General features: G+C 60.2%; 53 protein-coding genes. 26 read left to right on the plus strand and 27 right to left on the minus strand.

The window, feature by feature from the left end; genetic code table 11:
* Nucleotides 1-61: 61 nt before the first annotated feature.
* From pcaC to KHQ26_RS04230, 6 genes are read right to left on the minus strand one after another with little or no spacing between them, the layout of a single operon-like run.
* Nucleotides 62-451, minus strand: a complete 390-nt coding sequence (gene pcaC / locus KHQ26_RS04205) for a 4-carboxymuconolactone decarboxylase (RefSeq protein WP_004143067.1) — start codon at nucleotides 449-451, stop codon at nucleotides 62-64.
* Entirely contained in the window at nucleotides 444-1208 is a 765-nt protein-coding gene (gene pcaD / locus KHQ26_RS04210; RefSeq protein WP_004151556.1) for a 3-oxoadipate enol-lactonase, read from the minus strand. Before pcaD ends, pcaC begins: the two co-directional genes overlap by 8 nt.
* On the minus strand, nucleotides 1198-2550 hold the full coding sequence (locus KHQ26_RS04215) for a 3-carboxy-cis,cis-muconate cycloisomerase (RefSeq protein ID WP_004151557.1): 1353 nt from the start codon (nucleotides 2548-2550) through the stop codon (nucleotides 1198-1200). Before KHQ26_RS04215 ends, pcaD begins: the two co-directional genes overlap by 11 nt.
* 9 nt (nucleotides 2551-2559) lie before the next feature.
* Nucleotides 2560-3762, minus strand: a complete 1203-nt coding sequence (pcaF, locus tag KHQ26_RS04220; RefSeq protein WP_004179693.1) for a 3-oxoadipyl-CoA thiolase — start codon at nucleotides 3760-3762, stop codon at nucleotides 2560-2562.
* Nucleotides 3763-3772: 10 nt separating this feature from the next.
* Nucleotides 3773-4429: a 3-oxoacid CoA-transferase subunit B gene (locus KHQ26_RS04225; protein ID WP_004151559.1), complete on the minus strand. Its 657-nt coding sequence runs from the start codon at nucleotides 4427-4429 to the stop codon at nucleotides 3773-3775.
* A 10-nt stretch (nucleotides 4430-4439) separates the two neighbouring features.
* Nucleotides 4440-5126, minus strand: a complete 687-nt coding sequence (locus KHQ26_RS04230; protein WP_002903522.1) for a 3-oxoacid CoA-transferase subunit A — start codon at nucleotides 5124-5126, stop codon at nucleotides 4440-4442.
* Between the two features lie 169 nt (nucleotides 5127-5295).
* Between KHQ26_RS04230 and KHQ26_RS04235 the strand changes: the two genes are divergently transcribed.
* Nucleotides 5296-6102 (plus strand): IclR family transcriptional regulator domain-containing protein, encoded by an 807-nt coding sequence (locus KHQ26_RS04235; RefSeq protein WP_020805023.1) that lies wholly within the window; start codon nucleotides 5296-5298, stop codon nucleotides 6100-6102.
* Here KHQ26_RS04235 and smrA read toward each other — a convergent pair.
* Nucleotides 6099-6662 (minus strand): DNA endonuclease SmrA, encoded by a 564-nt coding sequence (gene smrA, locus KHQ26_RS04240; protein ID WP_004143055.1) that lies wholly within the window; start codon nucleotides 6660-6662, stop codon nucleotides 6099-6101. The genes KHQ26_RS04235 and smrA overlap by 4 nt on opposite strands.
* Before the next feature lie 101 nt (nucleotides 6663-6763).
* Nucleotides 6764-7672, minus strand: coding sequence for a LysR family transcriptional regulator (locus KHQ26_RS04245; protein ID WP_004148273.1), 909 nt, complete (start codon nucleotides 7670-7672; stop codon nucleotides 6764-6766).
* A gap of 166 nt (nucleotides 7673-7838) precedes the next feature.
* Between KHQ26_RS04245 and KHQ26_RS04250 the strand changes: the two genes are divergently transcribed.
* The 3 genes from KHQ26_RS04250 to abgT all read left to right on the plus strand — a co-directional run bounded on the left by KHQ26_RS04250 (nucleotide 7839) and on the right by abgT (nucleotide 12240).
* Nucleotides 7839-9149: a M20 family metallo-hydrolase gene (locus KHQ26_RS04250; RefSeq protein ID WP_020805026.1), complete on the plus strand. Its 1311-nt coding sequence runs from the start codon at nucleotides 7839-7841 to the stop codon at nucleotides 9147-9149.
* Nucleotides 9149-10594, plus strand: a complete 1446-nt coding sequence (locus KHQ26_RS04255) for a M20 family metallopeptidase (protein ID WP_020805029.1) — start codon at nucleotides 9149-9151, stop codon at nucleotides 10592-10594. Before KHQ26_RS04250 ends, KHQ26_RS04255 begins: the two co-directional genes overlap by 1 nt.
* 119 nt (nucleotides 10595-10713) lie before the next feature.
* Entirely contained in the window at nucleotides 10714-12240 is a 1527-nt protein-coding gene (gene abgT, locus KHQ26_RS04260) for a p-aminobenzoyl-glutamate transporter (protein ID WP_029497134.1), read from the plus strand.
* Between the two features lie 32 nt (nucleotides 12241-12272).
* On the opposite strand, the gene KHQ26_RS04265 is transcribed toward abgT, so the two are convergent.
* Nucleotides 12273-12431: a hypothetical protein gene (locus KHQ26_RS04265; RefSeq protein ID WP_002903398.1), complete on the minus strand. Its 159-nt coding sequence runs from the start codon at nucleotides 12429-12431 to the stop codon at nucleotides 12273-12275.
* Between the two features lie 292 nt (nucleotides 12432-12723).
* On the opposite strand from KHQ26_RS04265, the gene ogt reads away from it, so the two are divergent.
* From ogt to uspE, 3 genes are all read left to right on the plus strand, one after another.
* Complete coding sequence (gene ogt / locus KHQ26_RS04270; RefSeq protein ID WP_004224598.1) at nucleotides 12724-13239, plus strand: methylated-DNA--[protein]-cysteine S-methyltransferase; 516 nt, start codon at nucleotides 12724-12726, stop codon at nucleotides 13237-13239.
* Between the two features lie 194 nt (nucleotides 13240-13433).
* Nucleotides 13434-14186 carry a fumarate/nitrate reduction transcriptional regulator Fnr gene (fnr, locus tag KHQ26_RS04275; protein WP_002903394.1) on the plus strand — a complete coding sequence of 251 codons (753 nt, stop codon included), beginning with the start codon at nucleotides 13434-13436 and terminating at the stop codon, nucleotides 14184-14186.
* A 138-nt stretch (nucleotides 14187-14324) separates the two neighbouring features.
* Complete coding sequence (uspE, locus tag KHQ26_RS04280) at nucleotides 14325-15275, plus strand: universal stress protein UspE (protein ID WP_002903391.1); 951 nt, start codon at nucleotides 14325-14327, stop codon at nucleotides 15273-15275.
* Between the two features lie 109 nt (nucleotides 15276-15384).
* Here uspE and KHQ26_RS04285 read toward each other — a convergent pair whose 3' ends face one another.
* The 3 genes from KHQ26_RS04285 to pntA all read right to left on the minus strand — a co-directional run bounded on the left by KHQ26_RS04285 (nucleotide 15385) and on the right by pntA (nucleotide 18650).
* Nucleotides 15385-15573, minus strand: coding sequence for a YdiH family protein (locus KHQ26_RS04285; RefSeq protein ID WP_002903388.1), 189 nt, complete (start codon nucleotides 15571-15573; stop codon nucleotides 15385-15387).
* 148 nt (nucleotides 15574-15721) lie between these two features.
* Nucleotides 15722-17110 carry a Re/Si-specific NAD(P)(+) transhydrogenase subunit beta gene (pntB, locus tag KHQ26_RS04290; RefSeq protein WP_002903386.1) on the minus strand — a complete coding sequence of 463 codons (1389 nt, stop codon included), beginning with the start codon at nucleotides 17108-17110 and terminating at the stop codon, nucleotides 15722-15724.
* 10 nt (nucleotides 17111-17120) lie between these two features.
* Nucleotides 17121-18650: a Re/Si-specific NAD(P)(+) transhydrogenase subunit alpha gene (gene pntA, locus KHQ26_RS04295; protein WP_020804008.1), complete on the minus strand. Its 1530-nt coding sequence runs from the start codon at nucleotides 18648-18650 to the stop codon at nucleotides 17121-17123.
* A gap of 521 nt (nucleotides 18651-19171) precedes the next feature.
* Here pntA and ydgH point away from each other — a divergent pair.
* From ydgH to folM, 3 genes are all read left to right on the plus strand, one after another.
* Nucleotides 19172-20122 carry a DUF1471 family protein YdgH gene (gene ydgH, locus KHQ26_RS04305; protein ID WP_002903384.1) on the plus strand — a complete coding sequence of 317 codons (951 nt, stop codon included), beginning with the start codon at nucleotides 19172-19174 and terminating at the stop codon, nucleotides 20120-20122.
* A 177-nt stretch (nucleotides 20123-20299) separates the two neighbouring features.
* Complete coding sequence (locus KHQ26_RS04310; RefSeq protein ID WP_004176332.1) at nucleotides 20300-21682, plus strand: amino acid permease; 1383 nt, start codon at nucleotides 20300-20302, stop codon at nucleotides 21680-21682.
* Nucleotides 21683-21718: 36 nt separating this feature from the next.
* Entirely contained in the window at nucleotides 21719-22441 is a 723-nt protein-coding gene (folM, locus tag KHQ26_RS04315) for a dihydromonapterin reductase (RefSeq protein WP_004176334.1), read from the plus strand.
* On the opposite strand, the gene KHQ26_RS04320 is transcribed toward folM, so the two are convergent.
* Entirely contained in the window at nucleotides 22438-22773 is a 336-nt protein-coding gene (locus tag KHQ26_RS04320; RefSeq protein ID WP_002903379.1) for a GlpM family protein, read from the minus strand. The genes folM and KHQ26_RS04320 overlap by 4 nt on opposite strands.
* A 128-nt stretch (nucleotides 22774-22901) precedes the next feature.
* Between KHQ26_RS04320 and rstA the strand changes: the two genes are divergently transcribed.
* From rstA to tus, 4 genes are all read left to right on the plus strand, one after another.
* The gene (rstA, locus tag KHQ26_RS04325; RefSeq protein ID WP_002903377.1) at nucleotides 22902-23621 is read left to right on the plus strand and encodes a two-component system response regulator RstA; all 720 of its coding nucleotides are present in this window, start codon (nucleotides 22902-22904) and stop codon (nucleotides 23619-23621) included.
* Between the two features lie 242 nt (nucleotides 23622-23863).
* The gene (locus KHQ26_RS04330; RefSeq protein ID WP_020803973.1) at nucleotides 23864-24226 is read left to right on the plus strand and encodes a hypothetical protein; all 363 of its coding nucleotides are present in this window, start codon (nucleotides 23864-23866) and stop codon (nucleotides 24224-24226) included.
* Nucleotides 24227-24482: 256 nt separating this feature from the next.
* The gene (gene rstB / locus KHQ26_RS04335; protein WP_004151564.1) at nucleotides 24483-25784 is read left to right on the plus strand and encodes a two-component system sensor histidine kinase RstB; all 1302 of its coding nucleotides are present in this window, start codon (nucleotides 24483-24485) and stop codon (nucleotides 25782-25784) included.
* Nucleotides 25785-25859: 75 nt separating this feature from the next.
* The gene (gene tus / locus KHQ26_RS04340) at nucleotides 25860-26792 is read left to right on the plus strand and encodes a DNA replication terminus site-binding protein (RefSeq protein ID WP_004148259.1); all 933 of its coding nucleotides are present in this window, start codon (nucleotides 25860-25862) and stop codon (nucleotides 26790-26792) included.
* Here the strand turns inward: tus and fumC are convergent.
* Together fumC and fumA are read right to left on the minus strand one after the other, a co-directional pair.
* The gene (gene fumC / locus KHQ26_RS04345; protein WP_004176339.1) at nucleotides 26782-28182 is read right to left on the minus strand and encodes a class II fumarate hydratase; all 1401 of its coding nucleotides are present in this window, start codon (nucleotides 28180-28182) and stop codon (nucleotides 26782-26784) included. The genes tus and fumC overlap by 11 nt on opposite strands.
* 339 nt (nucleotides 28183-28521) lie before the next feature.
* A complete protein-coding gene (gene fumA, locus KHQ26_RS04350; RefSeq protein WP_002903313.1) occupies nucleotides 28522-30168 on the minus strand; it encodes a class I fumarate hydratase FumA in 1647 nt (548 codons plus the stop codon).
* 201 nt (nucleotides 30169-30369) lie between these two features.
* Here fumA and manA point away from each other — a divergent pair, with 201 nt between their 5' ends.
* Together manA and KHQ26_RS04360 are read left to right on the plus strand one after the other, a co-directional pair.
* Nucleotides 30370-31548 carry a mannose-6-phosphate isomerase gene (manA, locus tag KHQ26_RS04355; protein WP_004176341.1) on the plus strand — a complete coding sequence of 393 codons (1179 nt, stop codon included), beginning with the start codon at nucleotides 30370-30372 and terminating at the stop codon, nucleotides 31546-31548.
* Between the two features lie 86 nt (nucleotides 31549-31634).
* Nucleotides 31635-33194 (plus strand): YdgA family protein, encoded by a 1560-nt coding sequence (locus KHQ26_RS04360; RefSeq protein ID WP_016831802.1) that lies wholly within the window; start codon nucleotides 31635-31637, stop codon nucleotides 33192-33194.
* 39 nt (nucleotides 33195-33233) lie between these two features.
* Here the strand turns inward: KHQ26_RS04360 and KHQ26_RS04365 are convergent, their stop codons facing one another.
* A complete protein-coding gene (locus KHQ26_RS04365) occupies nucleotides 33234-34262 on the minus strand; it encodes a Mal regulon transcriptional regulator MalI (protein WP_004176344.1) in 1029 nt (342 codons plus the stop codon).
* 172 nt (nucleotides 34263-34434) lie between these two features.
* Between KHQ26_RS04365 and malX the strand changes: the two genes are divergently transcribed.
* Both malX and KHQ26_RS04375 read left to right on the plus strand, forming a co-directional pair.
* The gene (gene malX / locus KHQ26_RS04370; protein WP_002903245.1) at nucleotides 34435-36027 is read left to right on the plus strand and encodes a maltose/glucose-specific PTS transporter subunit IIBC; all 1593 of its coding nucleotides are present in this window, start codon (nucleotides 34435-34437) and stop codon (nucleotides 36025-36027) included.
* 51 nt (nucleotides 36028-36078) lie between these two features.
* Entirely contained in the window at nucleotides 36079-37251 is a 1173-nt protein-coding gene (locus KHQ26_RS04375; protein WP_004176351.1) for a MalY/PatB family protein, read from the plus strand.
* A 13-nt stretch (nucleotides 37252-37264) separates the two neighbouring features.
* On the opposite strand, the gene KHQ26_RS04380 is transcribed toward KHQ26_RS04375, so the two are convergent.
* A complete protein-coding gene (locus tag KHQ26_RS04380; protein ID WP_002903242.1) occupies nucleotides 37265-38293 on the minus strand; it encodes a CorA family divalent cation transporter in 1029 nt (342 codons plus the stop codon).
* Between the two features lie 311 nt (nucleotides 38294-38604).
* Between KHQ26_RS04380 and ydfZ the strand changes: the two genes are divergently transcribed.
* Nucleotides 38605-38808, plus strand: coding sequence for a putative selenium delivery protein YdfZ (gene ydfZ / locus KHQ26_RS04385; protein WP_004151566.1), 204 nt, complete (start codon nucleotides 38605-38607; stop codon nucleotides 38806-38808).
* Between the two features lie 69 nt (nucleotides 38809-38877).
* On the opposite strand, the gene KHQ26_RS04390 is transcribed toward ydfZ, so the two are convergent.
* Nucleotides 38878-39357 carry a hypothetical protein gene (locus KHQ26_RS04390; protein ID WP_004151567.1) on the minus strand — a complete coding sequence of 160 codons (480 nt, stop codon included), beginning with the start codon at nucleotides 39355-39357 and terminating at the stop codon, nucleotides 38878-38880.
* 236 nt (nucleotides 39358-39593) lie between these two features.
* Between KHQ26_RS04390 and KHQ26_RS04395 the strand changes: the two genes are divergently transcribed.
* From KHQ26_RS04395 to KHQ26_RS04410, 4 genes are all read left to right on the plus strand, one after another.
* Complete coding sequence (locus tag KHQ26_RS04395) at nucleotides 39594-39947, plus strand: DUF1304 domain-containing protein (protein WP_211777849.1); 354 nt, start codon at nucleotides 39594-39596, stop codon at nucleotides 39945-39947.
* Between the two features lie 103 nt (nucleotides 39948-40050).
* On the plus strand, nucleotides 40051-41259 hold the full coding sequence (gene yedE / locus KHQ26_RS04400; protein WP_002903234.1) for a selenium metabolism membrane protein YedE/FdhT: 1209 nt from the start codon (nucleotides 40051-40053) through the stop codon (nucleotides 41257-41259).
* Nucleotides 41256-41489 (plus strand): sulfurtransferase-like selenium metabolism protein YedF, encoded by a 234-nt coding sequence (yedF, locus tag KHQ26_RS04405; RefSeq protein WP_002903233.1) that lies wholly within the window; start codon nucleotides 41256-41258, stop codon nucleotides 41487-41489. Before yedE ends, yedF begins: the two co-directional genes overlap by 4 nt.
* Nucleotides 41490-41739: 250 nt before the next feature.
* On the plus strand, nucleotides 41740-42132 hold the full coding sequence (locus tag KHQ26_RS04410) for a DUF1398 domain-containing protein (protein WP_002903231.1): 393 nt from the start codon (nucleotides 41740-41742) through the stop codon (nucleotides 42130-42132).
* Nucleotides 42133-42166: 34 nt separating this feature from the next.
* Here KHQ26_RS04410 and KHQ26_RS04415 read toward each other — a convergent pair whose 3' ends face one another.
* Nucleotides 42167-42325: a YqaE/Pmp3 family membrane protein gene (locus KHQ26_RS04415; RefSeq protein ID WP_002903230.1), complete on the minus strand. Its 159-nt coding sequence runs from the start codon at nucleotides 42323-42325 to the stop codon at nucleotides 42167-42169.
* Nucleotides 42326-42607: 282 nt separating this feature from the next.
* Here KHQ26_RS04415 and gap point away from each other — a divergent pair, with 282 nt between their 5' ends.
* Entirely contained in the window at nucleotides 42608-43606 is a 999-nt protein-coding gene (gene gap, locus KHQ26_RS04420) for a type I glyceraldehyde-3-phosphate dehydrogenase (RefSeq protein WP_002903227.1), read from the plus strand.
* A gap of 48 nt (nucleotides 43607-43654) precedes the next feature.
* Here gap and aldA read toward each other — a convergent pair whose 3' ends face one another.
* On the minus strand, nucleotides 43655-45094 hold the full coding sequence (gene aldA / locus KHQ26_RS04425) for an aldehyde dehydrogenase (protein ID WP_004224547.1): 1440 nt from the start codon (nucleotides 45092-45094) through the stop codon (nucleotides 43655-43657).
* Between aldA and KHQ26_RS04430 the strand changes: the two genes are divergently transcribed.
* Nucleotides 45093-45230, plus strand: a complete 138-nt coding sequence (locus KHQ26_RS04430; RefSeq protein ID WP_020803977.1) for a hypothetical protein — start codon at nucleotides 45093-45095, stop codon at nucleotides 45228-45230. The two genes, aldA and KHQ26_RS04430, sit on opposite strands and share 2 nt — an antisense overlap.
* A 61-nt stretch (nucleotides 45231-45291) precedes the next feature.
* On the opposite strand, the gene KHQ26_RS04435 is transcribed toward KHQ26_RS04430, so the two are convergent.
* Nucleotides 45292-46092: a YdcF family protein gene (locus tag KHQ26_RS04435; protein WP_020804001.1), complete on the minus strand. Its 801-nt coding sequence runs from the start codon at nucleotides 46090-46092 to the stop codon at nucleotides 45292-45294.
* Nucleotides 46093-46472: 380 nt separating this feature from the next.
* Between KHQ26_RS04435 and KHQ26_RS04440 the strand changes: the two genes are divergently transcribed.
* Nucleotides 46473-47798 (plus strand): MFS transporter, encoded by a 1326-nt coding sequence (locus tag KHQ26_RS04440; protein WP_020803989.1) that lies wholly within the window; start codon nucleotides 46473-46475, stop codon nucleotides 47796-47798.
* Between the two features lie 206 nt (nucleotides 47799-48004).
* Here the strand turns inward: KHQ26_RS04440 and KHQ26_RS04445 are convergent, their stop codons facing one another.
* From KHQ26_RS04445 to KHQ26_RS04470, 6 genes are read right to left on the minus strand one after another with little or no spacing between them, the layout of a single operon-like run.
* Nucleotides 48005-49435 carry an amino acid permease gene (locus tag KHQ26_RS04445; RefSeq protein ID WP_211777850.1) on the minus strand — a complete coding sequence of 477 codons (1431 nt, stop codon included), beginning with the start codon at nucleotides 49433-49435 and terminating at the stop codon, nucleotides 48005-48007.
* Between the two features lie 9 nt (nucleotides 49436-49444).
* Entirely contained in the window at nucleotides 49445-50440 is a 996-nt protein-coding gene (gene astE / locus KHQ26_RS04450) for a succinylglutamate desuccinylase (protein WP_032410294.1), read from the minus strand.
* A gap of 10 nt (nucleotides 50441-50450) precedes the next feature.
* Nucleotides 50451-51791 carry an N-succinylarginine dihydrolase gene (gene astB / locus KHQ26_RS04455; RefSeq protein WP_004148240.1) on the minus strand — a complete coding sequence of 447 codons (1341 nt, stop codon included), beginning with the start codon at nucleotides 51789-51791 and terminating at the stop codon, nucleotides 50451-50453.
* Nucleotides 51792-51812: 21 nt separating this feature from the next.
* A complete protein-coding gene (gene astD, locus KHQ26_RS04460) occupies nucleotides 51813-53279 on the minus strand; it encodes a succinylglutamate-semialdehyde dehydrogenase (protein WP_004210329.1) in 1467 nt (488 codons plus the stop codon).
* On the minus strand, nucleotides 53270-54292 hold the full coding sequence (gene astA, locus KHQ26_RS04465; protein WP_004140076.1) for an arginine N-succinyltransferase: 1023 nt from the start codon (nucleotides 54290-54292) through the stop codon (nucleotides 53270-53272). The genes astD and astA overlap by 10 nt, the downstream gene beginning before the upstream one ends.
* 18 nt (nucleotides 54293-54310) lie before the next feature.
* Nucleotides 54311-55516: a bifunctional succinylornithine transaminase/acetylornithine transaminase gene (locus tag KHQ26_RS04470; protein ID WP_032410290.1), complete on the minus strand. Its 1206-nt coding sequence runs from the start codon at nucleotides 55514-55516 to the stop codon at nucleotides 54311-54313.
* Nucleotides 55517-55660 lie beyond the last annotated feature (144 nt).

Below are 55660 nucleotides of genomic sequence, written 5' to 3' on the forward strand. Positions count from 1 at the left end.
GTGGCGGCTGCGCCTTACCCGGCCTACAACGACTGCCGGGCAATCCGACTCGGACGACGACTCAACCCTGCGCGGCGTCGATGTCGTCAAACACCTGCTGCGCCAGATGCATCGTGGCATTGGCCGCCGGCAGCCCGCAGTACAGCGCAGAGTGCATGATCAGCTCTTTCAGTTCATCGCGGGTCACCCCGTTGTTAAACGACGCGCGCAGATGCATCTTCAGCTCCGCCTCGCGATTGAGAGCGATCAGCATGGCAATAGTGATCATGCTGCGGGTATGGTGATCGAGCCCCGGACGCGTCCAGGTCTCGCCCCAGGCATAGCGGGTAATAAAGTCCTGAAACTCATCATTCAACGGCGTCAGATGCTGCAGCGTACGGTCGACGTGGGCGTCGCCCAATACTTTGCGCCGTACCGCCATCCCGTCCTGATAGCGCTGTTTATCATCCATGGCGTTCCCCCTGGAAAAAGCTCAGCAGCGCCGAAGTAAAGCTTTTCGGCGCCTCAATGTTAGACAGATGCGATGCCGCCAGAACCACCACCTCAGAGGCGGGGATCTGCTGCTGCAGGAAATGAGCGTCACCGACCGTGGTGACAGGGTCACTTTCCCCGGCGATGATTAGCGTCGGCAGCGGGATCTGCCCCACTTCGCCCCGCAGGTCGGCGGCGGCCAGCGCCTCACAGCAGGCGGCATAGCCTTCAGCATCGGTATGGGTCAGCTGGTGACAAAGCGCCTCGACCACCTCCGGCGCCTTCTGGCGAAACGCGTGGGTGAACCAGCGGTCTGCCGCTCCGGCGGCCACCACCGCCATCCCCTCCTGACGTACGGCCCGCGCCCGCGACAGCCAGCTGGCCTGATCGCCAATGCGCGCCGCGGTGTTGGCGACCGCCAGACCATGAAAACGCTCCGGCGCAAAGCGTCCCAGCCACAGGCCGGTCAGACCGCCCATCGAGATCCCGCAGAACCAGGCGCGGTCGATATTCAGGTGATCGAGCAGCGCAATCACATCCTCCCCCAACTGGGCGAGGGTCACTTTGCCATTTTTTGTCGTTTTACCGTGGCCGTGCGTGTCGTAGCGCAGCACCCGGAAATGGGCGGTTAACGCCTCGATCTGCGGCTGCCACATCGCCCGGGTGGTGCCCAGCGAATTGGAGAGGACGATAACCGGCGCGCCATCCGGCCCGTCGAGTTGATAATCAAGATTCATCACGTTGCTCCTGATAACGCGCCAGCACCTGGCGCACAAAGCGTTCGGCGCTGCCGGTCGCCGTTGCCGGGTCCAGCAGCGTGGTTAAGCGTTCACGAGAGAGATACTGACTGACCTGTGGGTCAGCCGCGAGCAGATCGACCAGCGGGTAGTGACGGTCCAGCGCCTGGCGGCACAGCGCTTCGATGTGATGATGCGCCTCGGCTTTGCCAATGAATTCCGCCAGCGCCAGAGTCACCGCCTCAGCCATAATCAGCCCGTGGGTGATATCGAGATCGGCGCGCATTTTCTGCGGGAAAACCTGCATGTCGCGCACCAGCGCCTCGCTTTGCGCCAACGCCCCGCCCACCAGGGTAATTAGCTCCGGCAGGGTCTCCCACTCCGCCTGCCAGCCGCCCAGCGCCCGCTCATGCTGCTGGAGTTGGCTGGCGTAGAGCGTCGCCATCAGCCCCGGCGTACGCTGGGCGGCGGTCAGGATCGCCGCGCAGGCCACCGGATTGCGCTTATGCGGCATCGTCGACGAACCGCCGCGACCTTCCGCCACCGGCTCGCCCACCTCAGCCACTTCGGTCTGCATCAGCAGGGAAAAGTCGTTAGCGAATTTCCCCAGCGTGCCGCAGACGCCGGCGAACCAGGCGCCCGCCTCCAGCAGCCGATCGCGCTGGCTGTGCCACGGAGTATCCGGCAGCGACAGCCCGAGGATCTGCGCCAGCGCCAGGCCAACCGCCGGCCCTTTCTCTTTTAGCGCGTCCAGAGTGCCCGCGGCGCCGCCAAACTGCAGCGCCAGCAGCCGCGGACGCATCTCGCGCAGCCGCTGCTGCCAGCGCAGGAGCGCGTCGAGGGTGCCCGCCAGCTTCAGGCCAAAGGTCACCGGCAGCGCGTGCTGCATCCAGGTCCGGCCCGGCATCACGGTATCGCGATAACGATCCGCCTGGAGAGCCAGGGCCGCCAACAGCTGCTCAAGCAGAGTCTCAGCGGCATCCAGCGCCCCGCGCAGCTGGAGCACCAGTCCGGTGTCGATGGCGTCCTGGCTGGTAGCGCCCCAGTGAACGTAGCGCGCAGCCTCAGGATCTTGCGCTTTTACCTGCGCCGTCAGCTGTTTCACCAGCGGGATGGCCAGATTACCGGCTCCCACCGCCGCCTCGCCCAGCGCGGCAAAATCGATGGCCTCGTGGCGGCAGGCCGCCACAATTGGCCCGACCGCTTCCGGCGGCACCATCCCGCAGGCGGCCTGCGCTTGCGCCAGCGCCGCTTCAAAATCCAGCATGCCCTGCACCCGCTGCGCGTCGCTGAACCAGTCGGTTAGCGGGCTGCTGCGCAGCATCGGGGTCAACAAACTCATTCTGGCTCCTTAAACACGTTCAATAATCAGGGCGATCCCCTGTCCGACGCCGATGCACATGGTGCACAGGGCGTAACGACCGCCGGTCCGTTTCAGCTGATAAGCCGCGGTCATCGCCAGCCGGCCGCCGGAGGCGCCGAGCGGGTGGCCCAGCGCAATCGCCCCGCCGTTAGGGTTCACGTGGGCGGCATCGTCCGGTAAGCCTAAATCGCGGGTCACCGCCAGCGCCTGCGCGGCGAAGGCTTCATTCAGCTCAATGACATCCATCTGGCCTAATGTCAGGCCGGTCTGCGCCAGCACCTTGCGCACCGCCGGCGCCGGGCCAAAGCCCATGATCCGCGGCGCAACGCCCGCCGTCGCCACGCCGACCACCCGGGCCAGCGGCTGAAGATCGTTAGCCGACAGCGCCGTCTCGCTGGCCAGCAGCAGCGCGCAGGCGCCGTCGTTAACCCCGGAGGCGTTACCGGCGGTAACGCTGCCGTCGGCGCGCACCACGCCGCGCAGTTTAGCCAGCGCCTCCAGCGAGGTGCTGCGCGGGTGCTCATCGCGGCTAAACAGCAGCGGCTCGCCTTTGCGCTGCGGCACCTGGACGGCGATCAGCTCATCGGCGAAACGCCCCGCCTCTTGCGCCGCGGCGGTGCGCAACTGACTGCGTAAGGCGAACGCGTCCTGATCGGCACGGGAGATGGCAAACTCATCGGCGACGTTTTCCGCCGTCTCCGGCATGGAATGCACGCCGTACAGGGCTTTCATCTGCGGGTTAATAAAGCGCCAGCCGATGGTGGTATCCTCCATCTGCATGCTGCGGCTAAAGGCGCTCTCCGCCTTCCCCATCACAAACGGCGCGCGGGACATGCTCTCCACCCCGCCGGCGATCATCAGCTGCGTCTCCCCGCTTTTAATCGCCCGCGCCGCGACGCCAATCGCGTCAAGGCTGGAACCGCACAGGCGGTTGATGGTGCTCCCGGGCACGCTCTCCGGCAGGCCGGCCAGCAGCAGCGCCATCCGCGCCACGTTGCGGTTGTCTTCCCCGGCCTGGTTGGCGCAGCCAAAGATCACATCGTCAATGCGCGAGGGATCCAGTCCTGGGTTCCGCGCCAGCAGCGCTTTCAGCGGCAGCGCCGCCAGGTCGTCAGCGCGCATCGTCGCCAGGGCACCGCCGAAACGGCCAAAGGGTGTACGCACCGCATCACAGATAAATGCCTGATTCATCATAGGTTCCTTACGCGCTTTCCGCCAGTTGTTGAAAGGTCAGCGCCACCGGAGTGATGCGCTGCAGCTCTTCAAAAGAGAGGCCGTTAAAGATTTCCCGCACCACCGGGCCGCGGTCGGTGATGTCGATCACCGCCAGGTCGGTATAGATCCGGCTGACGCAGCCGACGCCGGTCAGCGGGTAGCTGCACTGCGCCACCAGCTTGCACTCGCCGTCACGGGTCAGGTGGTCCATCATCACAAACACCTGGCGGGCGCCGATGGCCAGATCCATCGCCCCGCCAACGGCCGGGATCGCATCCGGCGCACCGGTGCTCCAGTTAGCGAGGTCGCCGCTGGCGGAAACCTGATAGGCCCCCAGCACGCAGATATCGAGATGACCGCCGCGCATCATGGCGAAGGAGTCGCCGTGGTGGAAATAGCAGCCCCCCTGCAGGAGGGTGACATACTCTTTACCGGCATTGATCAGCTCGGGATCTTCTTCCCCGGGCTGCGGTTTCGGCCCCATCCCCAGCAGGCCGTTTTCGCTGTGCAGGAACACCTCTTTGTCAGCGGGCAGGTAATTGGCGATGCGGGTCGGCAGGCCGATGCCGAGGTTGACGTAAGCGCCTTCGGGAATATCGCGGGCCACGCGCTGGGCCATTTCGTCACGGGTCAGTTTTTGCATGTCGGGCTCCTCAGGCGCGTTGTGCGGCAGTCAGGTTTTCCAGCGAGAAGACGCGCTGGACGAAAATGCCGGGGGTGATGATGTTTTCCGGATCGAGGTCGCCCAGCGCCACCAGCTGCGAGACCTCTACGATGGTGGTTTTCGCCGCTGTCGCCATGATCGGGCCAAAGTTGCGCGCCGCCTTGCGATAGACCAGGTTGCCCCAGCGGTCGCCCTGGTGGGCTTTAATCAGCGCGAAATCGGCTTTGATCGGGTACTCCAGCACGTAGTGGCGACCGTCGATTTCCCGTGTCTCCTTGCCTTCCGCCAGCGGCGTGCCGTAGCCGGTGGGGGTAAACACCGCCCCCAGCCCGGCGCCGGCCGCCTGGATCCGCGCCGCGAGGTTGCCCTGCGGCACCAGCTCCAGCTCCACTTTGCCGCGACGGTAGAGATCATCGAAAATCTGCGAATCCACCTGGCGCGGAAAGGAGCAGATCATTTTGCGCACCCGGCCCGCCTTGAGCAGCGCGGCGAGACCCACTTCCCCGTTGCCGGCGTTGTTATTTATGATGGTCAGGTCGCGAGCGCCCTGGTCAATCAGGGCGTCAATCAGAAAGGTCGGCTGGCCGGCGGGGCCAAAGCCGCCGATCATAATAGTCGCCCCATCGTGGATCCCGGCGATGGCCTCGCTCAGCGTCGATACGCTTTTATCAATCATCAGGTCGCTCCAGTGATGTGCGGTAATCGCACTTTTATTCGTTGTTCGCACAAAATGTGACCCGCTTAACGATGTCGGTCAAGGGCGATAATCGAAATATGGTGCGATAATCGAACATCGGTTATCTTTAGCGAAAGAATGTGATCGATGGCAAATATGGGGAACAGAAATGGACAAGCATCCAGACGATTCACTGACCGGCGACGGCGATCCGTTTAAAGGCGATCCTAACTTTATGGCCTCCCTGGCGCGGGGTCTGGAGGTGATTCAGGCGTTCACGCCGCAGCGGCCCCTGCTGTCTATCTCACAGATCAGTCAGAAGACCGGCATCCCGCGCGCCGCGGTGCGCCGCTGCCTGTATACCCTGAGCAAGCTGGGGTTCGTGTATGCCGAAGACGGTAAGAATTTCCAGCTGCGGCCGCGGATCCTGGCGCTGGGCCACGCCTGGCTGGCCTCGACGCCGCTGGCGCGTTCGGCGCAGCCGGTGCTGCGGCATCTGAGCGAAATGCTCAATGAGTCCTGCTCCATCGCCACCCTCGACGGCGACGATATCCTGTATATCGCCCGCGCCTCCAGCTCGCGGATTATGACCATCGACCTGGATATCGGCAGTCGCCTTCCGGCGTGGGCGACCTCGATGGGCCGGGTGCTGCTGAGCCATCAGCCGGAGGAGAAGCTCAACGATATGCTGGCCCGGGTGACCATGATCCGCTATACCCCACAGACGGTGGATTCGGTGGCGAAGCTGCGCGCCGAACTGAAACGGGTGCATCAGCAGGGGTATGCCCTCAACGATCAGGAGCTGGAGATGGGGCTGCGCTCCCTCGCGGTCCCGCTGTTTAACGCTCAGGGGCAGGTCCAGGCGGCGCTCAACGTCGGGGTGCATGCGGGCCAGATGACGGCCCGCGAGATGATCGAGCGCGTGCTGCCGGAGCTGCAAAAAGCCGCCCGCGAGCTGACGCTGCTTCTGCGCTAACGACTGCGCTTGGCGTGCTGCTCCCAGGTCTCCTGCTTCGCCTGCGCCGATTTACGCAGCGCAACATAGCAGGCGCCGCTGCCGCCATGATGCGGAAGCGCGGCGCAGAAGGCCTGCACCTCCGGCAGCTCTTCCAGCCAGCGCGCCAGATAGCTGCGGATAATATTGGCGTGGGACTGGTCGTCGCGGCCTTTGCCGTGAACGATCAGCACATTGCGTAACCCCTCTTTCTGCGCCTGCACCATAAAGGCGAAGAGCATCTGCCGGCACTGTTCCACCGGCTGGCGCAGCAGGGAGAGGCTCGCCTGCTGGCTGTATTTCCCCCGCCGCAGCTTATCCAGCACGCCGCTCTGTAGCCCTTCTCGCTTAAACTCCAGCGGCGTGGCGAGCGGCACGATATCGAGATAGCCGGTGGTGAGAAAATTATCCAGCTGCAGGGTATCGACGCGTTGCGGGGCCCGGCTGTTACGCCCGGGATGCCAGTGCACGTCATTATTACGTTTCAGAGGCTGGACATCTTCCATGGCGTCAAGAAACAGGGATTTGTCATCAAGGTTCATGGGCTCTCCTCCAGCGGCTGTCGCCAGCTACTATAGCCGCCTCGCGCTCCCCTCTCAACGCGTTTAGCCGCGTTCGCTGGCAAAGTGAGCGCGACGGACGATTAAGGAAACAATTGTCGGCTCTGGCGGCGGAACAGGGTGATTAACGACGCCGTGAGCGGCGTCTGCCGGGTATCGCGCCGCTGGATCAGATAATAGGTGGCGGTGGGTAACACTTCACGGATGGGGATCATCACCAGTTTGTCGGCCATCAGCGGGTCGTTGCCCAGCTCCACCGGCAGGATGCTGAGAAAATCACTTTTCACCACCAGGCTGATGCAGGATGAGAACGTTTCGCAGACGATCCCCACCTTTGGCTCCCGTCCCAGCTGTTCGAAGCGCTCCTGCAGCTGCTTGAAGTAGCTGCCGCGCGGCGTCGGCATGGTCCAGTGGTGATCCATCAACTCCCCCAGCGAGGTGGCCTGCGCCGCCGGATGGCCCGCGCGGGCGAACACCGCGAACGGTTTCTCAAACAGTTTCTCAAAGCTGAACTCATGGTCGTACGGCCCGGGGTAATAGGTATTAATGGTGAAATCCAGCTCCCCCTGGCGCAGCTCATTAATCATCGCCAGCAGCTGACCCTCCATGATCCGCACCTTCACCTGCGGATGCTGCTGATGAAAGCGGCAGATCACCGACGGCATCAGCGACCGGGCGACGCTGGCGCCAAGGCCAATATTAATTTGCCCGGCCTGTTCCCCCTGGCGCTGCAGCAGTTCATCCTGCGCCGCCCGCAGCTCCTCAAGGATCAGGCTCGCATGTTGATAAAAACTTTCGCCATTGTCGGTTAACGCCACCCCCTGGCTGCGGCGGACGAACAGCTGGGCGGAAAGCCCCTCCTCCAGCTCTTTAATCGCTTTGGTCAGCGCCGGCTGCGAGACCGCCAGCGCCCGGCTGGCGCCACGGATACTGCCTTCCCGGGCTACTTCGACGAAGGCGCGAATTTGATGAAATTTAATCTGAAATGCCATGCTTTTAGTGATAACCGTTGCTTATCAGACAGAAGAAAATGACATCTACTGTAATCCATCAGGCTGTGGCAGGTTAAGGGTGTTAAGGCCTGTAGCGCGTCAGTGATAAACAAAAGCTATCACATCGTGAACGCCGTCACATTTTTTACTTATGACAGGATAAGCTATGCCGCAACTTGATGAATACCTCCGCCAGCTGGCGCCCTCCATGACCCAATGGCGCCGTGATTTTCACCTGCACGCTGAATCCGGCTGGCTGGAGTTTCGCACCGCCAGTATGGTCGCGGATATTCTTGACGGGCTAAGCTATCAGCTGGCGCTAGGCCGCGACGTCATCGATGCCGACAGCCGGATGGGGCTGCCGGACGAGGAGACCCTGGCCCGGGCTTTCGAACGCGCCCGCGAACAGGGCGCGCCGGAGCGCTGGCTGCCGGCGTTTGAAGGCGGTTTCGCCGGCGTGGTGGCCACGCTCGACACCGGGCGGCCCGGACCAACCCTGGCCTTTCGCGTCGATATGGATGCCCTCGATCTCAACGAACAGCATGACGACAGCCACCGCCCCCATCGCGATCATTTCGCCTCCTGCAACGCCGGCATGATGCACGCCTGCGGCCATGACGGCCATACCGCCATCGGGCTGGGGCTGGCGCATGTGCTCAAGCAGTATGCCGCCCAGCTCAATGGCGTCATTAAACTGATTTTCCAGCCTGCTGAAGAGGGTACCCGCGGCGCCCGCGCGATGGTGGCCGCCGGCGTGGTTGATGACGTGGATTATTTCACGGCGATCCATATCGGGACCGGCGTGCCGGCAGGTACCGTCGTCTGTGGTGGAGACAACTTTATGGCCACCACCAAATTCGACGTGCAGTTCAGCGGCGTGGCCGCCCACGCCGGCGGCAAGCCCGAGGACGGGCGCAACGCGCTGCTGGCCGCCGCCCAGGCCGCCCTTGGCCTGCACGCCATCCCGCCGCACAGCGCCGGCGCCTCGCGGGTCAACGTCGGGGTGATGCAGGCCGGTACCGGGCGCAACGTGGTGCCCTCTTCCGCGCTGTTAAAAGTGGAAACCCGCGGCGAAAGCGAAGCCATTAATCAGTACGTGTTCGAGCGGGCGCAGCACGTCGTCGCCGGGGCTGCGGCGATGTACGAAGCCCGCTACGAACTGCGCATGATGGGCGCGGCGACCGCCAGCGCACCGTCGCCGGCGTGGGTGGACTATCTGCGCGAACAGGCCGCCCGGGTGCCCGGCGTGCAACAGGCGGTGGATCGCATCGCCGCCCCGGCGGGCTCCGAAGACGCCACCCTGATGATGGCCCGGGTCCAGGCGCGCGGCGGCCTCGCCTCGTACATGATTTTCGGCACTGAACTCAGCGCCGGTCACCACAACGAAAAGTTTGACTTCGACGAGAGCGTGATGGCGGTAGCGGTCGAAACCCTGGCGCGCGTCGCGCTTAACTTTCCCTGGCAGCGGGGGGTGTAATGGAAGCCATTTTTCAGTTTGTGGACGAGGTGGTTGAGGCACAACGCGACACTTACTGCGCCATCGCCGACGACATCTGGGACCACCCGGAGACCCGCTTTGAGGAGTTCTGGTCAGCCCAACGGCTGGCCGACGCCCTGGAGGCGGAAGGTTTTCAGCTCACCCGCGATGCCGGCGGGATCCCGAATGCCTTTATCGCCAGCGTCGGTGAGGGCCAACCGGTCATTGCCCTGCTCGGCGAATTTGACGCCCTGGCGGGACTCAGCCAGCAGGCCCACAGCGCGGAACCGACGCCCTTGACGCCGGGAGCCAACGGCCACGGCTGTGGGCACAATCTGCTCGGCACCGCGGCATTCGCCGCGGCGGTCGCCGCCAAAGGCTGGCTGCAGCAGCACGGCGACAGCGGCACTCTGCGCTTCTACGGTTGTCCCGGCGAGGAAGGCGGTTCGGGAAAAACCTTTATGGTGCGCGAAGGGTTGTTTGATGATGTCGATGCGGCGCTGACCTGGCATCCGGAAGCCTGGGCCGGGATGTTCAGCACCCGCACCCTCGCCAACATTCAGGCGGCATGGCGATTTACCGGCACCGCGGCCCACGCCGCTAATTCGCCGCACCTGGGCCGGAGCGCGCTGGATGCCGTCACCCTGATGACCACCGGCAGCAATTTCCTCAATGAACATATCATCGAGAAGGCGCGCGTCCATTACGCCATTACCGATACCGGCGGCGTCTCGCCCAACGTGGTGCAGGCGCAGGCGGAAGTGCTGTATTTGATCCGCGCGCCGGAGATGGCCGACGCTGAGCAAATCTTCGCCCGCATAGAGAAGATTGCCCAGGGGGCCGCGCTGATGACCGAGACCCAGGTCAGCTGCCGCTTTGAAAAAGCCTGCTCCAGCTATCTACCCAACCGCACGCTTGAGGCGGCGATGTATCAGGCGGTCTGTCATTACGGTACCCCCGCCTGGAGCGACGAGGAACGCGCTTTTGCCGCGGCGATCCGCGCCACCCTCAGCGCCAACGATATTAACAACAGCCTGAACAATATTGCCGGCACCAGTGGCGAGGAAGGCAAAACGTTCGCTCGTCGCCACCGCGACACCTTGCTGATTGATGAGGTGGCGCCCTGGGCGGCCACGGATAACGTCCTCGCCGGATCCACCGACGTCGGCGATGTTAGCTGGAAAGCGCCGGTGGCCCAGTGCTTCAGCCCGTGCTTCGCGGTGGGTACCCCGCTGCACAGCTGGCAGCTGGTGAGCCAGGGCAGAACCTCCATTGCCCATAAAGGGATGTTGCTGGCGGGGAAAGTGCTCGCGGCGACCGCCATCCGTTTATTCAGCGACAGCGCCCTGCTGGAGGCCAGCCAGCAAGAGTTCAGGCAGGTACTGGCCGAACGCCCCTATCGTTGCCCGATCCCGGCGGAGGTGAGTCCGTCCGTTTTACGATAACCACTTAGAGGCTACTCCTGGCCAACGCTGACCGGATCGCGGCACGCACCGCCCATAATAACCGCCGGCAGTACGGGAGCAGGCCTGCCCAACACAACAACGACAACAGAGGAATGCCCATGAGTATGTCATCCATACCGTCATCTTCCCCCGGCGGAAAGCGCTATGGCTGGGTAGAGAAGATCGGTAACAAGGTCCCGCACCCGTTTTTGCTGTTTATCTATCTCATCGCCGTGCTGATCGCTGCCACGGCAATCCTCTCCGCCCTCAACGTTGGGGTACAAAACCCAACTGACGGTTCGCGGGTGGTGGTCAAAAACCTGCTCAGCGTGGAAGGATTGCACTGGTTTTTGCCGAACGTGATTAAAAACTTCAGCGGTTTCGCGCCGCTGGGCTCGATCCTCGCCCTGGTGCTGGGCGCCGGCTTTGCCGAGCGGGTGGGCCTGTTACCCGCGTTGATGGTCAAGATGGCCTCGCACGTCAGCGCCCGCTATGCCAGCTATATGGTGCTGTTTATCGCCTTTTTCAGCCATATCTCTTCCGATGCGGCGCTGGTGATTATGCCGCCGCTGGGAGCGCTGATGTTTCTTGCCGTCGGTCGGCATCCTGTCGCTGGTCTGCTGGCGGCGATAGCCGGCGTGGGCTGCGGCTTTACCGCCAATCTACTGATTGTCACCACCGACGTGCTGCTCTCCGGGATCAGCACCGAGGCGGCAAAGTCCATCGATGCCTCTTTGCACGTCAGCGTGATCGACAACTGGTACTTTATGGCGACCTCGGTGATCGTTCTGACGCTCGTCGGCGGACTGATCACCGATAAGCTGGTCGAGCCGCGGCTGGGCCAGTGGCAAGGCAGTCGTGATGAAAAGCTGCAGACGCTGACGCCCGGGGAGCGGTTCGGCCTGCGCATCGCCGGCGTGGCGACGCTGGTATTCGTGGCGGTCATCGCCCTGATGGTGGTCCCCGAAAACGGTATTCTTCGCGATCCGGTTCAGCATACGGTCATGCCCTCGCCGTTTATCAAAGGCATCGTGCCGCTAATTATCTTTTTCTTCTTTGTCGTGTCGCTGGCATACGGCATCGCCACCGGCAAAATTCGCCGCCAGGCCGACCTGCCGCAGTTAATGATTGAGCCGATGAAAGAGATGGCCGGGTTTATCGTGATGGTCTTCCCGCTGGCGCAGTTCGTGGCGATGTTCAACTGGAGCAACATGGGCAAGTTTATGGCCGTCGGTCTGACGGACCTGCTGGAGAGTTCAGGCATGAACGGTGTTCCGGCGTTTGTCGGCCTTGCGCTGCTGTCGGCTTTTCTGTGTATGTTTATCGCCAGCGGCTCGGCCATCTGGTCGATTCTGGCGCCGATCTTCGTGCCAATGTTTATGCTGTTGGGCTTTCACCCGGCGTTTGCGCAGATCCTGTTTCGTATCGCTGATTCATCGGTGCTGCCGCTGGCGCCGGTGTCACCGTTTGTGCCGTTGTTTCTCGGCTTTCTACAGCGCTACCGGCCGGATGCCCGCCTCGGCACCTACTACTCGCTGGTGCTCCCTTACCCGCTGATTTTTCTCGCCGTCTGGCTGCTGTTGCTGGTGGGCTGGTATCTGGTGGGACTGCCGATCGGCCCTGGCATCTATCCGCGGCTGTCTTAACCCACCGATGCGCCAGGGACGGCCGCCTTAGCTTAACGCGATATCTTCACTTTGAACTTACGGGTCGCTTCCCCGGCTCCGGCGAATATGCCGAAAAGCGCGCGATACCCTCGCTCAAGCAACAGCGACATACCATGAATAACCAGACCGCTGAAGATCAGTACGATTACGCCAGTCAGTATATATTGCATAGCTCCACCTCTGAGTTATTAACCGCGCCGCGCCGACGCGGTAGCACTTTCCCGAGCGCGCACAGCGGCGCGGAGGACCGACGTCGTCAGCTTAAAAGTAGCAAAAACCCTGTCCGGTAACTCGCCAGGATCGATCCAAAAATAAATCATCGTGGCGATCGCAGAATGCCTCCACGGCGGATAGCCCGCCGTGCTATCTGGCGATGCGGTTTTACCTTTTGGGAGTATAGTTGACTGCCGTCAGCGCGTGGTATCGTGTGCCTCTCATGTACGATGGTGGATGACAGAAACGATGTTGACCTTGCTGCAGGATAAAATGGATACCCCGCTGGGGCCGTTGTGGGTGCTTTGCGACGAACAGTTTAATTTGCGCGCCGTCGAGTGGGACGAGCACCGCGATCGGATGGAAACGCTGCTCGACGTACACTATCGTCGGGAAGGTTATCAGCGCGTCGACTGCCGCAATCCCGGCGGTCTCAGCAGTAAGCTGAGCGACTATTTTGCCGGCGATTTAGCCATTATCGAGACTCTGCCTACCGCCACCGCCGGCACCCCTTTTCAGCGCCAGGTCTGGCAGGCGTTACGCGATATCCCCTGTGGCCAGGTGATGCACTACGGCCAACTGGCCGAGGCGCTCGGTCGTCCCGGCGCCGCGCGCGCGGTGGGCGCCGCCAATGGCGCCAATCCGGTGAGTATCGTGGTGCCCTGCCATCGGGTCATCGGGCGCAACGGCACCATGACCGGCTATGCCGGCGGCGTACAGCGTAAAGAGTGGCTTTTGCGTCATGAGGGCTATCTGTTGCTTTGACTGAAAATGCCTTTTCTGGAATTTTCAGGTAATTTTACAATCAAAAGTGGCGTAATAATCTGTTTTTAATCAAATAGATACACAAGCGATTTGATTTACCCTGCTGATATTACGTGTTTCCGGGCCTGAAGACTTACCTGCTGATCAAAAAGATGTTAAAATTGACCAATATCAATTAAGGCCTGAGCAGACATATGATCCCTGAGAAGCGAATTATTCGACGCATTCAGTCTGGCGGTTGTGCAATCCATTGTCAGGATTGCAGCATTAGCCAGCTCTGCATCCCCTTTACTCTGAACGAGCATGAGCTTGATCAGCTGGATAATATTATCGAGCGGAAAAAGCCTATCCAGAAAGGTCAAACCTTGTTCAAAGCCGGTGATGAGCTGAAGTCGTTGTACGCTATTCGCTCCGGGACCATCAAAAGCTATACCATCACCGAGCAAGGTGATGAGCAGATCACTGGCTTCCATCTGGCGGGCGACCTGGTGGGCTTTGACGCCATCGGCACCGGTCTGCACCCGAGCTTTGCGCAGGCGCTGGAAACCTCAATGGTCTGCGAGATCCCCTTCGAAACTCTTGACGATCTTTCCGGAAAAATGCCCAATCTGCGTCAGCAGATGATGCGCCTGATGAGCGGTGAGATTAAAGGCGACCAGGATATGATCCTGTTGCTTTCCAAAAAGAATGCCGAAGAGCGCCTGGCCGCGTTTATCTATAACCTTTCTCGTCGTTTCGCCCAGCGCGGCTTCTCACCACGTGAGTTCCGGCTGACCATGACCCGCGGCGATATTGGCAACTATCTCGGCCTCACCGTCGAAACCATCAGCCGTCTGCTGGGCCGTTTTCAGAAAAGCGGCATGCTGGCGGTGAAAGGCAAATATATCACTATTGAAAACAGCGATCTGCTGGCCCAGCTGGCCGGGCAGGCGCGCAACGTCGCTTAATCTCTGCGCAATACCTGGTCACGATCGGCAATTTTTTCAGATTTGTTGATCTGACCAGGCTCCTCCCCTGTTTCAATTCATCCATATAGGTTATCTTTTTAATAACTGACGGTAGCTGCAGTTGTAAGGAGACCCTGTATGGCGAAGTATCAGAGCATGCTGGTAGTAATCGATCCTAACCAGGACGACCAGCCGGCGCTAAGGCGAGCGGTGTACCTGCACCAACGGATTGGTGGACGCATCAAAGCCTTTTTGCCGATCTATGATTTTTCCTATGAAATGACCACCCTGCTGTCGCCGGACGAGCGGACGGCAATGCGCCAGGGCGTCATTGCCCAACGAACGGCCTGGATCCGCGAGCAGGCGAAATTCTACCTGGAATCGGGCGTGCCGATTGACGTGAAAGTGGTGTGGCACAACCGCCCCTTCGAAGCGATTATTCAGGAGGTGGTCAGTGAGAAACACGATCTGCTGCTGAAGATGGCCCACCAGCACGACAAACTGGAGGCGGTGATCTTTACCCCGACGGACTGGCATCTGCTGCGTAAATGCCCTTGCCCGGTGTGGATGGTCAAAGACCAGCCGTGGCCGGAAGGCGGCAAAGCGCTGGTCGCCGTCAATCTCGCCAGCGAAGAGAATTATCACAACACCCTTAACGAGAAGCTGGTTCGCGAGACGCTGTCGCTGGCGGAAGAAGTCAACCACACTGAAGTGCACCTGATCGGTGCCTACCCGGTGACGCCGATCAATATCGCGATAGAACTGCCGGATTTTGATCCCAGCGTCTACAACGACGCGATCCGCGGCCAGCATCTGCTGGCGATGAAAGCGCTGCGGCAGAAGTTTGGCATCGATGAAAAATTCACCCACGTCGAAAAAGGACTGCCTGAGGAGGTGATCCCGGATCTCGCCGAGCATCTGCAGGCGGGGATCGTGGTGCTGGGAACGGTCGGACGTACCGGCCTGTCGGCGGCGTTCCTCGGCAATACCGCGGAACAGGTTGTCGACCACCTGCGCTGTGACCTGCTGGTGCTGAAACCGGAGGCCTACCAGACGCCGGTGGAACTGGACGACGACGACGACGATTAACCGCTACCACTCATCTTCCCCCGCCTCGCGGGGGATTTTTTTGCTTGCTGCCAGCCAGGCACAAAAAAAGGGCCGCTGACGGCCCCTGTCGCTGTCCAGCGAGAATGGCTTAGTGGATACCCAGACGCCAGGCCAGATCGATCTCTTCTTTCAGCTCCAGCGAGGAGAGCGCCATCAGGTCAGCAAACTCCAGCTCCAGCAGTTTAAGTTTTTTCAGATACTGCGCTGGGGTCATGACGGTGGGGTCGCGGCGTAAGAATTCGATGGCCATCTGCGTTGGGGTTAACTCGGTATCCATAATATCCTCTGTCTGATGTAAGAACCGGAACATTATATCACCTCTTGCCGCTTATTTTATGAACAACTCCAGGCATCCCCTTGCATATAAAAAAGCCGTCTCACAGGAGACGGCTTATAAACAAACGTTGTAAAACAATGATGTTACATTACAGCGCTTTCAGGATCGCATCGACGCTGGCTTTAGCATCGCCAAACAGCATATGAGTGTTCTCTTTAAAGAACAGCGGGTTCTGTACGCCGGCGTAACCGGTGTTCATTGAACGCTTAAAGACCACCACATTCTGCGCTTTCCACACCTCGAGCACCGGCATGCCGGCGATCGGGCTCTTCGGATCGTCCTGCGCCGCCGGGTTGACGGTATCGTTGGCACCGATCACCAGCACGGTGTCGGTGTCGCTGAAATCGTCGTTGATCTCATCCATCTCCAGCACGATGTCGTAAGGCACTTTGGCTTCCGCCAGCAGGACGTTCATATGCCCCGGCAGGCGCCCGGCCACCGGATGAATACCAAAGCGTACTTTGATACCCCGCGCCCGCAGCTTCTCGGTAATTTCTGCTACCGGATACTGCGCCTGAGCCACCGCCATACCGTAGCCCGGGGTGATGATCACCGAGTGCGAGTTTTTCAGCATCTCCGCCGTCTCTTCGGCGCTAATCTCACGATGCTCGCCCACTTCTTCATCGCCGCCGCTGGAGGAACCATCGGTGCCGAAGCCCCCGGCGATCACGCTGATAAAGGAGCGGTTCATCGCCTTACACATAATGTAAGAGAGGATGGCGCCGGAAGAGCCCACCAGCGCGCCGGTGACGATCAGCAGGTCATTACTCAGCATAAAGCCCGCCGCCGCTGCCGCCCAGCCCGAGTAGGAGTTGAGCATCGAGACCACCACCGGCATGTCAGCACCGCCGATAGAGGCCACCAGGTGCCAGCCAAAGGCCAGCGCGATCGCGGTCATCACCAGCAGGCACAGGACCTGGGTGCCGGTGCTGTCAGAGCGAACAAAAATCACCATCAGGATGAAGGAAACCACCAGCGCCGCCAGGTTCAGCTTATGGCGATTGGGCAGCATCAGCGGCCTGGAGGAAATTTTGCCGCGCAATTTACCAAACGCCACCACCGAACCGGTGAAGGTCACCGCGCCGATGAAGATCCCGAGGAACACTTCGGTCAAATGAATATTGACCAGAATTTGCTCCATACCGGTTTCATGCTGCAGGTAGCTGTTGAAACCCACCAGCACCGCTGCCAGCCCCACGAAGCTGTGCAGGATAGCCACCAGCTCCGGCATTTCGGTCATCTCGACCTTCTTCGCCAGACGAATACCGATCGCCCCGCCGATCACCATCGCAAGAATAATCCAGCCGACGTTGCCGGCGTCCGGCCCCAGGATGGTAGCAATCAGGGCAATGGCCATCCCGGCGATGCCGAAATAGTTGCCCTGCTGCGACGTTTCGTGTTTCGACAGGCCCGCCAGGCTGAAAATAAACAGGATTGCAGCAACAATGTATGCAGCCGTTACTAATCCACCAGACATGTGCTACCCCTTATCCTTTGCGAAACATTTTCAGCATGCGCTGAGTCACGGTAAAACCACCGAAAATATTAATGCTGGCGATCAGCACCGCGATAAAGCTCAGGAAGCTGACCCAGCCGCCGTGGCCTATCTGCAACAACGCGCCAACCACGATAATGCCCGAAATGGCATTGGTCACCGACATCAGCGGCGTATGCAGCGCATGGGAGACGTTCCACACCACGTAGTAACCCACCACGCAGGCCAGCGCGAAGACGGTGAAATGGCCGAGGAACTCTTTTGGCGCCACGTTGGCCAGCCAGCCGAAGAGAATAATCGCCAGCGCCATCAGCGCATATTTGCGCCACGGCGACGCCGGTTTCACCGCTTCTTTCGGCGCTTCCACTTTTATCGCCGCGGCCTGCGGCTGAGCGGAGACCTGAATCGGCGGCGCCGGCCAGGTTATTTCACCTTCGCGAACAACGGTCACACCGCGCACTACCACGTCATCGAAATCGATAACGATATTGCCGTCTTTCTCTTTGCACAGCAGCTTCAGCAGGTTCACCAGGTTGGTGCCGTAGAGCTGGGAGGACTGGGTCGGCAGACGGCCAGGAAGATCGGTGTAACCGATGATTTTCACGCCGTTGGCGGTGGTCACCACTTCGCCCGGTACGGTGTACTCACAGTTGCCGCCGTTTTGCGAGGCCAGATCGACCACCACGCTGCCCGATTTCATGGAGTCGACCATTTCGCGGGTGATCAGCTTCGGCGCCGGTTTGCCCGGGATTAACGCCGTGGTGACAATGATATCGACCTCTTTCGCCTGCGCGGCGAACAGCGCCATTTCAGCCTTAATAAAGGCCTCAGACATCACCTTGGCGTAGCCATCGCCGCTGCCCGCTTCCTCTTTAAAGTCCAGCTCGAGGAACTCGGCGCCCATACTCTGCACCTGCTCCTTCACTTCCGGACGGGTATCGAAGGCGCGAACAATAGCGCCCAGGCTGTTGGCGGCGCCAATCGCCGCCAGACCGGCTACCCCGGCGCCAATGACCATCACCTTGGCGGGCGGAACCTTGCCTGCCGCCGTAATCTGCCCGGTAAAGAATCGACCAAATTCATGCGCCGCTTCAACGATAGCGCGGTACCCGGCGATGTTGGCCATTGAGCTGAGCGCATCCAGCGACTGGGCGCGGGAAATACGCGGCACGGAATCCATCGCCATTACGTTGATATTACGGGCCGCCAGTTTTTCCATCAGCTGCGGGTTTTGCGCCGGCCAGATAAAACTAATCAGCGTGGTCCCCGGATTCAGCAGGGCAATTTCATCGTCATTCGGAGCATTGACCTTAAGGATGACATCAGACTGCCATACCTCGTCGCCGGTCACGATTTCAGCTCCTGCCTCGGCAAAGGCCTCATCGTCAAAGCTGGCCAGCTTCCCGGCGCCGCTTTCTACCGCGACGCTAAAGCCGAGTTTGAGCAATTGCTCAACGGTCTTCGGCGTGGCGGCGGCCCGGGTCTCCTGGGCTAGCCTTTCTTGTGGTACACCAATACGCATAGTTTTCCCTTCCATCGGTTTTTGATGATGGTTTACTTTTCTGCCCAACAACGCCAGGACGGCAAAATCTTCCTCGCCATCTTTCGCTGTCTACAAAATGAAACAGTAACAAACTTTTTATAACCTACTGAAAATACCGATTGTGATCTACTGCGATAAAACACAAATTTTGATTTTATTGCTTATTGTCAGCTCAGATGGGTCCGGGCAGCAATATTTACCTGAATTTGCCGCCCAGGCCTGATAATCCGCTTATCCTGCGGTATAAAACGCCATTTATCGCCATTGAGATCATTGTGTTAACATTACATTAACTAATAAAAGTGGTATTGATTATCGTTTTTGCTGGTCAAGCGCCTGTTTTTTCAACATATCGAAAAATGTTATCTTTCCGTAGTATACGATTCGGGCGGCAAGCAAAAATTGACGCAGACAGTCACGGCGATTAAATGCAATAATCAAACGTTTTCAGTCAACAACAACACCAGTATATGGTTTGCGCAAGGCAAAGGATTATTTTTATGAAGCTTAAAAACACCCTCCTGGCGTCTGCTCTCCTGACAACCGCCACGTTGTCTGCCCATGCAGCGACCGAGTTGACCCCGGAGCAGGCGGCTGCGCTGAAGCCCTACGATCGCGTTGTCGTCACCGGCCGGTTTAATGCCATTGGCGATGCGGTACAGGCAGTATCGCGCAAAGCCGACAAAGACGGCGCGGCCTCATTCTATGTTGTCGACACGTCGGACTACGGCAATGGCGGCAACTGGCGCGTCACGGCTGACCTTTATAAAGAAGACGCGCCGAAAGCGGATGCGCCGAAGAATCGCATTATCAACGGCGTGATGGAGTTGCCGAAAGATCAGGCCGTTGAGCTGATGCCTTACGACACCGTCACCGTTCAGGGCTTCTATCGCAGCCAGCCGGAAGTCAACGACGCCATCACCAAAGCGGCGAAAGCAAAAGGCGCCTATGCGTTCTTTATCGTCCGCCAGGTTGACGCCAACCAGGGCGGCAACCAGCGCATTACCGCTTATATCTACAAAAAAGATGCTGAAAAACGCGTGCTGCAGAGCCCGGACGCTATCCCGGCTGACTCTGAAGCTGGCCGCGCAGCGCTGGCCAAAGGCGGCGAAGCGGCGAAGAACGTGGAAATTCCGGGCGTTGCCACCACCGCCGCGGTGGGTTCGGGTACCGGCGTTGGGCGTTTCTTTGAGACTCAGTCTTCGAAAGGTGGACGTTACACTGTCACTCTGCCGAACGGCACTAAAGTCGAAGAAGTGAACAAAGTGACTGCGGCGCAAATGGTGCCGTTCGATAACATCCAGTTCACCGGCAACTACGGCAACATGACCGAAATCTCCTATCAGACGGCGAAACGCGCGGCGAAGAAAGGGGCGAAGTACTACCATATCACCCGCCAGTGGCAGGAACGCGGCGGCAACATCACCATCAGCGCCGATTTGTACAAATAATCGCTGCTGGCTGGCTAAAAAGGCGGCGCATTGCCGCCTTTTCATTTTTTTTCATCCCCCGCCATTGCATGGCCCCCGGACACTCCGTAAAATCCCGCGCCTTAGCGCAATCCTCCATTTTTATGCGATTTCGCAAAATAAATATTCTGGAACAGCCATTTTCACCTCGGGAATGCAATGGAAAAGAAACTGGGCCTGAGCGCCCTGACCGCCCTGGTCCTTAGCTCAATGCTCGGCGCTGGCGTATTCAGTTTGCCGCAAAATATGGCTGCCGTGGCCAGCCCCTCCGCTCTGCTCATTGGCTGGGCCATCACCGGCGTCGGGATCCTGTTTCTCGCTTTCGCCATGCTGCTGTTGACCCGTATTCGTCCCGACCTCGACGGCGGGATCTTCACCTACGCTCGCGAAGGATTCGGCGAACTGATCGGCTTCTGCTCCGCCTGGGGATACTGGCTGTGCGCGGTGATCGCCAACGTCTCCTATCTGGTTATCGTCTTTTCGGCGCTCAGTTTTTTCACCGATACCCCTGAGCTGCGCCTGTTTGGCGATGGTAATACCTGGCAGTCTATCGTTGGCGCGTCGGTTCTGCTGTGGGTCGTCCACTTTCTGGTCCTGCGCGGTGTTCAGACGGCAGCGGGGATTAACCTGGTGGCCACCCTCGCCAAGCTTCTGCCGCTGGGCGCCTTTGTCGCGCTCGCCGCCCTGGCCTTTCAGCTGGATACGTTCCGCCTCGATTTTAGCGGCCTGGCGCTGGGCGTGCCGGTATGGGAACAGGTCAAAAACACCATGCTGATCACCCTGTGGGTGTTTATCGGCGTGGAGGGGGCGGTAGTCGTGTCCGCGCGGGCGCGACACAAGCGCGACGTTGGCCGCGCGACGCTGCTGGCGGTGCTGTCGGCCCTCGCGGTGTATCTGCTGGTCACCCTGCTGTCGCTGGGCGTCGTGCCGCGCAGCGAACTGGCCGAAATGCGCAACCCGTCGATGGCGGGACTGATGGTCAGGCTGATGGGGTCGTGGGGGGAGATCGTCATTGCCGCCGGGCTGATCGTGTCGGTGTGCGGCGCTTATCTCAGCTGGACCATCATGGCCGCGGAGGTGCCTTTCCTCGCCGCCACTCATAAAGCCTTCCCGCGCCTGTTTGCCCGTCAGAATAGCAACAACGCCCCCTCCTCCTCATTGTGGTTGACCAATATCAGCGTTCAGGTATCGCTGGTGCTGATCTGGCTGACCGGATCGGACTACGGCACGCTGCTGACCATTGCCTCTGAGATGATTCTCGTGCCTTATCTGCTGGTCGGCGCCTTTCTGCTGAAAATCGCCACTCGCCCGCTGCATAAAGCGGTGGCTATCGGCGCCTGTATTTATGGCATATGGTTATTATACGCGTCGGGGCCTGTGCATTTGCTGTTGTCGGTGGTACTTTACGCTCCGGGTCTTCTGGTCTTTTTGTACGCCCGACGTACGCACCAGCACGATCGTTCGCTCAAACGCCGCGAAGTGGCGCTAATTGGTTTATTGCTGGTTGCCGCTGTGCCGGCAACGTGGATGCTGGTGGGGTAAGCGGTCGCCCTGCCGCAGAACGCATAGGAGATACCCATGGCTGAACAACAGCCCCGCCCGATTCTGATCACAGGAGCAGGCCGCCGCATCGGCCTCGCTCTGGCACACCATTTTCTGCAGCAGCGCCAGCCGGTCATCGTCAGCTATCGTACGCCCTATCCGGCGATTGACGGCCTGCGCGAAGCGGGCGCGCTCTGCCTGCAGGCCGATTTTAGCAGCGATGACGGCATTCTGACCTTCGCTGAAGCGGTCAAATCACACACCGACGGTCTGCGCGCCATCATCCATAACGCCAGCGACTGGATGGCGGAAAAGCCGGGCGTCCCGCTGAGCACCGTCATCAACCGCATGATGCAGATCCACGTCCACGCCCCCTATCTGCTCAACCATGCCCTGGAGGCGTTGCTGCGCGGCCATGGCCATGCCGCCAGCGACATTATCCATATCACCGATTACGTGGTGGAGCGCGGGAGCGACAAACATATCGCCTACGCCGCCAGCAAAGCCGCCCTGGATAACATGACCCGCTCCTTCGCTCGCAAGCTGGCGCCAGAGGTTAAGGTCAACGCCATTGCGCCGTCGCTAATCATGTTTAATGAGGGTGACGACGAGGCCTATCGTCAACAGGCGCTGGATAAATCGCTGATGAAAATCGCCCCTGGCGAAAAAGAGATTAGCGATCTCATCGATTACCTGTTTACCAGCCGCTACGTTACCGGCCGCTCATTCGCTGTCGACGGCGGCCGCCCGCTGCGCTAGTGGAAACGGCTCCAGCCGAGGATTAACAGCCAGGCGCACAGCCCCCAGCATCCCACCGCGCCTGCCAGCGCCAACGGCAGGCGCATGATCCCGGTGAAATACCACAGTGACAGCAGATAGATAAAATAGGGAAGAATCGACCACATGCCGAATACGATGGTCGCGCGCAGGGCTTCGATCCCCCGCTCGCTGGCGACAATATAATGGGCGATGAGCGCAAAGGTGGGAAACAGCGGGACCAGGCCAGCGATAGCGTAGTTTTTGGTTTTCGCCAGCACGCCAATCAGCACCACCACCAGCGCTCCCAACAGCCCTTTGATTAACAGCCCCATGCCCGTATGCCTTAACAGTGAATCAATAAGTTAGGGCAGCATAGCGGATTTAACGCTGTTTATAAAAGAGTAATGGCGGGTAAAATAAGTGCGGTGTATGTTACTTCTTTTACTGATGTGCAATAGACATGAATAAAATCGTTTTTGTTGAGGATGACCCTGAGGTAGGCACGCTGATCGCCGCCTATCTCGGCAAGCATGATATGGATGTGGTGGTCGAGCCTCGCGGCGACCGCGCTGAGGAGGTGATCGCGCGGGAGAAACCGGATCTGGTGCTGCTGGACATTATGCTGCCCGGCAAGGACGGAATGACGCTCTGTCGCGATCTGCGCGGGCAATGGCAAGGGCCGATTGTCCTGCTGACTTCGCTCGACAGCGATATGAACCATATCCTCTCCCTGGAGATGGGCGCCAGCGATTATATTCTGAAAACCACCCCGCCAGCGGTACTTCTCGCGCGACTGCGTCTGCATTTGCGCCAGCATATTGCTCCGGCAGGCGCCGGATCCGCCTCCTCAACGCTCACGCCACATAAAACCATCTCCTTCGGCTCGCTGACCATTGACCCGGTCAACCGCCAGGTGCTGCTTGGCGGAGAAAACGTCGCCCTGTCGACCGCCGATTTCGATCTGCTGTGGGAGTTGGCCACCCACGCCGGGCAGATTATGGACCGCGACGCACTGCTGAAAAATTTACGCGGCGTTACCTATGACGGGATGGATCGCAGCGTCGACGTGGCTATCTCCCGCCTGCGCAAAAAACTGCTCGACAACGCCACGGAGCCCTATCGTATTAAGACCGTTCGCAACAAAGGCTACCTGTTCGCCCCTCACGCCTGGGATAACTAAGCAGCCCTTCTGCGGCCCTGCGAGGGGCCCGCTCATCGCGCACTCGCCGGCGGCAAAGTTATCACGTTTGCTGCCTGCTGCGTTCGTCCCTGGCGCGCACATTCATCACCGGAACTTGTCATATTGATTAAATCAATAGAATTAGCCGTACAGAACCCCATCACATAACTCCTCAATATGATTGTGCTCAAGGACTTACCGCTGTCAGAGTGGCATAAAGCCTGAAAACACAGGACTTTTGCATGATGAAATACGTTGTACTTTTGGCACTCTCACTGTTCACTTCTCTCTCTGGCTGGGCTTTTTCCCTCGACAACGCCGATATTCGACTCCTCTGTCCGCAGCGCGGGCAAATCGAGGTGATCCTTCATCGCTATGAACATACCCAGCAATCCTGGGGGCAGCATGACTTTGAAACCGGCGGCGGCCACGTTCGCCAGGGGCCGCTGCTGGTGATCCCGTTTGCCAACCTCGATCAGATGATTTACCACCAGACCACCGGCGAGTTTGCTTACTGGTATGCCGAAACGGAAAAGCTGGTGCGCTGTCGGCTGCTGAGTCTGACGACCACCTATCCGGTAGACATTCCTTATTATCGTGAGTAGCGTATCCATCGACGCACAAAATACGATTGCCCTGCTCCCCCCGAGGGTGAAGAAATCACCGCATCGAGTGACACTGTCACCTTTTTACCGTTCTGTCTCCAGGCTGGCTATTGTCAGGGGGCATAAACCCTGCTTTGATAGCGTATCTATGATTTCCCCGCGCCTCGCCCGGGGATATCGATAACATTGACTCCCCGACGCGCAGAAGATGCCCCTGGGGCGCCAGACAGGTTTCTCTTGAATACGCGGTAATGTAATGAAAAAGCTGTTCGTGCAGTTCTATCTTCTGCTCTTCGTCTGCTTTCTGGTGATGACCATGCTGGTCGGTCTGGTCTATAAATTTACCGCGGAGCGCGCCGGACGGCAGTCGCTTGACGATTTGATGAAAAGCTCGCTGTATCTGATGCGCAGCGAGCTGCGGGAGATACCGCCGCGCGACTGGAGCAAGACCCTTAAAGAGCTGGACCTGAATTTATCGTTTGATCTGCACATCGAGCCGATCAGCAAATTTAAGCTGTCGGAAAGCTCGATGCAGCACCTGCGCGCCGGCGATATCGTCGCCCTCGACGATCAGTACACCTTTATTCAGCGCATTCCCCGCAGCCACTATGTGCTGTCGGTGGGCCCGGTGCCCTATCTCTATTTTCTGCATGAGATGCGCCTGCTGGACGTGGCGCTGATGGCGTTTATTGCTATCTCGCTGGCCTTTCCGGTGTTTATCTGGATGCGCCCGCACTGGCAGGACATGCTGCGCATTGAGACGGCCGCCCAGCGCTTTGGCGAAGGTCACCTCAGCGAGCGCATTCACTTCGACAGTATGTCCAGCTTCGAGCGGCTCGGGGTGGCCTTTAACCAAATGGCCGATAACATTAATGCGCTTATTGCCAGCAAAAAGCAGCTGATTGACGGCATCGCCCATGAACTCAGGACACCGCTGGTACGCCTGCGCTACCGTCTGGAGATGAGCGAGAATCTCACCGAGGCGGAATCGCAGGCGCTGAACCGCGATATCGGTCAGCTGGAGGCGCTGATTGAAGAGCTCCTGACCTACGCCCGCCTCGACCGCCCGCAGACGGAGCTCAGCCTGACGACTCCCGATTTTCCCGCCTGGATCAGCGATCACGTCGAGGATATCCAGATGGTTAACCCACAGCGCGAGGTCGCCCTGGCGACGCTGACCCACGGTAACTACGGCGCGCTGGATATGCGACTGATGGAGCGGGTGCTGGATAATTTGGTCAATAACGCCCTGCGCTACAGCAGCCAGCGGGTGGCGGTCAGCCTGACGCTGCAGGGTTCGCGCGCATCGTTGCTGGTTGAGGATGACGGCCCGGGAATCGCCCCCGAGGAGCGCGAGCGGGTGTTTGAGCCCTTTGTCCGCCTTGACCCCAGCCGGGACCGGGCGACAGGAGGCTGCGGCCTCGGCCTGGCGATTGTCCACAGTATCGCCCAGGCGATGGGCGGCGAGGTGCGCTGCGAGGCCAGCCCTCTCGGCGGCGCCCGCTTCTGCTTTAGCTGGCCGGTCTATCATCAGCTGCCTGATTTCACCTCTGCCTGAATAAAACTTGCGCAGAAGCCGCGGGCTGGGTATGCTGCAAAAATCTAATAGTATGTTGTAACTAAGGTGGTAATAATGGCCAGCTACGACCTCGTTGAACGTCTGAATAATACCTTTCGCCAGATCGAGCTGGAGCTGCAGGCGCTCCAGCAGGCGTTAAGTGACTGCCGTCTGCTGGCGGGCCGGGTATTTGAACTGCCGGCGATCGGTAAGGATGCCGAGCACGATCCGCTGGCCACCATTCCGGTGGTGCAGCACATCGGCAAGACGGCCCTGGCGCGCGCCCTGCGCCACTACAGCCATCTGTTTATCCAGCAGCAATCGGAAAACCGCAGCAGCAAGGCCGCCGTACGCCTGCCGGGGGCTATCTGCCTGCAGGTTACCGCCGCGGAGCAGCAGGATCTGCTGGCGCGTATTCAGCATATCAATGCCCTGAAGGCCACCTTCGAGAAGATCGTCACCGTCGACTCCGGCCTGCCCCCCACCGCCCGTTTTGAGTGGGTACACCGTCATTTGCCGGGGTTGATCACCCTAAGCGCCTACCGCACGCTGACGCCCCTCGTCGACCCGAGCACCATCCGCTTCGGCTGGGCCAATAAGCACGTCATCAAGAATCTGACCCGCGACCAGGTGTTGATGATGCTGGAGAAAAGCCTGCAAGCGCCGCGGGCGGTGCCGCCGTGGACCCGGGAGCAGTGGCAGAGCAAACTGGAAAGGGAGTATCAGGATATCGCCGCCCTGCCGCAGCGGGCGCGGCTGAAAATAAAACGACCGGTGAAAGTCCAGCCGATCGCCCGCGTTTGGTACGCCGGCGAGCAGAAACAGGTACAGTACGCCTGCCCCAGCCCGCTGATCGCCCTGATGTCCGGCAGCCGGGGGGTCAGCGTACCGGATATTGGCGAGCTGCTGAACTATGATGCCGACAATGTGCAGTATCGCTACAAACCGGAGGCGCAGTCGCTGAGATTGCTTATCCCGCGCCTGCACCTCTGGCTGGCTAGCGAATAGCCAGGCTGCCGACCATCTCTTCCGGGCGCACCCAGCTGTCGAATTCGGCTTCCGTCAGGTAGCCCAGCGCCAGCGCCGAGGCTTTGAGAGTCAGCCCCTCATGGTGCGCTTTTTTAGCGATTTCCGCCGCCTTGTCGTAGCCGATATGGGTATTCAGCGCAGTAACCAGCATTAGCGACTCATTGAGCAACTGACTGATCCGCTCGCGATTCGGTTCAACACCCACCGCACAGTGCTCGTTAAAGCTCGCCATACCGTCCGCCAGCAGACGCACCGACTGCAGGAAGTTGTGGATGACCATCGGGCGATAGACGTTAAGCTCAAAGTTGCCGGAAGCACCGCCGATATTCACCGCCACGTCGTTGCCCATCACCTGGCAGCAGACCATGGTCAGAGCTTCGCACTGGGTTGGGTTAACCTTGCCCGGCATAATCGATGACCCTGGCTCGTTTTCCGGGATGGCGATTTCACCAATGCCGCAGCGGGGGCCGGAGGCCAGCCAGCGGACATCGTTAGCGATTTTCATCAGCGAGGCCGCCAGGCCTTTCAGCGCGCCGTGGGCATGGACCAGGGCATCCACAGTGGCCAGCGCTTCGAATTTGTTCGGCGCGGTGACAAATGGCTGTCCGCTGAGCGACGCCAGCTCGGCCGCCACGCGTACGGCATATTCCGGATGGGTATTCAGCCCGGTGCCTACCGCCGTCCCGCCCAGCGCCAGCTCGGCAAGATGCGGCTGACTGGCTTCAATGTGCTTCAGGCTATGGTCCAGCATCGCCACCCAGCCGGAGATCTCCTGGCCTAAGGTGAGCGGCGTGGCGTCCTGCAGATGGGTGCGGCCGATCTTGACGATATCCCTGAAGGCCACCGCTTTTTCATTGAGCGTCGCCCGCAGCGCCTGCAGCGACGGGATCACTTTTTCCCGCAGGGCAATCAGCGCCGCGACGTGCATGGCGGTGGGGAATACATCATTTGAGCTCTGGCTCTTATTCACATCGTCATTGGGATGAATTTTTCGCGCCATCCCCCGTTCTCCGCCGAGCAGTTCACTGGCGCGGTTGGCCAGCACCTCGTTCATATTCATATTGCTTTGGGTGCCGGAGCCGGTCTGCCAGATAGCCAGGGGGAACTCCTGCGCGTGCTTTCCGGCCAGCACTTCGTCAGCGGCGGCGACGATCGCCCCGGCTTTCTCCGCCGTCAACAGTCCGAGATCCTGGTTAACCTTCGCCGCCGCCCGCTTGGTCAGCGCCAGGGCGTATATCAGCTCCCCGGGCATTTTTTCGGTCGAGATGCGGAAATGCTCCAGCGAGCGCTGGGTCTGGGCGCCCCAGAGTTTATCGGCCGGGACCTCGATGGCGCCCATCGAGTCTTTTTCACTGCGATGCGTTGTCATTACTTTCTCCTTGGATGAAAAGTGCGTCATAGCGACAAAGCTCACCTGCTTAAAAGACTAAGTATTGGCCAGATTGATAAGTTGTTTTGGTGGTTCGTGCCGCGAAGCGACATAAAAAAAGCCGCCCCGAGGGGCAGCCCAGACCGCTGACAAAATGCAATCGTCGGGATTGCCCGGCGGCGCTGCGATTGCGCGGGCCTACAGAGAACTGCATAACTTATTGATATTGCTGTTTTTCGTAGACCGGGTAAGGCGAAAGCCGCCGCCCGGCAGAAAAGCGCTCACCCTAACGAAATGAGGTTTGTCATCGACCAGCGCCGCCCCGAAGGGCGGCCTGGGTTACTTCACGCAGCGGGCGCACTGCGAGGTCTGGATCTGCTGGAAGAAGTCATTGCCTTTATCATCAACGAGGATAAAGGCCGGGAAATCCTCCACTTCAATTTTCCAGATAGCCTCCATACCCAGCTCCGGATAGGCCACGCACTCGAGGCTCTTGATGCTCTGCTGGGCCAGCACTGCCGCCGGGCCGCCGATGCTGCCGAGGTAGAAGCCACCGTGTTTGTGGCAGGCGTCGGTGACCTGCTGGCTGCGGTTGCCTTTCGCCAGCATGATCTTGCTCGCCCCATGGGACTGCAGCAGATCAACGTAAGAGTCCATGCGGCCTGCGGTGGTCGGCCCCAGAGAGCCGGAGGCGTAACCGTCCGGCGTCTTGGCCGGACCTGCGTAGTAGATCGGGTGATCTTTGACGTACTGCGGCAGCGCCTCGCCGTTGTCGATAAGCTCCTTCAGCTTAGCGTGGGCGATATCGCGGGCGACGATGATAGTCCCGCTCAGCGACAGGCGGGTGGATACCGGATACTGCGACAGCTGCGCCAGGATCTCGCTCATCGGCTGGTTAAGATTTACCTTCACCGCTTCGCCTTCCCCGGCCTGGCGCAGATGCTCAGGGATATATTTCCCCGGGTTGCTCTCCAGCTTCTCGATCCAGATGCCGTCGCGGTTAATCTTGGCTTTGATGTTGCGGTCGGCGGAACAGGAAACCCCCATTCCTACCGGGCAGGAAGCGCCGTGACGCGGCAGACGGATCACGCGGATATCGTGGGCAAAGTATTTGCCGCCGAACTGCGCGCCGAGACCAAGGTTCTGCGCCTCCAGCAGCAGCTCCTGCTCCAGCTGCACGTCGCGGAACGCCTGGCCGTGCTCGTTACCTTCGGTCGGCAGGCCATCGTAGTATTTGGTGGACGCCAGCTTCACGGTCTTCAGCGTCGCTTCCGCCGAGGTACCGCCGATCACGAAGGCGATATGGTACGGTGGACAGGCGGCAGTACCGAGGGTGCGCATCTTCTCGACGAGGTAATTTTTCAGCTTCGCCGGGGTGATCAGCGCTTTGGTTTCCTGGTACAGATAGGTTTTGTTCGCCGAGCCGCCGCCCTTGGCGATGCAGAGGAATTTGTACTCATCGCCATCGGTAGCATAGAGATCGATCTGCGCCGGCAGGTTGGTGCCAGTGTTAACCTCTTTATACATATCCAGCGGCGCGTTCTGCGAGTAGCGCAGGTTGTCCTGGATATAGGTGTTATACACCCCCTGCGCCAGGGCGGCTTCATCGCCGCCGCCGGTCCACACGCGCTGGCCTTTTTTACCCATGATGATCGCGGTGCCGGTGTCCTGGCAGGTGGGCAGAATACCTTTGGCGGCGATATCCGAGTTGCGCAGGAACTGCAGCGCGACGTATTTATCGTTTTCGCTGGCTTCCGGATCGTTAAGGATATCCGCCACCTGCTGCTGATGCGCAGGGCGAAGCATAAAGGAGGCGTCGTGGAAAGCATGCTGCGCCAGAAGGGTCAGCGCCTGAGGGTCAACTTTTAGCACTTCCTGGCCGGCGAATTCGGCGACGGAGACGTAATCACTGCTGAGGAGATAATACTCGGTGTCATCCTTTTTGAGCGGAAAAGGATCCTGGTAAACAAACGGTTTATTCGACATTGTACTCTCACTTACTGCTTTGGCTGATTATGTTTCAGGCAGGGACTCCATGTGCCTGTAGAAAAGCGAGTCGAACAATCTTACACAATTTTTTAACAAAAACTGAGACAAGGACGACTTTTTCTTTCAGCAGTTGCTTCTCCACCGTTTGCTGGTTTAATAGGGCGATAAAATTTACTTTGTTTGAAACAGGGATTGAGAATGCAAAAGCTGATTAACGCCGTGCAGAACTATGCATGGGGAAGCCACACCGCCTTAACTGAACTGTATGGCATCGCCAACCCGGACAATCTGCCGATGGCAGAGCTGTGGATGGGGGCGCATCCGAAGAGCAGCTCGCAGATCCTGGCGGCCGACGGCCAGCCGCGTTCACTGCGCGAGGTGATTGACGCGGATAAAGCCGCTCTGCTCGGCGACAAGGTTGCCGCCCGCTTTGGTGAACTGCCGTTCCTGTTTAAGGTACTGTGCGCCGCTCAGCCGCTCTCAATTCAGGTGCATCCCAACAAGCAGGCCTCGGAAGAAGGTTTCGCCCGCGAGAACGCCGCCGGTATCCCGCTCTCCGCCGCCGAGCGTAACTACAAAGATCCGAACCACAAACCGGAGCTGGTTTTTGCCCTGACGCCGTTCCTGGCGATGAATGCATTTCGCGAGTTCAGCGAGATTGTCACCCTGCTGCAGCCGGTGGCTAGCGCGCATCCGGCAATCGGCGCCTTCCTGCAGCAGCCGGACGCGACTCACCTGAGCCAGCTGTTTGCCAGCCTGCTAAATATGCAGGGTGAGGAAAAGGCCAAGGCGCTGCAGGTGCTGCGCGACGTGCTGGCCCGTGAACAAGGCGAACCGTGGCAGACAATCCGCCTGATCGCGGAATTCTATCCGGACGACAGCGGCCTCTTCTCCCCGCTGCTGCTGAACGTAGTGAAGCTGAACCCAGGCGAAGCGATGTTCCTGTTTGCTGAAACGCCGCACGCCTATCTGCAGGGGGTGGCGCTGGAGGTGATGGCCAACTCGGATAACGTACTGCGCGCCGGCCTGACGCCGAAATACATTGATATTCCTGAGCTGGTTGCTAACGTCAAGTTCGAGGCTAAACCGGCGGGTGAGCTGTTGACCCAGCCGCAGCGTCACGGCGCGGAACTCGACTTCCCGATCCCGGTGGAAGATTTTGCCTTCTCCCTGCATGACCTCTCCGCCGAGGCCAGCGATCTGGCCCAGGCAAGCGCGGCGATCGTGTTCTGCGTCGACGGTGAAGCCGTACTGCGCAAAGGCGACCAGAGCCTGACCCTCAAGCCGGGCGAGTCGGCATTCGTGGCCGCCAGTGAATCGCCGGTGCAGATCAGCGGCCGCGGCCGCGTGGCGCGCGTTTTCAATAAGCTCCAGTAAGCGACTGACCCTTCAGGTCGCGCTTACTGTTGGTGATAACTCAGCCAGGCGGTCTCTCCGCCTGGCTTCATTTATGGATAAATGCTATGAAAAAATCGCTGGTCGCAGCAGGAGTCATCGTGGCGCTGGGCGTGGTATGGACAGGCGGCGCCTGGTTCACTGGTAAACAGCTGGAAGGCCGGATCGCCGATATGGTGCAGCAGGCAAACGCCCAGCTGCGCAGCAGCGCGCCGGAGTCAGGTCTGGAGCTGAGCTATCAGGACTACCAGCGCGGGCTGTTCAGCAGCCATCTGCAGCTGGTGGTGAAGCCGATCGCCGGTCAGGCTAACGGCTGGCTGGCCGCCGGGCAGAGCGTTGTGCTTGACGAAGTGGTCGATCATGGCCCCTTCCCGCTGGCCTCGTTAAAAGCCTTTAATCTGGCGCCGGCAATGGCTTCCGTCCACACCACGCTGGTGAAAAACGACGCCAGCCAGGCGCTGTTCGAGATAGCCAAAGGCGACACCCCCTTTACCGTCGATACGCGCATTGCCTACAGCGGCGACAGCCAGTCGGCTATCGTCCTTAACGCCCTCGACTACGCTAAAGGCGATGAGAAAGTCACCTTCAGCGGCGGTCAGTTCCAGCTCGACGCCGACCGCGACGGCAAAAACATCAGCCTGAAGGGCCAGGCCGGCAGCGGGCAGATCGATGCGCTCAACGAATATAATCAGAAGGTACAGCTGCGCTTCGTCAACCTGACCACCGACGGCGCCACCGAGCTGGCTAGCTTCAACGAACGTATCGGCCAGCAAAAAATGACCCTCGATAAACTGGCCATCAGCGTCGAAGGCAAAGAGCTGGCGCTGATCGACGGCATGGCGCTGGACGGCGGCTCGACGCTGACCCAGGGCGGCAAAGGCGTGAACAGCCAGGTGAACTACACCGTCAACAGCCTCAAGCTGCAGGGGCAGGATATGGGCAGCGGCAAACTTACGCTGAAAGTGGATAACGTCGACGGTCAGGCGTGGCACCAGTTCAGTCAGCAGTACAGCGCGCAGTCTCAGGCGCTGCTGGCGAAACCGGAGCTGGCGCAGAATCCGGAGCTGTATCAGCAGGCCCTCACCGAAACGCTGTTCAATGCGCTGCCGATCCTGCTCAAAGGCAACCCGTCGGTGACCATCTCTCCGCTGAGCTGGCGCAATGCCAAAGGCGAAAGCACCCTCAACCTCTCGGTTCTGCTGAAAGATCCGGCCCAGGTGACCGCTCCGCCGCAGACCCTGGCGGAAAGCCTGGATCGCGTGGTGCAGTCCCTGGACGGCAAAGTGGTGATCCCGGTGGATATGGCGACGGAGTTTATGACTAAGATCGCCGGTCTGGAAGGCTATCAGCCGGCCGATGCCGCCAAGCTTGCCGATCAGCAGGTCAAAGGCCTGGCGGCGATGGGCCAGATGTTCCGCATTACCACCATGGAAGATAACGCCATCAGCAGCAGTCTGCAGTACGCGAACGGCCAGGTGACGCTGAACGGACAGAAAATGCCGCTGCAAGATTTTGCCGCGATGTTTGGTCTGGAAGCGCCTTCGCTGCCGGACAGCGCGCCGCAGGAAGGCCAGCCGCAGCAGGATGACGCCGCTCCTCAGCAGGATGACGCCGCCCCGCAGCCGTAACTTATCGGTACAGGAGACGGCCAGCGCGCGCCGTCTCCCTCATTTTCGCGTCACCAGCCGCGGGGGCATAATCTGGTTTCGCGTCTCGCCAGTCCCCTCTTCCAGCCGCCGCAGCATCGACTCCGCCAGCGTTTTGCCCATCTCGCGCGCCGGGGTGGTCACCCAGGTGAGGGGCAGGTCGTCAAGCGCGGCCTCGGGCACATCGGCGAACGCCGCCAGCGCCACCCGCTGCTCGAAGTAGCTGTCGACGCCATCTTCCCCGCTCTGCCTTCCAGCCCGCAGCAGACCGAACCACGCGCCGGTCGCCACCACGTTGTTGTAGCACACCACCGCAGTGATGGTCGGATTTTGCCCCAGCAGCGCGGTCATCGCCTCCGCCGCCTGCTTCTGGCTCGACTCGCACTCCAGCACCCATTCGCTGTGAAACGGCAGACCGTATTTCAGCAAGGTGGCGCAATAGCCGCCGACCCGCTCGGCGCGCGTTAGCGACGAGCTCTGGCCGCCAAGCCAGGCGATCCGCTGATGGCCGCGGCGGATCAGATGCTCGGTCACCAGCTGCGCCGCCTGCATGTTGTCCGGGCGGATCAGGTCGACATCGTCAAGATAGCTGGCGCGGGAAGCAAACACCAGCGGCACCCCCGCCTCCGCCGCACGCTCGCGCAGCTCGCTCCCGCGGTCGATCGCCCCGGCGATAATCACCCCGTCCACCCCCTGCGCCGCCAGCGTATCAAACCGCTGGGCCATCTTCTCGCCGCTGCGGCCTCCCTGGGTGAGAAATACCATTTTCCCCTGCCTCTCCAGGGCATCGGTGAGGCCGGCGGTTAATTCAGCATAAAACGGTTTTGACAGGTCGCTGACGATAAGGCCAATCACCCCGCTCTGCCCACCGCGCAGCGAGGCCGCCTGACGATTGCGCACAAATCCCAGCTGTTCGATAGCCTGATTAACCCGCTCGCCGGTGGCGCTGGAGATGCGCCCTTTGCCGCTCAGCACCAGCGAAACGGTGCTCACGGAGACGCCGGCGGCCAGCGCCACATCATTGATGGTGATCTTTTTTGCGATTGCCATAACCTGCTGGCTGACTCCCTTGCCTGTCGATAAATCGTTTTATCATTGTGCGATCTTTATAAACCTTATTATCGCTTGAATATGTGATTTTTATCGCACTAAAAAGTGATAAAACGTTTTATCTTGCCGTGGCGTTAGTTCTCCCGACCACTTATGAATCAGGAACCGTGCTATGACGGCGAAAACAGCACCAAAAATCACCTTATGGGAATTTTTCCAGCAGCTGGGAAAAACCTTCATGCTGCCCGTAGCGTTGCTCTCGTTTTGCGGGATCATGTTGGGGATCGGCAGCTCGCTAAGCAGTCACGATGTTTTGACTCTGCTGCCGTGGCTGGATATGCCGCTGCTGCAGGCCATCTTTATCTGGATGAGCAAGGTCGGCTCCTTTGCCTTCAGCTTCCTGCCGGTCATGTTCTGTATCGCCATCCCGCTGGGTCTGGCGCGAGAGAACAAAGGCGTCGCCGCCTTCGCCGGCTTCGTTGGCTACGCGGTCATGAACCTGGCGGTCAACTTCTGGCTGACCGCGAAAGGCATTCTGCCCACCACCGACGCCGCGATCCTGAAGGCCAACAATATCCAGAACATTATCGGCATTCCGTCAATCGATACCGGGATCCTCGGGGCGGTGATCGCCGGGATTATCGTCTGGCTGCTGCATGAACGCTTCCATAACATTCGCCTGCCGGACGCCCTGGCCTTCTTCGGCGGCACCCGCTTCGTGCCGATCGTCACCACCGTGGTGCTGGGGCTGGTCGGGCTGGCGATCCCGCTGGTGTGGCCAGTCTTCGCTATGGGGATCAACGCCCTCGGGAAGATGATCAACAGCGCCGGGGATTTTGGGCCGATGATCTTTGGCACCGGCGAGCGACTGCTGCTGCCGTTTGGCCTGCACCATATTCTGGTGGCGCTGATCCGCTTTACCGAAGCCGGCGGCACCCTCGACGTCTGCGGCCACAGCGTCAGCGGCGCGCTGACCATCTTCCAGGCGCAGCTGAGCTGTCCGACGACCCACGGCTTCGCCGAAAGCGCCACCCGTTTCCTGTCGCAGGGTAAAATGCCGGCATTCCTCGGCGGCCTGCCGGGAGCCGCGCTGGCGATGTACCACTGCGCCCGTCCGGAAAACCGACATAAAATTAAAGGCCTGCTGATCTCCGGGGTCATCGCCTGCGTGGTCGGCGGCACCACCGAGCCGCTGGAGTTCTTGTTCTTGTTTGTCGCGCCGGTCCTGTATGTCATCCACGCGCTGCTGACCGGTCTCGGCTTTACCATCATGGCGGTGCTCGGGGTAACCATCGGCAACACCGACGGCAATATCATCGACTTCGTGGTGTTTGGCATTCTGCATGGCCTGGCGACCAAGTGGTATCTGGTGCCGGTAGTGGCGGCTATCTGGTTCGCGGTCTACTATGCCATCTTCCGCTTCGCCATCACCCGCTTCAATCTGAAAACGCCGGGCCGCGACATCGACACTGCCGCCAGCGTGGAGAAAGCCGTCGCCGGTACCATCGGCAAATCCGGGTATAACGTACCGGCGATTCTGGCGGCGCTCGGCGGCGCAGAGAACATTGTTTCGCTGGATAACTGCATTACCCGTCTGCGCCTGTCGGTGCACGATATGAGCAAAGTGGACGCCGCCGCGCTGAAAGCCCATCGCGCCATCGGGGTGGTACAGCTCAACCAGCATAATCTGCAGGTGGTTATTGGCCCGCAGGTACAGTCGGTAAAAGATGAGATGGCCACGCTGATGAATACCGTGCAGGCCTGATCACACTAGTCCCCCTCCGCTACGGAGGGGGCGCTCGCTAAGGAAGCTCCAATGTTTGATTTTGCCACCCCTATCGATCGCCACGGCACCTGGTGCACGCAATGGGACTATGTCGCCGACCGGTTTGGCGCCGCCGATCTGCTGCCGTTCACTATTTCCGATATGGATTTCGCCACCGCGCCCTGTATTCTCGACGCCGTTAGCCAGCGGCTGGCCCACGGGGTGTTCGGCTACAGCCGCTGGCGCAACGAGGCGTTTCTCGGGGCGATTGTCCACTGGTACGCCAGCCGCTTTAACAGCGACATCGATCCGCAATCTGTGGTCTACGGACCGTCTGTTATCTACATGGTGGCGGAAACCATCCGCCAGTGGTCGAAAGAAGGCGACGGCGTCGTGGTCCACACCCCTGCCTACGATGCGTTCTATAACACCATCACCGCTAACCGGCGGCGGATTGCCCCGGTGCCATTGATCCTGAAGGATAATCGGTGGCGCTGCGATATGGACCGCCTGGAGGCGGCGCTGGCGGAGCCAAAGAATACCCTGCTGCTGCTGTGCAGCCCGCACAACCCAACGGGGAAAGTCTGGCGTCGCGAGGAGCTGGAGACCATGGCGGCCCTGTGTCAAAAACATGGCGTCAGGGTGATTAGCGACGAAATTCATATGGACATGACCTGGGGCGAACACCGCCATATCCCGTGGAGCGAGGTCGCTCAGGGACCATGGGCGCTGTTCACCTCCGGTTCGAAGAGCTTCAATATTCCGGCCTTTACCGGGGCCTACGGCTTTATCCCCGAAGAGAACGAGCGCGACAGCTACCTGCAGGCGCTAAAGGGTCGCGACGGGCTCTCTTCCCCTTCCGTGCCGGCGCTGGTCGCCCATATCGCCGCCTACCGCGACGGGGCTCCCTGGCTCGATGCCCTGCGCGACTACCTGCAGGCGAATATGCGCTATGTCGCCGACACGCTCAACAACGCCTTCCCCGCGCTCTGCTGGCAGCCGCCGGAGGCCACCTACCTGGCATGGATCGACCTGCGCCCGCTCAACGTTGACGATCGCGCGCTACAGCAGGCGCTGATCGCCGAACAGAAGGTGGCGATTATGCCGGGTTATACCTATGGTCCTGAGGGCAACGGCTTTCTGCGGCTCAACGTCGGCTGCCCGCGCGAGAAGCTGGAACGCGGTGTCGAAGGACTGATTGCCGCCCTGCGCAGCCTCAGCTGATTCGACGCGCAATCTACAGGTCATCGCGCCGGCGAAACGCCAGGTAACCGGCGCCGAGGGTAAAGACAGCGACAATCACCACCAGCAGGATAAACCCGTGGTGGTTGCTTGCCAGCGGGATCCCACCGACGTTCATGCCGAAGAAACCGGCGACGATGTTAATCGGCAGCGCGAGGACGGTGATCACCGTCAGGGTATAGAGGGTGCGATTGCTCTGCTCCAGCTGGCGGGCGCCAATCTCCTCCTGCAGCAGACTGATGCGCTCGATCAGGCCCGACAGATCGTTAAGCACCACGCTAAACTCTTCGGTGAACTGACGAAACGCCTGCACCACCGCGCGATCCATCCACGCCGGCGGCCGGTTAAGCAGCCGGAACATCGCCGCCGGCTCCGGCGCCAGCAACCGCTGGAAGCGTAAAAGCATCCGCCGTAGCCGCGCCAGATCGGCCCGGTTGCGCTGCACGTGATTGCTCAGAAGACGCTCTTCAATAAGGTCAACATGGCGGCTGGCCTGGCGGACGACCTGCTCCAGCACCTCCTCCTGCTCCTCCAGCAGAAAGGCCAGCAGCTCAGTAGACGTGTTCACCCTGAGCGTCTGCAAGCGCGGCAGCATCCATTCGATAAACCGCAACGGTTTGAAGCGCGCCGTCACCACCAGCCTGGGGCTACAGTAGAGCCACAGCGTGGCGGTTTCCGCGCTGGTATCCTGCGGACGAAACAGCACATCGTTAAGCACAGCGAACAGATTTTCCCCCTGTCGCTCAATGCGGGTGGTGTGCGAGCCGCTGCGGATCTCCTCGAAGAAAAAATCGGCCACCGGAAAGTGGCTGGTTAACCATTTCTCGGCGGTGGCATGATTAAGATTCAGGTGTAACCAGATAAACGCCTTGTCATCGGCGAGCGCCTGATAGCGGGCGCAGACCTCGCCAGAGGCGATCGGCTGCGGGGGGCGCTGTTCATGAAACAAATAGCCATGCACCAGGCCGGAAACTTCACTATCAAAATCGGGCTTTAACATCTTCGCGGTGACGTCTTGATTCATGGCTCCCTCAGGACAGGCACTGGCACCGTTGATGCCCGAATAGTGCCATCTTTCGCTATTTTCCGCGGGCTGGCAAGGTTAATAATCTGGTCATAAAACAGTAACCTGGCTGACATATGACGGCCAGTATCACGCTTCATCCCCTCGCCGCGCAGGCGATGCGATGGAAGCGAACAGAAGGTCTTCTTGCCTTTATGCTCAGGTGGTTATTAAAATAAATTTGATTATCCTCAAAACTTTTTTAGGCAGAAAGCGGTATTAATTTGCGCGCTTAATCATTGCTTTCACCCAGGTTTATTGAGGAGGAGACCATGAAAACCTATGACCGTAATCGTAACGCTATTGCTACCGGCAGCATGGTAATGATCGCCGGTAACGGGACGACGGGCGTGATTAAAGCTATCCATGGCGAGGGGAAAACCGCTGAGCAGTTGCGCCGGGCGGACTGCGTTGAAATCGACGGCTGCGAGGGCCGCTTCTGCCCGTTGGATCTGATCCGTCTCGGCTTCCATTAATTCCCGCCGCCAGGTCGTTAGTATCAGGCCACCTGTGGTGGCCTGCTCTTTTCCCGGGAAATAAAGCGTCTAGCGAAAGCTCCACTGAACACTCATCACAAAGATCGCCGGCACAATAATGCCGCCTTCCACACCGAAATAATCGGTGAAATTATATTGCAGGCCATGATAGAGGTAGGGCGAAAAACCGATGCCGGTGATTTTTTTGGCGGTGCGGTAGGTGCCGGAATCCCCACAGTGGCTGAAGGCATCAAAGAAAAATTCCCCGGTATAGGCATACACCCCTTTCAGTACCCAGCCGGTATCGTTTTTCAGCCAGTCGCGGCGCACGCCGAGGGTCAGGCAACGATCGTCAAAGCTGTTTTTCATCGTTCCGACCAGCACGCTGTATTTTGAATCCTGAGAAAACTTGCGCTCCACCGAGAAAAAGTTGTTATTGAAATGTTCGTTATATTGTCCGTGGTTACCCGTCATATGATAGACATAGGAACCGGTATTCATCGAGTAGAGGCTTAATTCCCCGGCCTGCGCCGACGGCATGGCAACCATTAGTAGCCCTGATAACAAAATCCATAATTTATTTACCATTCAGTAACCTATGCCATACCCGTAAAAAGAACCCGGCATGCTAGCACCGCTTAGCTAAACCAAGGGGCAATCAGATAAACCGACGCTCTTCGCGGCGGGAAAATATGACGCTATCTGCACTATAGCAGTCGTCCTCTCGCCTGGTGAGCGCCTGCGGTTATACTTGAGAAACATTCCCCTAATCGTTAAGGACCGCTGTGTTAGCCACTCTCCTCGTTGCGCTGGTCGCTATTATTCATCTCGCCATCCTGGTGCTGGAGATGTTTCTCTGGGAAGCCCCCGCCGGGCGCCGGGCCTTTAACCTCAGCGCCGATTTCGCCCGGCAGACCCGGGTGCTGGCGGCCAACCAGGGCTTGTATAACGGCTTTCTGGCCGCCGGCCTGGCATGGGGGCTGTGGCTGGGGGCGCCGGGTGTGCAGGTGGTTATCTTTTTCCTGGTCTGCGTGCTGGCCGCCGGGATTTTCGGCGCGCTGACCGCCAGCCGCAAAATTCTCTATATTCAGGCGCTGCCCGCGCTGCTGGCGCTGGTTGCCGTGCTGACGCAAGCGTAGGGCCTTGATCCAAAACAGAGAAAGCAGGCGCTAAGGCGGGTACTATTTGCCCCCTTTGGTCGGTCATCGACCGTTAATACCTTCTGAGTTCAGAGGCATTTTTATGACATGGCAATCCTTCAAACAGGCCTGGCTTATCCGGTTCTGGTCTCCTGTCCCGGCGGTCATTGCCGCGGGCATTCTCTCTACCTACTATTTTGGCATCACCGGCACCTTCTGGGCGGTGACCGGCGAATTCACCCGCTGGGGTGGTCAGCTGCTGCAGCTGCTGGGCGTCCACAGCGAACAGTGGGGCTATTACCAGCTGATACATCTCGAAGGGTCGCCGCTGACCCGCATCGATGGCAGGATGATCATCGGCATGTTCGGCGGCTGCCTGGCCGCCGCGCTGTGGGCGAATAACGTCAAACTGCGCTTGCCACGCAGCCGGATCCGCATTGCGCAGGCCGTGGCGGGCGGCATCATCGCCGGGTTCGGCGCACGGCTGGCGATGGGCTGCAACCTGGCGGCCTTCTTCACCGGCATTCCGCAGTTCTCCCTGCACGCCTGGCTGTTTGCCATCGCCACCGCCATCGGCTCCTGGTTTGGCGCCCGCTTCACGCTGCTGCCCCTTTTTCGCATCCCGGTAAAAATGCAAAAAGTGTCCGCCGCCTCGCCGTTAACCCAAAAACCGCAGCAGGCGCGCCGCCGCTTCCGCCTGGGGATGGTGGTCTTTTTCGCCATGATCGGCTGGGGCCTGCTTACCGCCGCAGACCACCCGGCGCTGGGCCTGGCGATGCTGTTCGGTATTGGCTTTGGTCTGCTTATCGAGCGCGCGCAGATCTGCTTTACCTCCGCCTTTCGCGATATGTGGATCACCGGCCGGACGGTGATGGCGAAGGCGATTATCTTCGGCATGGCGGCGAGCGCCATCGGTATCTTCAGCTATGTGCAATTGGGGATGGCGCCGAAAATTATGTGGGCCGGTCCTAATGCGGCGATTGGCGGGCTACTATTTGGCTTTGGCATCGTGCTGGCCGGCGGCTGTGAGACCGGCTGGATGTACCGGGCGGTGGAGGGCCAGGTTCACTACTGGTGGGTTGGGCTGGGCAACGTCATCGGCTCAACGCTGCTCGCCTGGTGCTGGGACGATATCGCCGCCCCCCTCGCCACCCACTGGCAGAAAGTCAACCTGCTGAACGCCTTCGGTCCCTTTGGCGGACTACTGGCCACCTATCTACTGCTGCTGATCGCCCTGCTGCTGGTGATCGCCTGGGAGAGACATTTTTTCCGCCGCCAGGCGGCGGTCCGGACCGTGAAGGAGAGCGCATGAAAAACATCATCCCTGATTATCGCCTGGATATGGTCGGCGAACCCTGCCCGTATCCGGCGGTCGCTACCCTGGAGGCAATGCCTTCCCTGCAAAAAGGCGAGATCCTAGAAGTGGTCAGCGACTGTCCGCAGTCGATCAATAACATTCCGCTTGATGCAAGGAACCACGGCTACACGGTGCTGGATATTCAACAGGATGGCCCAACCATTCGCTATTTGATTCAGAAGTAGCGCCGTTTTCCCGCCGGCGGCCTTCCCCGCCGGCGCTTGTCTCCTCGTTCCCGCCTCGCCGTTCGCTTACGCATCGCTGACCAGGTAGCCAAACGATTGCAATAGATTGTAACACTTGAAACCGTGTTCCAGTTACGCAATAACCATTAATATAACGCACCTATATTATTAAAATGCGAATAAGTTATTTAGTGAATGGTTTCTGCCGCTATCGGCCAAAGCCGCACACAGCGACACGATAAGGATCGAAATGGAACTGCTGGTCAGGCTGGGTCATTTTTTTGAGCAAGCGCGTTCTGACGCCGACTATGCCACCTTCGCCAATGAACTGCGTCGGCATAAGGTCTCCTACTACATCTATTTTGTTTCCACCGGCAATATGAATTTCGTAATGGCAAACGACGAGGTGGTCTCGGTAAAAAGCGCCCGCGGGCTGCTGCGCGTTCGCGCTGAGGCCAGCCATTGTCTGACCAGGGCCGCCGTTATCCGCCACTTTGCCCGGGCCATTAACTTTGAACAGTACTGCCGGGATCTCGCCAGCGCCGGGGTGTTTAAGTGGATCGTCGATCTGGAAGAGGAGACCCGGCACTACTGGTCTAAGGATAATACGCTGTTGTATAAAGAGTGCCTGATGCCCCCCTGAACCGGTCTCAGGGGGAGGCGGCGAGGGTCAGCCTTTAATCGCGGGTCTGCACCCAAAAGGCGTGGATCAGGCCAGGAATATAGCCCAGCAGGGTCAAAATGATATTGAGAATAAACGCCCAGCCGAAGCCTTTTCCCAGCAGCACACCCAGCGGCGGCAGAATGATAGTGAAAACGATTCTCCAGAATCCCATAACCTCTCCCTTCGTCTAACGTCAATTTTTTACTAAGCTATTCAATAGTTAAGCATAGACGCTTTTCGTCGTTTCGCCAGCAGGCAGCCCCCTCATCTCTGGTAACAAAAATCATTCCCTGCCGTCACGGGCAAAAAAGACCGGGAAAACATTCACTTTTCCCCTCTCCGGCCCGCAGGCCCTGGCAAAGCGCACAGATTGTCAGTTGACCAATCAGGGGGACAGGGCTAAGCCTGGAGGAGTTTCATCACATCGAGTCGTTTTACCAACCGGAGAATATCCATGAGTAAACTTGGAATTAATGGATTTGGTCGTATCGGACGTCTGGTGTTACGTCGTTTATTAGAAGTCGACAGCAGCCTGGAAGTGGTGGCTATCAACGACCTCACTTCGCCAAAGGTGCTGGCCTACCTGTTGAAGCATGATTCAAACTACGGCCCCTTCCCGTGGAGCGTCGACTTTACCGAAGATGCGCTGATCGTCAACGGCAAAACCATTACGGTGTATGCCGAAAAAGAGGCGCAGCATATTCCATGGCAGGCGGCAGGCGCCGAGGTGATTGTGGAGTGTACCGGGTTCTACACCTCGGCCGAGAAATCGCAAGCCCATCTCCAGGCCGGCGCGCGCAAAGTGCTGATTTCCGCCCCCGCCGGCGAGATGAAAACCATCGTCTACAACGTCAACGATGACACCCTGACCCCGGATGACACCATCATCTCCGTGGCCTCCTGCACCACCAACTGCCTGGCGCCGATGGCCAAAGTTCTGCAGGATGCCTTCGGCATCACCGTAGGCACCATGACCACCATCCACGCCTATACCGGCACCCAGTCGCTGGTGGACGGGCCGCGCGGAAAAGATCTGCGCGCCTCCAGGGCGGCGGCGGAAAACGTTATCCCGCACACTACCGGCGCGGCAAAAGCCATTGGCCTGGTGATCCCTGCCCTGAGCGGTAAGCTGAAAGGCCATGCCCAGCGCGTACCGACCAAAACCGGCTCAGTGACGGAGCTGGTATCGGTGCTGGAGAAAAAGGTGACTGCGGATGAGGTCAATCAGGCGATGAGGCAGGCGGCTGAGGGCAATGAATCCTTTGGTTACACCGAAGAGGAGATCGTCTCTTCCGATATCATCGGCAGCCATTTCGGTTCGATCTACGATGCTACCCAGCTGGAGATTGTGGAGGCCGGCGGCGTACAGCTGGTGAAAACCGTCGCCTGGTACGATAACGAATACGGCTTTGTCACCCAACTGATCCGCGTGCTGGAGAAATTTGCCCGCTAAGTGAACGGCGGGCAGCCTGCGCTGTCCGCCGGTTCTGTGTGGAGTGCCTCAGGCCTGCAGATAGACCACCTGGGTCTGCAGGTACTCATTCAGGCCGTGGCGGCCATCTGCGCCGCCGATCCCCGACTTACGCCAGCCGGCGTGGAACCCCTGCATCGCCTCAAAGTTCTCACGGTTGATATAGGTTTCGCCAAACTTCAGTCCCTTAATCGCTTTCATCGCCACGTTCAGATCGCGGGTATAGATTGAGGAGGTCAGGCCATAGTCGCTGTCATTGGCCATCGCCAGCGCCTCATCAAGGGTCGAAAACGCCACCACCGGCAGCACCGGCCCGAAGGTTTCCTCGTGGATAATGTCCATCTCCTGACGCACATCCAGCAGCAGGGTCGGCGGATAAAAATAGCCTTTGCCCTCCAGCGGCTGGCCGCCCAGCGCCACCCGCGCCCCCTGCGCCACCGCCTTCGCCACTTTGCCCGCCACCTGGTCCCGCGCCGCCGCGTTGATCAGCGGCCCCATCGCGATGTCATCCCGCGTCGCCGGGTCGCCAAACTGCACGGCCTTCATCGCCTCGCCGAGGCGGTTGACGAAGCGGTCGTAAATGCCCTGCTGAACATAGACCCGCTCGACGCAGTTACACACCTGCCCGGTGTTAATCACCCGCGAGTCCACCACCGCTTTCACCGCCAGCTCCAGATCCGCATCGTCCATCACAATGGCAGGCGCTTTGCCGCCGAGCTCGAGGCACACTTTGGTGATATTTTTCGCCGCAGCGGCCATAATTTTCTCTCCCGCCGCCACGCTACCGGTCATGCTAACCATCGCCACCTTCGGATTGCCGGCCAGCTCCTGACCAACGGTTTCTCCGCGGCCAAGCACCAGGTTAAAGACCCCTTTCGGCAACCCAACCTGATGGACGATCTCGGCAAAGGCGATGGCATTATTGGGCGTAAATTCGCTGGGCTTAATGACGATGGTATTCCCGGTGATCAGGGCCGGCGCCAGCTTGCGGGCGATAAGAAAGAACGGGAAGTTCCACGGCAGGATCCCGGTGGTCACCCCCAGCGCGCGTTTAAAGACGAGGATATTCTCTCCCGGGCGATCGCTCTGCACGATCTCGCCTTCGTAACGGCGCGCCCATTCGGCCATATAGTCGAGATAGTCAGCGGTGAATGCGACTTCCACCGCCGCCAGCTGCTGGATCTTGCCGCCTTCAGCCACGATCAGCCCGGCAATCTCTTCAGCACGCTGGCGGATACCCGCGGCAATCTTGCGCAGCCAGCCCGCGCGCTCAATCGCCGGCAGTGCTTCCCAGGCGGGCTGGGCGCGCTCAGCCGCGTCAATCGCCAGCCGCGCCTCTTCGGCAGTCCCGTCCGGGATCCGCGACAGCAGCGCTTCGGTCGCCGGGTTAAGCACGTCGATCCAGCCGTCGCCGCGACCGGAAACGAACTGGCCATCAATATACATCGGGTGTTGAACGGGTGCTGTCATGGCTGCTCCTGTAGTGCGTTTGTATTTAACAAGTGATTTTTTTGTTAAATATCGGGCGGATAAGCCGTGGCTTCGCAGCACGTTGGCGCTGTTCTGTGAGCTGATTCATAAAACCGGGCCAAAAATGCCCGCTTGAGGTTACATTCCAATAACACAAATTGCCCGTTTGCGATAAATCTGCCGCAAACGGGCAGTTTTCAGCCGAGGGTGCGGGCCTGCAGCGCCCCGGCAAGCTGGGCGTCCTCCCGCAGCTGTCGCCAGGCATCGATGATCTCCGGCGGGAAGGTGACGTGGCTGATGAAGTCTTTCCCCCGCGGACCGTATCCTTCAGGCGTATCCTGCAGGCGCGGCAGCTCGCCCAGCAGCAGCGCCAGGTAGCGGGCGACCGGCCACAGCCCCGCCCCGCCGCCCGCGAACCCCAGTTGACCATCGGTCTGCTCCAGCACCGGCGAGCAGCCGGGAAAGCTCAGCCACTGTGGCGGCGTCGTCACCCCCTGCCAGACGCGGGCGAAGGTGGCCATGGTTCGCCGCTGCATGGTGGGGTCCTGAATGACGATCCCGCGACGATGAGGGATCCCCCCGTTCTCCAGCGTGGTCCGGGTAAAACGGGCGTTCTCGCCGCAGTTGGTCGACTGGTCCTCCACCACCAGCCGCGAGCGCGGAATTTGCCAGTAGTCATGAGCAATATCGGCCAGAACATGCGCTTCCGGACGGCCATCCACCAGCAACGTACGGTAACGGGGATCCTGGCGCACCGCCTCGTAGAGATAGCCCGTAGAATGTCCCACGCCGCCGCTGATCAGCAGCGGGACCGCCTGCGCCGCCGCCAGACGGCAGGCGGCGTCGATGGTTGGGATCACGGCGTTGCCGGCCAGCACTACCACGTCCACCTGCGGCAGCGCGGGCAGCGTCGCCAGATCGTCCTGCGCCAGCCAGGCGCCGACCTGGTTAGCCGCCGCCAGCGTCGCTGCCGACAGCGGAGGAAATTGTTCTGCCATTCTGTCTCCTTAATCCTCTCTCAGCCGAGCGGAGAGGATGCTTTCGCTATCATAAACGCCGCCTGCCGGGAGGCATAGCGGCGTCGATTTGTAACCATTTTGAAATAACAAGAAACATCTAAAAACAGGCGGGTTGCACCTGAACAACTCACTATGAAAATAACAAAAAACAGCAAAATCAGGTGGAAAATAAAAAATAGCGTCGCGGTTATACCAGTTCAAAGCGCGCCATAACGCCCAGTTTGCCAGCGATAAACTTGCCAATTGTAACCTTCAACCCTAAGTTGCTTAACAATTACACAACCTTTTCACATCAGGTTGCACCCTGCTCGTACAGAGTGACACCTGACCTATCTACCGTGGCGGGAGAACGTTTCGTAATGAGCAATCCACAAGACAACACTGCATCCATTCTGCAGAAAAACAAGAAGGTACTGATCGCGAGCCTGACAGGCAGCGCCATCGAATGGTTCGATTATTTTCTCTATGGCACCGCCGCCGCGCTGGTGTTCAACAAAATCTTCTTTCCGATGGTCGACCCGGTTATCGGCCTGATCCTCTCCTGGCTCTCCTTCTCGCTGACGTTTTTTATCCGCCCCATCGGCGGCGTGATTTTCGCCCATATCGGCGATCGCATCGGCCGCAAGAAGACGCTGGTGCTGACCCTGTCGCTGATGGGGAGCGCCACGGTGGCGATCGGCCTGCTGCCCACCTACGAGATGGTGGGCCTCTGGGCGCCGGCCCTGCTGATTATCCTGCGCATTATTCAGGGCATGGGTATCGGCGGCGAATGGGGCGGCGCGCTGCTGCTGGCCTATGAATACGCGCCGGAAAAGCGGAAAGGCTTTTTCGGCAGCATTCCCCAGGCCGGGGTGACCATCGGCATGTTGATGGCGACATTTATCGTCTCGCTGATGACGCTGTTCGATGAGGCGCAGTTTCTCGCCTGGGGCTGGCGCATACCGTTCCTGCTCAGCTCCGTCCTCGTTTTTCTCGGCCTGTGGATCCGTAAAGATATCGACGAAACGCCCGCCTTTAAGCAGGTGAAAAAATCCGGCCAGGTGGCGAAGGCCCCGCTGCGCGATACGCTCAAGCACCACTGGCGGGAAGTGCTGATCGCCGCCGGCCTGAAAGTGGTGGAGACCGCCCCCTTCTATATCTTCTCCACCTTTGTAGTCAGCTACGCCACCACCACCCTGAGCTATCAGAAGTCGCAGGCGCTGGAATCCGTGACCCTGGGCGCGCTGGTGGCCACCGTGATGATCCCGCTGATGGGGCTGCTGTCAGACAAGGTGGGTCGGCAAAAGATGTACACCCTGAGCGTGGTGCTGCTGGGGCTGTTTATCGTCCCGTGGTTCCTGCTGCTCGACACCGGCACCGGCTGGGGCATCATGCTGGCGACGATCGTTGCCTTCGGCATCCTGTGGGCGCCGGTAACCGCGGTGCTCGGCACCCTGTGCTCTGAGATTTTCAGCGCCAATGTGCGCTATACCGGGATCACCCTCGGCTACCAGCTGGGCGCCGCGCTGGCCGGGGGAACCGCGCCGCTTATCGCCACCGGTCTGCTGGCAAAATATGACGGTGACTGGCGGCCGGTGGCCATTTATCTGGGCGTTACGGTGGCGATTTCGCTCCTGGCGATATTCTGCGCCAGCCGGATGAAGTCCGCGCTGGGCACGGCCCCCTCCCGGGCGGAAAGCGCCTGACCGCAGCCCGCCAGGGCTACTACGGAGTCGACTATCCCGCCCGGCGGCGCTGCGCGTGCGCGGGCCTGGGGGGATCGCGCCGCGGGGGAAACCGCTTATCCCAGGTCCGGTAAGCATGTAGGCCCGGTAAGGCGCCAGCCGCCACCGGGCACAAACAGGCGTCAAGTCTTCCCCCCTGCTTAGCCGGCCGCCAGGGCCGGCGGGTGTCAGGCGCTCTGGTTGTCCAGCTGAAGCTGCCCCTCGCGCCGCTGCTTCAGCTTCCAGAAGCCCAACAGCGCGATAAACCACAGCGGAGAAGCCAACAGCGCCAGCAGCGTGTCCGGGTCAAAGATCATGATGAAGATAGCGAACGCGAAGAACAGCAGGCTCACCCAGCTCATCACTACCCCGGCGGGCATCTTAAAGATCGACCCGGCGTGCAGGTCCGGACGCTGACGGCGGTAAACCAGATAGGCCACGAGGATCATCCCCCAGCTGAACACCACCATAATCGCCGCCAGGGTCGAGACGATGGTGAACAGGGTCATCACGTTCGGCACCAGAAACAGCAACAGCGTGCCGATCAGCATGCAGAAGCAGGAGAACAGCAGGCTGCGCACCGGAATGCGGGTACTGCGCGACAGGATACGAAACTGCCAGTGCGCATGCTTCTCCACCGACAGGCCGTACAGCATGCGGGTGCTGGAGAAGACCCCGCTGTTGGCCGAGGACATCGCCGAGGTCAGCGCCACAAAGTTAATCACCGCCGCGGCGGCAGGCAGCCCGGCCTTGGCGAACAGCGTCACGAAGGGGCTGGTCTCCGCCGACACCCCCGGCCACGAGGCGACAGCGATGATCACCACCATCGACAGCAGATAGAAGATGATAATCCGCAGCGGCAGAGCATTGATCGCCTTGGGCAAAATGCGCTGCGGATCGCGGGTCTCCGCCGTCATGGTGCCCAGCAGCTCAATGCCGGTAAAGGAGAAGATCGCTATCTGGAAGCCGGCGAAAAAGCCGGTGATGCCGTGGGGCATAAAGGCCGTCGGGTCGGTGAGATGGCTGAGGGAGGCCGTCACGCCGTCCGGGGAGGTCCAGCCGGTGGCAATCATCCAGCCGCCGGTGCCGATCAGGGCGATAATGGTGATCACCTTGATCAGGGCGAACCAGAACTCCGCCTCGCCAAACATTTTCACCGACAGCAGGTTAAGCAGGAACAGGATCGCCAGCATGCTGAGGGCCGGCATCCACGCCGAGAGTTCCGGGAACCAGTACTGCATATAGCTCCCGCAGACCACCACGTCGGCGATACAGGTCACCACCCAGCTTAGCCAGTAGGTCCAGCCGAGGTAAAAGCTGGCCTGCGGCCCGAGATACTCGCCGACAAAGTCGGCAAACGAGCGGTAGTCATGGCGGGTGAGCAGCAGCTCGCCCATCGCCCGCATCACCATATAGGTAAAGAACCCGACCAGCACATAGATAACCAGGATCGAGGTGCCGGCGACGGCGATGTTGCGCCCCGCCCCCATAAACAGCCCGGTGCCGATGGCGCCGCCGAGGGCAATCATCTGGATATGGCGGGCGCTGAGCCCGCGCTTAAGCTGTGACGCGCCTTCACCTCCGGCGGCAGGTGACGCCTGATGTTGATGTTCAGTCATGGTGTTTCCTCAGGCTGGTTGCGGGAGACGAAGGGCAGCGGCGCGGAGCAACAGCCCGGCGCGCTGGCCGGTGGCGACCCCGGCGTTGGGAAAGAGGATATAGGGGGCCCGGGCCTGCACCACCCAACGTTTCTCTGCCTGGCGGGCGATCTCATACCCTGCCGGGAGCGCGGTGAAGTTTTCAACGTCTGCCGCGAGATTAAGCGTAAATTCCCCCTCGCGCTTGATGATGCTCTCCTCGACCAGGAAGTAGTCCACCGGCGCTTTGTCGCGCGGCGGCAGCGGCGCGTCAGCGATCCAGGCCCGGATCGCCGCGTCGGCGGCGGCGAACAGGCTGAGATCGTTGGCGCCGAACGGCATCACTTTCCCCAGCTCCAGGGTGGCGCTTTGCGCGGCGAACTTTTCGCAGGTGAAATGGGTGAAGGTGCCGCCCGCTTCGGTATGGCGCACGACGGCGTCCATCCCGCTGGCCTGCAGCAGCTGATAGAAATCGGGCGAAAAATCCCCGGCGTGGGCCGGGAGCAGCGCAAACTGGCGATACAGCGATCCGCGAATGGCGGTGTGCATATCGAGATGACCACGGTTGACCGGCCCCGCCGCATCGGCGGCGCGATAAAAAGCCTGCACCGCCTGCTCCAGCGCAAAAGCCCGCCGCGACTCATTTCCCGGGGTGACCGCCAGATGGCGGCCGCCGAACAGGCGATTCAGGTCGTTATGCAGATAGCGGCGCGCGGCGCGGATCGCCGGCAGATTACCAAAGACGATCAGCAGCGCCTGCGTGAGCGGCTGCCGCCCCTGGCTCAGATCGTGGGTTAGCTGCAGCAGCAGTTCAATCGGCGCGGTCTCATTGCCATGCACGCCGGCGGAGAGGATCGTCGCCCGGCGCCACGGCGCCGTCGGCAGCAGCTGTAAAATGCCCTCGCCCAGCCAGCGGGCCTCGATGCCCGCCGGAAAGGTCCACGCCTGCAGGCGGCAGTGCAGTAAATCGTTAACCAGGTGCTCCATCTGCCGCTCCTTAACGCTGAAAATCATAGACCGCGCCGAGGCGCAGGATCTGCGTCAGCTCATCCAGCGCCTGATAAACCTCGCGCAGCAGCTGCGGGTCCGCCAGATCGCGGGCATGCAGCCGGTCGCGATAGTGTTTTTCCACCCATGCCGTCAGCTGCTGATAACGTTCGTCGTTCATCAGGCTATGGGCGTTGACCGCCTGGCGCTCCGCCTCGTTGAGCACCACTCGCAGCCGCAGACAGGCCGGGCCGCCGCCGTTGCGCATGCTTTCCCGCAGGTCAAAGACCGCCACTTCATCGATCGGCGATGCGCTATCGGCGGCGAGATCGCTGAGATAGCGCCAGACGTTTTCCCGCTGGCGGCACTCCTCCGGCACCACGATCAGCATCTTGCCGTCTGGTTTGCTCAGCAGCTGGCTGTTGAACAGGTATGAGGCCACGGCGTCGTCGAGCGAAACCCGCTCGTCCGGCACTTCCACGCTGGTGAACGGGATATCCAGACTGTCGCTTTTAGCCCGCAGCGTGGCCAGCACTGTAGCCTGATCGACAAACGCCTGCTGATGGTGGAACAGCACATGGCGATTGCTGACCGCGATGACGTCGTTATGAAACACGCCGCGATCGATAGCCTGCGGCGCCTGCTGGGCAAACACCGTGTAGCGCGGATCCAGCTGATGCAGGCGGGCCACCGCTTCGCTGGCCTCGAGGGTCTGCCGCGCCGGATACTTCACCGGGGCGATACCGCCGCTGGCGCGTCGACCATAGACGAAAAACTGCACCCCCTGCCGGTCATATTCCCGGCAGAAGCGGTTATGGTTGGCCGCCCCTTCATCGCCGAGGTCGCCATGCTGCGGCAGCGCCGCATGGTGGGCAAAGTAGCGCGGATCGGCGAACGTGGCGCCAAGGATCGCCGAGGTGGTGGGCGCCTCCTGCATACGGTGCAGCTTATTGTTCAGGTTGGCGACGGTGAAATGGACTTTGCCATCGGCGCTGTCCGCCGACGGTGAGACGGTCGCCGCGTTGGCGGTCCACATCGACGAGGCGGAGCTGAAGGCGGAGAGCAGCTGCGGCGCCGCGTGGGCCGCCTGCCGGATAACCTGCTCATCGCTGCCCTGGAAACCCACTTCGCGCAGCAGACGCAGATTCGGCCGCGGCTGCGGCGGCAGAATGCCCTGCACGAAGCCGCGATCGGCCAGGGCTTTCATTTTATACAGCCCCTGCAGCGCCGCCTTTTTAGGGTTAGAGAGACCATCGCGGTTATTTTGCGAGGCTTCATTGCCGACGGAGAGTCCGGCGTAGTGGTGCGTCGGGCCGACCAGGCCATCAAAGTTTGCTTCAAAACCAGACATATGTCCTCACAGGATCCGTTATCAGAATGGCAGGCCCGGCGATACCGTCGCCGGAAGCGTCAGCGTATCGCTGACCAGAGAGGCCATCGGCCAGGCACAGTAATCGGCGGCATACCACGCTGCCGCGCGATGGTTGCCGGAGGCGCCCACCCCGCCAAACGGCGCTTTACTCGATGCGCCGGTCAGCGGCTTGTTCCAGTTGACGATCCCGGCTCGCGCCTCGTCCGCCAGCTGATCAAACTGCGCCGCATCACTGGAGATCAGCCCGACGGCCAGGCCATAGCGGGTCTGATTGGCGAGGCGAATCGCCTCCGGGAAGCCGTCGTAACGGATAATCGTCAGCAGCGGGCCAAAGTACTCTTCATCCGGCACCTCAATACCGGTGACGTCGACGATCCCCGGGGTCAGCACCGTGGAGCGCGGGTCAGGCTGGCGCATGCGCAGCAGCACCTTGCCGCCGAGCCCCTCCAGTTTTTGCTGCGCCGCCAGCATGTTCTGCGCAGCGTCGAGAGAGATCACCCCGCCCATAAACGGCGCCGGCTGATCATCCCACTTGCCGGCGCGGATCTGCGCGCTGGCCTCTACCAGCCGCTGCAGCAGCGCATCCCCCTGCTCGCCGCGCGGCACGATCAGCCGGCGCGCGCAGGTGCAGCGCTGCCCGGCAGAGATAAACGCCGACTGGATAATCACATGCAGCGCCGCATCGATATCGGCCACGTCGGCGACGATCAGTGCGTTGTTGCCGCCCATCTCGAGGGCCAGCATCTTCTCCGGCTGGCCGCCGAAGTAGCGATGGAAGTGGAAACCGGCCGCCGCGCTGCCGGTGAACAGCACGCCGTCGATATCACGATTTTCCAGCAGCGCCTGGCCGGTGGCTTTTCCGCCCTGCAGCAGGTTGATCGCCCCGTCGGGGATGCCCGCCTGCTGCCACAGCTGGACCGTCATTTCAGCGGTAGCCGGCGTCAGCTCGCTGGGTTTAAACACAATGGTGTTCCCGGCGATCAGCGCCGGAATGATATGTCCGTTGGGCAGGTGGCCCGGGAAGTTGTAGGGGCCAAAGACCGCCATCACGCCGTGCGGTTTGTGGCGCAGCAGCGCTTTACCGTCCGGCAGCGTCGACTCATGAAAGCCCGTCCGCTGGTGATAGGCTTCGATGGAGATCGCGGCCTTGCCGATCATCGCCTGCACTTCGGTGCGGGTCTCCCACAGCGGCTTGCTGGTCTCGCGGGAAATCAGGGTCGCCAGCGCCTCTTTATGCGTCTCCAGCAGCGCGGCAAAACGCTGTACGACGTCAATACGCTCGGCCAGCGGCCGGTGCGACCAGGGATAAAACGCCGCGCGCGCCGCGGCGCAGGCCGCCTGGACGTCGTCAGCCCCCGCGCTGGCCGCCTGCCACAGCAGCGACTGATCCTCCGGGGCCAGTTTGCTCATCGTTGCGCCGCTGCCTGGCAGCCACTGCCCGGCTATAAACTGTGCTTTTACCGCCATGATCTGTTGTCCTCTGGATTCAGGGTTACCGTATAAACGCGGTCGGTTTCACTGACCTGCAGCGCGTCCAGCGCGGCGCTGTCAAGCGAGACCTGCTCTTCGTGGGCCACCAGCAGCGCCCGAAAGTTGTCGAATTGACCGTTGGCGACGAGGGTCGGCGCCGGCAGGTCGCCCATCAGCTGCCGGACAGGCAGGCGCTGGCTGTCGCGCACGGCGCGGATCTGATCGGTGTCCGCCTCCAGCACCGGACCGGCATCGAAAATATCCACCGAGCCGCGCCAGCTGAAACCCTCTTTCTCGAGGATCGCCCGCGCCGGGGCGGTATTGGGATGCACCTGACCGATGACCCCGCGGGCCGCTTCCGGCAGCAGTGAGATATAGATCGGGTACGCCGGCATCAGTTCGGCAATAAAGGTTTTCATGCCGGTGCCGGTCAGCCGGTCGGCATCGGCGAACGGGATGTCGAAGAAATGATGGCCCAGCGCATCCCAGAACGGCGACTGTCCCTGCTCATCGCTGCAGCCGCGCAGTTCGGCAAACAGGTGCGGGGAGAACCACTCGCGAAAGGCGGCGATAAATAAAAAGCGCGCCTTGGAGAGCAGCAGACCATTGCGGTTGCGCTGATACGCCGGGTCGAGAAACAGCGTACATAGCTCACTATGCCCGGTGTGGTCATAGCTGAGATTAAGCAGCTCCTGGGGCTTATAGACTCCCAGCGCTTTCGAGGCGCGCACCGTTTTCTGAATGCGAAAATTGTAAAACGGCTCGTCCAGGCCCACTGCGACCTCAATGGCGCTCACCCCCACCACCCGCGCCAGCGCGGTGTCCTCCAGCACAAACAGGAAACCCTGCTGGCTGCGCGGCAGTTCGCCGGCGAAGGTCTCGATACTGCGCCGGATCCGGGCCGCCAGGCGCCCGACGTCATGCGGTAAAGAGGTCATGCCGACCCCCGCCCGCGCGGCGAGGCGGACGATGTCGTCGAGATCGTTTTCCCGTACGGGACGAAATAGCATCACAGGCCGTCCTCCCGGTTAGCGGGTTAAGCGGGCAACGGCGCGATCAAGGCGCACGAAGGCTTCCGCAATATCCGCCAGCGGGATATTGAGCGCCGGCGCGAAGCGCAGCACGTCCGGGCCGGCAATCAGGGCGATCAGCCCCTCTTCCGCCGCCAGGTTAGTCAACGTTTTGGCCTTGCCGCGCAGCGGCCCCGCCAGCTCAGCGCCGATCAGCAGACCGGTGCCGCGCACGGCGCTGAACGCATCGTATCGGGCAGAGATCGCATTCAACTGGTCAACGATCAGCGCATGGCGCTCGCCAACGCCCGCCAGCAGCGGCGCATCGAGATGGGCCAGCACGGCGTTAGCGACGGTTGCCGCCAGCGGGTTGCCGCCGAAGGTGGTGCCATGGGTGCCTGGCTGGAAGACCTGCGCCCAGGCCTCTTTCGCCAGCATCGCGCCGATCGGGAAGCCGCCCCCCAGCCCTTTGGCGCTGGTGAGAATGTCCGGGACGACGTTGTAATGCTGGTAGGCGTAGAGATGGCCGGTACGCCCGGCGCCGGTCTGCACCTCATCGAATATCAGGGTGGCATGATGGCGATCGCAGAGGGTACGCAGCGCCTGCAGGAACGCCGGGTCCGCCGGGATCACCCCGCCTTCGCCGATAATCGGCTCGACGATCACCGCGCAGGTGCGCGAGGAGATCGCCACGGTGACCGCCTCGATATCGTTATAGGGCAGATGGGTAATGCCCTGCGGCAGCGGAGCATAATCGCTGGAATATTTCGGCTGGCCGCCAACGGAGACGGTGAACAGCGTGCGGCCGTGGAAGGCGTGGTTGAAGGCGATGATTTCGCTTTTTTCACCGCCAAACTTATCGTGGGCATATTTCCGCGCCAGCTTAAGGGCCGCCTCGTTGGCTTCGGCGCCGGAGTTGCAGAAAAACACCTTGTCGGCAAAGGTCGACTGCACGAGGGTTTTTGCCAGCTGCAGCACCGGCTCGTTGGTATAGCCATTGCCGATATGCCACAGTTTCGCCAGTTGATCCTGCAGGGCCTGAGCCAGCGCCGGGTGAGCATGGCCCAGGGCGTTCACTGCGATGCCGCCCGCCATATCGATATACTCTTTCCCCTGCTGGTCCCAGACGCGGGAGCCCGCCGCTCTGACCGGAATAAACGGCGCGGGGGCAAAACAGGGAACCAGGTAAGCGTCAAAATCTTCGCGAGTCATACTGCCTGACATAATTTATCTCCGGAACGTAAGACGACGGAAAACGCTCCCGTCGCGTTGGACAATCGACATTAACCCTGCCCCTCGGCTTATTTTGGGCACGAGCGCACCCGCTGCGATGGTAAAAATATTCACCACAGAAAAATAAAGCCCTAT

Source organism: Klebsiella sp. 10 (genome assembly GCF_018223925.1).
GTDB classification, from domain to species: Bacteria; Pseudomonadota; Gammaproteobacteria; order Enterobacterales; family Enterobacteriaceae; genus Klebsiella; species Klebsiella pneumoniae.

Excerpts from the sequence above, each read along its gene's own strand:
- pcaC (WP_004143067.1), bottom strand. The coding sequence starts at position 451 with ATGGATGATAAACAGCGCTATCAGGACGGGATGGCGGTACGGCGCAAA.
- pcaD (WP_004151556.1), bottom strand. The coding sequence starts at position 1,208 with ATGAATCTTGATTATCAACTCGACGGGCCGGATGGCGCGCCGGTTATC.
- KHQ26_RS04215 (WP_004151557.1), bottom strand. The coding sequence starts at position 2,550 with ATGAGTTTGTTGACCCCGATGCTGCGCAGCAGCCCGCTAACCGACTGG.
- pcaF (WP_004179693.1), bottom strand. The coding sequence starts at position 3,762 with ATGAATCAGGCATTTATCTGTGATGCGGTGCGTACACCCTTTGGCCGT.
- KHQ26_RS04225 (WP_004151559.1), bottom strand. The coding sequence starts at position 4,429 with ATGCAAAAACTGACCCGTGACGAAATGGCCCAGCGCGTGGCCCGCGAT.
- KHQ26_RS04230 (WP_002903522.1), bottom strand. The coding sequence starts at position 5,126 with ATGATTGATAAAAGCGTATCGACGCTGAGCGAGGCCATCGCCGGGATC.
- KHQ26_RS04235 (WP_020805023.1), top strand. The coding sequence starts at position 5,296 with ATGGACAAGCATCCAGACGATTCACTGACCGGCGACGGCGATCCGTTT.
- smrA (WP_004143055.1), bottom strand. The coding sequence starts at position 6,662 with ATGAACCTTGATGACAAATCCCTGTTTCTTGACGCCATGGAAGATGTC.
- KHQ26_RS04245 (WP_004148273.1), bottom strand. The coding sequence starts at position 7,672 with ATGGCATTTCAGATTAAATTTCATCAAATTCGCGCCTTCGTCGAAGTA.
- KHQ26_RS04250 (WP_020805026.1), top strand. The coding sequence starts at position 7,839 with ATGCCGCAACTTGATGAATACCTCCGCCAGCTGGCGCCCTCCATGACC.
- KHQ26_RS04255 (WP_020805029.1), top strand. The coding sequence starts at position 9,149 with ATGGAAGCCATTTTTCAGTTTGTGGACGAGGTGGTTGAGGCACAACGC.
- abgT (WP_029497134.1), top strand. The coding sequence starts at position 10,714 with ATGAGTATGTCATCCATACCGTCATCTTCCCCCGGCGGAAAGCGCTAT.
- KHQ26_RS04265 (WP_002903398.1), bottom strand. The coding sequence starts at position 12,431 with ATGCAATATATACTGACTGGCGTAATCGTACTGATCTTCAGCGGTCTG.
- ogt (WP_004224598.1), top strand. The coding sequence starts at position 12,724 with ATGTTGACCTTGCTGCAGGATAAAATGGATACCCCGCTGGGGCCGTTG.
- fnr (WP_002903394.1), top strand. The coding sequence starts at position 13,434 with ATGATCCCTGAGAAGCGAATTATTCGACGCATTCAGTCTGGCGGTTGT.
- uspE (WP_002903391.1), top strand. The coding sequence starts at position 14,325 with ATGGCGAAGTATCAGAGCATGCTGGTAGTAATCGATCCTAACCAGGAC.
- KHQ26_RS04285 (WP_002903388.1), bottom strand. The coding sequence starts at position 15,573 with ATGGATACCGAGTTAACCCCAACGCAGATGGCCATCGAATTCTTACGC.
- pntB (WP_002903386.1), bottom strand. The coding sequence starts at position 17,110 with ATGTCTGGTGGATTAGTAACGGCTGCATACATTGTTGCTGCAATCCTG.
- pntA (WP_020804008.1), bottom strand. The coding sequence starts at position 18,650 with ATGCGTATTGGTGTACCACAAGAAAGGCTAGCCCAGGAGACCCGGGCC.
- ydgH (WP_002903384.1), top strand. The coding sequence starts at position 19,172 with ATGAAGCTTAAAAACACCCTCCTGGCGTCTGCTCTCCTGACAACCGCC.
- KHQ26_RS04310 (WP_004176332.1), top strand. The coding sequence starts at position 20,300 with ATGGAAAAGAAACTGGGCCTGAGCGCCCTGACCGCCCTGGTCCTTAGC.
- folM (WP_004176334.1), top strand. The coding sequence starts at position 21,719 with ATGGCTGAACAACAGCCCCGCCCGATTCTGATCACAGGAGCAGGCCGC.
- KHQ26_RS04320 (WP_002903379.1), bottom strand. The coding sequence starts at position 22,773 with ATGGGGCTGTTAATCAAAGGGCTGTTGGGAGCGCTGGTGGTGGTGCTG.
- rstA (WP_002903377.1), top strand. The coding sequence starts at position 22,902 with ATGAATAAAATCGTTTTTGTTGAGGATGACCCTGAGGTAGGCACGCTG.
- KHQ26_RS04330 (WP_020803973.1), top strand. The coding sequence starts at position 23,864 with ATGATGAAATACGTTGTACTTTTGGCACTCTCACTGTTCACTTCTCTC.
- rstB (WP_004151564.1), top strand. The coding sequence starts at position 24,483 with ATGAAAAAGCTGTTCGTGCAGTTCTATCTTCTGCTCTTCGTCTGCTTT.
- tus (WP_004148259.1), top strand. The coding sequence starts at position 25,860 with ATGGCCAGCTACGACCTCGTTGAACGTCTGAATAATACCTTTCGCCAG.
- fumC (WP_004176339.1), bottom strand. The coding sequence starts at position 28,182 with ATGACAACGCATCGCAGTGAAAAAGACTCGATGGGCGCCATCGAGGTC.
- fumA (WP_002903313.1), bottom strand. The coding sequence starts at position 30,168 with ATGTCGAATAAACCGTTTGTTTACCAGGATCCTTTTCCGCTCAAAAAG.
- manA (WP_004176341.1), top strand. The coding sequence starts at position 30,370 with ATGCAAAAGCTGATTAACGCCGTGCAGAACTATGCATGGGGAAGCCAC.
- KHQ26_RS04360 (WP_016831802.1), top strand. The coding sequence starts at position 31,635 with ATGAAAAAATCGCTGGTCGCAGCAGGAGTCATCGTGGCGCTGGGCGTG.
- KHQ26_RS04365 (WP_004176344.1), bottom strand. The coding sequence starts at position 34,262 with ATGGCAATCGCAAAAAAGATCACCATCAATGATGTGGCGCTGGCCGCC.
- malX (WP_002903245.1), top strand. The coding sequence starts at position 34,435 with ATGACGGCGAAAACAGCACCAAAAATCACCTTATGGGAATTTTTCCAG.
- KHQ26_RS04375 (WP_004176351.1), top strand. The coding sequence starts at position 36,079 with ATGTTTGATTTTGCCACCCCTATCGATCGCCACGGCACCTGGTGCACG.
- KHQ26_RS04380 (WP_002903242.1), bottom strand. The coding sequence starts at position 38,293 with ATGAATCAAGACGTCACCGCGAAGATGTTAAAGCCCGATTTTGATAGT.
- ydfZ (WP_004151566.1), top strand. The coding sequence starts at position 38,605 with ATGAAAACCTATGACCGTAATCGTAACGCTATTGCTACCGGCAGCATG.
- KHQ26_RS04390 (WP_004151567.1), bottom strand. The coding sequence starts at position 39,357 with ATGGTTGCCATGCCGTCGGCGCAGGCCGGGGAATTAAGCCTCTACTCG.
- yedE (WP_002903234.1), top strand. The coding sequence starts at position 40,051 with ATGACATGGCAATCCTTCAAACAGGCCTGGCTTATCCGGTTCTGGTCT.
- yedF (WP_002903233.1), top strand. The coding sequence starts at position 41,256 with ATGAAAAACATCATCCCTGATTATCGCCTGGATATGGTCGGCGAACCC.
- KHQ26_RS04410 (WP_002903231.1), top strand. The coding sequence starts at position 41,740 with ATGGAACTGCTGGTCAGGCTGGGTCATTTTTTTGAGCAAGCGCGTTCT.
- KHQ26_RS04415 (WP_002903230.1), bottom strand. The coding sequence starts at position 42,325 with ATGGGATTCTGGAGAATCGTTTTCACTATCATTCTGCCGCCGCTGGGT.
- gap (WP_002903227.1), top strand. The coding sequence starts at position 42,608 with ATGAGTAAACTTGGAATTAATGGATTTGGTCGTATCGGACGTCTGGTG.
- KHQ26_RS04430 (WP_020803977.1), top strand. The coding sequence starts at position 45,093 with ATGGCTGCTCCTGTAGTGCGTTTGTATTTAACAAGTGATTTTTTTGTT.
- aldA (WP_004224547.1), bottom strand. The coding sequence starts at position 45,094 with ATGACAGCACCCGTTCAACACCCGATGTATATTGATGGCCAGTTCGTT.
- KHQ26_RS04435 (WP_020804001.1), bottom strand. The coding sequence starts at position 46,092 with ATGGCAGAACAATTTCCTCCGCTGTCGGCAGCGACGCTGGCGGCGGCT.
- KHQ26_RS04440 (WP_020803989.1), top strand. The coding sequence starts at position 46,473 with ATGAGCAATCCACAAGACAACACTGCATCCATTCTGCAGAAAAACAAG.
- KHQ26_RS04445 (WP_211777850.1), bottom strand. The coding sequence starts at position 49,435 with ATGACTGAACATCAACATCAGGCGTCACCTGCCGCCGGAGGTGAAGGC.
- astE (WP_032410294.1), bottom strand. The coding sequence starts at position 50,440 with ATGGAGCACCTGGTTAACGATTTACTGCACTGCCGCCTGCAGGCGTGG.
- astB (WP_004148240.1), bottom strand. The coding sequence starts at position 51,791 with ATGTCTGGTTTTGAAGCAAACTTTGATGGCCTGGTCGGCCCGACGCAC.
- astD (WP_004210329.1), bottom strand. The coding sequence starts at position 53,279 with ATGGCGGTAAAAGCACAGTTTATAGCCGGGCAGTGGCTGCCAGGCAGC.
- astA (WP_004140076.1), bottom strand. The coding sequence starts at position 54,292 with ATGCTATTTCGTCCCGTACGGGAAAACGATCTCGACGACATCGTCCGC.
- KHQ26_RS04470 (WP_032410290.1), bottom strand. The coding sequence starts at position 55,516 with ATGTCAGGCAGTATGACTCGCGAAGATTTTGACGCTTACCTGGTTCCC.